Raw genomic sequence first — 56,462 nt, forward strand, 5'->3', positions numbered from 1 at the left:
GATTCGCAATTCACCAACCAGCAGGCGGCCTGTCTGATTCTTGGCGAGAATCTGTACGCCATGCTGCTGGTCAAGGACCTGTTCAAGTCGTTCACGCGCAAGCCGCTGTGCAATCCGAAGGAGGGCACGGAGGTGTTGGTGGGGTTGTCGTGCGCAAGCCGCGGCGAGGTGGACGCGCTGGTCGCGAAAGCGCGTGCTGCCGGCGGCACGGTGCCGCGCGCGCCGCAGGACTATGGCTTCATGTACGGCCACGGCTTCGAGGACATCGACGGACATATCTGGGAGCTGATCTACATGGATTCGAACGGCAAGGCGGCGGGTTGAGGCCGTGACGCGACAGGCTACCCACCGTGCCATCGAGGCAGTCTGGCGGATCGAGTCCGCCAAGGTCATCGCTCACGTCGCGCGGATCGTGCGCGACGTCGGGCTCGCCGAGGAACTGGCGCAGGACGCGCTGGTCGCGGCGCTCGAACATTGGCCCGACGCGGGCGTGCCCGACAACCCGGGAGCGTGGCTGATGGCGACCGCGAAGAACCGCGCGCTCGACCGCTTGCGTCAGGAAGCGCTGCATGCCCGCAAGCACGAGGAGCTGGGCCACGACCTCGACGCGCTGGAGGCGCACCTCGTGCCCGATTTCGTCGACTCGCTCGATGCCGCCCGCGCCGACGACATCGGCGACGATCTGCTGCGGCTGGTGTTCACCGCGTGCCACCCGGTGTTGTCGATGGAGGCGCGCGTCGCGTTGACGCTGCGTCTGCTGGGCGGGCTCACCACGGACGAAATCGCGCGTGCGTTTCTCGTGCCGGAGCCGACCGTCGCGCAACGCATCGTGCGGGCCAAGCGCACGCTGAGCGCGGCCAAGGTGCCGTTCGAGGTGCCGCAGGCGGAGGCGCGCGCGGCGCGGCTCGCGTCGGTGTTGCAGGTGATCTATCTGGTCTTCAACGAAGGCTACTCGGCCACGGCCGGCGACGACTGGATGCGCCCGGCGTTGTGCGAGGAAGCGTTGCGGCTCGGGCGCGTGCTGAGCGGTCTCGTGCCGGATGAAAGCGAGGTGCACGGACTGGTCGCGCTGATGGAGATCCAGGCGTCGCGCACGCCTGCCCGCACGGATGCGCAGGGCAAGCCGGTGCTGCTGATGGATCAGGACCGCAGCCGCTGGGACCCGCTGCTGATTCGCCGCGGACTGAGCGCGCTTGGCACCGCGCAGTCGTTGGGCGGCGCGAGCGGTCCGTACGCGTTGCAGGCTGCGCTGGCGGCGTGTCACGCGCGGGCACGCCGTGCCGAGGACACCGACTGGGCGGCGATCGTCGCGCTGTACGACGTGCTCGCGCAGGTCGCGCCTTCGCCGGTGGTCGAGTTGAATCGCGCGGTGGCCGTGGGCATGGCGTTCGGCCCCGAGGCCGGCTTGAAGATCGTGGATGCGCTCGCGGCCGATGCGGCGCTCGCGAATTATCAATGGCTGCCGAGCGTACGTGGCGATCTGCTCGCGAAGCTCGACCGCCGCGACGAGGCGCGCGCGGAATTCGAACGCGCGGCGGAGATGACGCGCAATGCGCGCGAGCGGGAGTTGTTGCTCGAGCGTGCGCGGAGTATGGCGCTTTAGTTGCCGGCGGATCATTTCGACGCGGCTTGCTCTTCAAGGATGGCCGTACGAAGTGTTCCCGAAGCAGGCAACGCGAAGCATGCAACGAGAAGCACGCAACGCGTTGCGCGAATGCGCACCCGTCACCGCGCTACGCGTCAACGTTTTAGGCGGCACTCGCCCGCAGCAGATAAAACTCTCGCGGCGCATCCCGCAGCGCGGGTGGATCGGCCAACGGGTCCAGCGACGGTTCGACGAACCGCCCCACGCTGACGCGTTCGAAACCCGCTACGATGCAGGCCGCCTCCAATGTCGCCGCATCATGCACGGCGAAGCCGAACACCGCGAATGGCATTTCTGCCGCCGACTCCGGCGTGATTGCCGCGATCACCAGCGTGCCGTCCTGACGCAACATTCGCCGTATCGCCTTCAGGCCGGCCGTGAGGTCGGGCCAGAAATACGTGCAGTTGATCGTGATGGCTTTGTCGAACGATGCAGTGGAAAACGGCATGGCGACGACGTCGGCGGTTTCGAGCAGCACGCGGCCTTCGCGGACCAGCGTCGCGTTACGACAACGCGCCACCGCGATCATGGTGGGCGACAGATCCACGCCGCTGTACATCACGCCCGGCGCCTGGGTGAGCACGAACGGAATGTGCGCGCCGTTGCCGAGGCCGACTTCGAGTACCTGTTCGTGCATGCGCAGATCGAGCAACTCGAACGCGGCTTCGATCACGGCGCGATTCGAGTGTCCCAGCATGTCGCCGACCGCGATACCGATGCTGCCCGCGGGACAGCCGAGTTGCGGCAGCAGGATGCTTTCGTCGAGACTCGCGACCTCGATGCCCGACCTTGAAGACAACGTAGTTTGACTCACAGCGATTCCTCCATGACGGATTGCGCCGGATCGCGCGACGATCGTGTCGCACGCAGATTAATCCGGGTTCCTTAATTTATGTCATGGAGTGGGGTGAGCGGGTATCTCTTTAATGCAGGTCTTCAAGCGAGGTCATGCCGCGCCGTGTCACGTCATGTCGCGCGGACCCTGGACGGGCCGCGCGACAGATTCACGCATCAGGTCGATCAGGCTGGTCAGGCCGAGAGCAGCGCCATCGCACCCGTGACGACACCGGCCGCCGCGACCACGAACGACAGATTGCGCAGCCATTTCTTGCGCGTCAGCAGGGTGATCGCGCACAGCGCGATAGCCACCTGAATCAGCGTGGTGGCCTGCGCCCAGCGATGATGTCCGTGCAGCAGCGCTTCGCTTTTCGCATCGTTATCCACCACTTCCTTTTCGATCGATTCGGCTTTCGCGCGGATCGGTTCCTTCTGCGACTTGTACTTGTCGACGTCGGCGAGGAACTTGGCGTGGGCATCCGCGTTATCAGCCGATAGCGCCGCGCCGAGTTCCGCGAGGTTCTGCTTCTCGCCCTTGGCCTGGTAGTAGTTCCACTGGTTCGATGCCTCGGTCTTCTTGATCGCGGCTTCGTTCTTGTAGTACAGCGCGAGGTTTTCGCTGTTGCCGCTCTGATACGCGCACAGCGCGCCGATCGTCGCGAGGATCGCCGTCATCACGGCCATGCGGCTCGCGAACGGGTCGGCGTCGTGATGACCGGCGTGTTCCACTGCATGGTCGTGCGGACCATGGACTTCATATTCTTCTGACATCCGATTCTCCGAGGCAATGCTTTTTTGTCGTCTTCGGGCGGCACGCGGGATCGCGGCGCGTGGATAGCGCGCACCACAGTGTGGCGCGCCAGCCCGGCGGGCTCAATCTTAGCGTGTGACGCACGGCGATGGAAAAGGTGCCCGGCGGAAGGGCGGCGCGGCAACGCTCGTCGGTGATGAACTGGGGTGCGTTGCCGCTTGGGGAGGGGATGTACTCGGGTGCGGGTGTGGCGTGAAGCGAGTGTGATGCGGATGTGGTTCGAACGTGAAGTGATCGGCACGTACGGTGCACTGTGGCCCGTGCTCCGTACGTGCGCTCAGTGCGCTCCGTGCGTGCGCGATTCGGCCGCGGGTTTAATGCAGACCGGCGGCGAGCCAGGTTCGCACCAGCGGGATCACGTGCTCGCCGCCCAGCATGCCGAGCAGGCCGACCAGCGCGACGGTCGGCGGTGCGGGCGATTTCACGTTCATCACGCTGTACAGCAATCCGACCACCACGCCGGCAGCCAGCGAGACCAGGTAGGCTTTCATGAGGTTGTCCTCGGCTTGGGTTTGAGCTAGAGGTTCAGCGTTGGCCTCGGCTTTAGCTTCAGGCCTTAGCTTTGGCTTCGGCTTCGGCTTCCGCTAAGGCTTCCGCTTCCAACGTTACATCGTGATCACAACCCGGCCGCGCGTGCCGGCGGCCACTGCCGCATACGCATCGCGAGCGCGTTCGAGCGGGAAGGTCTGCGCGATGACTGGCGCCGTCAGATTGCCGCTCTCGAAGCCCTCCACCAGCGCCGTCATCAACGGCGCCGAATCCGCGACACCAAGCTTCGCGCTATCCACGCCGAGCAACTGCGTCTCGTTGTGATAGAAGTCGATCACGTCGAATTCGACGCGGCGCTTGCCCGTGCTGCTGATTTCCAGCACCCGGCCGCGCCGTTTCGCGAGACTCAGCGCGGTTTCGAACGCGACCCCGCCGACGCTGTCGTACACCACGTCCGCGCCTGCGCCGCCGGTCAGCGCGCGCACGCGTTCGGCGGCGTGTTCGTCGAACGGCACGTAGTCGTCGAGCAGGCGCCCGGCGGGCGTTTGCGGATCCAGCGGATGACGGTCGATCGCGATCACGCGCGCGCCGCGCGCCTTGGCGATCTGCACCACCGCGCCGCCGACGCCGCCGCCCGCGCCGATCACCGCGATGGTTTCACCCGCTTGCAGATGCGCGTACTCGACTGTGCCGAGCCAGGCGACCACGAAGTTCACGCCGATCGCCGAGGCTTCCGCGTGGCTCAGCGTCGACGGCTTGCGCGACAGCGCGGCGAGCGGGATCTTGATGAACTCGGCGTGCGTGCCGTCGCGCGTGAAGCCGATGTCGCCGCCGGTGCCCCACACCTCGGCGCCGAGCCAGGCTTGCGGACCGTCCACCACCACGCCGCTGAAGTCGCGGCCCGGCGTGCGGGGCAGCGCGGTGTGTTCGAAATGGCCGGAGACGTTCTTGACATCGCTCGGGTTGACCGAGGCCGCCTTGATCTGCACGACGGCGCTGTCGGCGTCCGCCTGCAGGGCGGGCAGGGTGACGTAGTCGAGGACGTCGGGCGTGCCGAAAGACGTGAATTGAATGGCTTTCATCGCGGGATGCTCCTGTTGGGTCGGGGACCGCCGGTGCAGCGGATTGAGAGCAAGTTTAGTTGGCCGGTATGAAGGCGTCAGGACAAAGACTTTCGAATTTCGGACTTTCCATCCCCCAACGTGCTCTTCGCGTCGAACCCCGTCGGCGCCGCCCCCAGTTCCCGCCGGAACATATCGCTGAAGCTGCTCGGCTGGAACCCCAGCTCCCGCGCGATACGGCTCACCGGCCGCCCTTCGGCGAGTCCCGAGACGGCCACCGCCAGTTGCACCTGACGCCGCCACTCGGCGAAGCCCACGCCCAGTTCGCGCGTGAAGAGCCGCGCGAGGGTCCGCACGCTCGCGCCCACCGACGCCGCATGCTGCTCGAAGCTGATCGCGATCGACGGGTTGTCGATCACCGCGCGGCACAGCGCATCGAGACGCCGGTCCGACGCGTCCGGCAGCGCGATGCGCAGCGATGAGCGCGGCGCGCGCGCCAGCTCCAGCACGGCGAGGCGGTAGGCGGCTTCGAGATAGGCGTCGGCGCCGGTCGGCGTGCGCTCCTGTTCCGCGATCGATGCGATCAGCTCGCGCAGCAGACCGTTCACTTCGAGCACGTCGCTGCGATGGCTCAAGTGACCGACGTTGCGTTCGTGGAAGTAGAGATTGCGCATCTCCACGTCGCTCATCATGTGGATGGAATGCGGGGTGCCGCCAGGCAACCAGACCGCGCGCTGCGGCGGCACCACCAGCGCCTCGCGGCCGACCTCGACCCACATCACGCCGGACACCGCGTACAGCACCTGCGCCCACGTATGCGAGTGCGGCTCGATCCGCAGCCCGCGCGGGTAGCGCCGCGCGAGCGCGCTGGCGCCGGCGGCATCACGGAGTTCAGGCGGGCGGGCTTTCGGCACGGCGGTCAGGGGCGGCTCGGGCCGCACAGAGCGGATCGGCGTCGCGAATCGATGTCGCGCGTTGGCGTCACGGGTCGGCGTCGCGGATCAGGGTCGCGGACCATGGCGGTCCGTGTGCGAAGCATAGCGTGAGACGCTTGCTGCGTCAGGTGCGATGACCCATCGAGAGCAGCAGTAACGAGAGCGTCGCGATCGATCCGACCGTCGACAGCAGAATGGTCCGCGACGTGATGTGCGCTTCACGCCGATAGAACTCGGCGAGCATGAACGGCCCGGTGCCGGTGGGCAGCGCGGCCAGCACCACCGCCATCTCGACCAGCGCGGGCGAGAGCTTGAACACGCAGGCCGCGAGCCACCAGGTGAGCGCGGGTTGCAGCACGAGTTTCACGCCGGTCAGCAGCAGCGAAATGCCGTGTGCGCCGCTGTCGGACGGACGCCTCTCGGCGAGGAACAACCCGAGGCTCACGAGCGCGCAGGGACTTGCCGCGCCGCTCAGCAGCTTGAGAAACGTCTGCGCGCTGGCCGGCATCGCGACATGCAGGCCCGCCATCAGCATGCCCGCGATCGGCGACACGATCAGGGGATTGCGCGCCAGTGAACCCAGCACCTTCAAACCGAGCTTGTGGGGCGTGCGCTCGGTCTGCAGGCCGATCTCGATCAGCACGATCGCGAACGCGAACAGCACGCACGCGACGAGGATCGTGGCGATCGTGGTCGGCGTCAAACTGGCTGGGCCGAACGCGATCAGCGCGAGCGGAAAGCCGATATAGCCGGTATTCGGATACGAGGCCGCGATCGCATCGACGCTGGCATCGGCCAGATGCCGGCCGTTCAGCAAACGCAACGCGAGGATCAGCACGAACACGGCGGCGCACGCGATCGAGAATGTCGCGACGAATGCAGGTTGGTACAACTGCTCCCACGTGGCGCGCGCCATCGTGTCGAACAGCAACGCGGGCAGCGCGAGCCAGACCACGAAACGGTTCAGCTCCGACGCGGAGTTCGGGCCGAGCACGCCGCGCCGCCGGCAGGCGAAGCCCGCGAAGATCAAACCGAACACGGGGAGCAGGATTTCGAGGGTGGCTAACATCGGTAAAAGCAGGTTGAGCGGGCAGGAGGATGCGCCAGCGTAGTGGCTTGCGTTGATACAATCCAATACTGTTTTTCGAGTTCGACGATACCTTTTTTGCATCGTCAATCAGGATGGGCACATGGTGATCGATATCAAGCCGCTACGCTACTTCGTGACGCTGGCCGAAACGCGTCATTTCGGCCGCGCGGCGGCGCGTCTGAATCTGTCGCAGCCGCCGTTGAGCCGGCAGCTGGCGGCACTGGAGACGAGCCTCGGCGTCACGTTGATCGAGCGCAGTCCGCGCAGCGTGACGCTGACCGCGGCGGGCGAGCGTTTTTATGCGGACGCGAAAGCGATCCTCGCCTCGCTCGATCAGGCGGTGAGCAACGCGCAGGCGGCGGCGCACGGCGACGCGGGCAAACTCGCGATCGGCTTCACGATGTGCGCGGCGTATAGCGTCGTGCCCGGCTACGCGCGCGTGTTCGGCGCCGCGTATCCCGATGTCGCGCTGAATCTGCGCGAGGTCGTGTCGAACGATCTTGCCGCGCAGGTACTCGCCGGGCAGATCGACGCCGCGATCATGTTTCCGAACGTGCCCGACAAGGGGCTCGCCACGCGCACGATTCTCAGCGAGCCGCTGTGCGTGGCGCTGTCGCGTCGTCATCCGCGCGCGCGGGCGCGGCGTCTGAAGATCGCGCAGCTCGCCGGCGAGCCGTTCGTGCTGGCGTCCACGGAAGTCGCGCCGAGTTTGCGCGCGACCATCCTCGATCATTGCCGCTCGGGCGGCTTCGAGCCGGATGTGCGTTTCGAAGTGCAGTTGCAGCAGACCGTGTTGAGTCTCGTGGACGAGGGCGTGGGCGTCGCGCTGGTGCCGGCGTCGATGCGCAAGGCGCAACTGGCGGGCGTGGTGTTCAGACCGCTCGTCGATGCGCCGCTGATCGAGCAGGTGCTCGCGTGGTCGCCGGCGAATCGCAATCCGTGTCTGGCGCGGTTTCTCGAGTTGGCGTGGGGGCCGGCTGTGTCAGACCCGCAGCTAGTTAAGGTTGAAGGTGGGTCAGCGGCGGGGCGGCGGGCTTGTTTGATTCGTCGTCCGGATAGCGCAGCGCGTCCTGCCTGATGAGCCGGCGGCGCCAGAAGGTCCATGCGGTCAGCGCGGCGTAGACCGTGTAGCGCACCGCTTCCGAGCCGATCGCCGCGCGCGGATCGTTCGGCCATTGCCAGACGATCAGCACCCGCACGACGTTCTCGCCGATCATGCCGATGCCCCACACGAGCGTCATCAAGCGGATCGAGGCGGCGAGCATGGGACGCTCGCGCCAGTGCCGCTCGAAGCTCGCGGCGCCGAGCGGGTCTTCGCGCACCATCGTCGAGCGGGCGAGGTAAAACACCAGCGGCCGTCGCAACGCGAGCGACGCCAGGAACACGACGCCGATCGCGGCCGACACCATCGGATCTTCGAGCGCGCGCGTCTCGGGATTGTGGCTGACGGCGGTAACGGGAATCGCCAGCGCGATGCCGGCGAGCACCATCGCGCTGAGCGCATCGAAATGGCGATGCCGCAGCAGATCCCAACTCATCCACGCGAGCAGCGGCAATGCCGAGGCGATCAACGCGCCGGGCAGGCCCCAGTGCGGCAAGGCGAGCCGGTAGACGAGCCAGGGGAGGGCCACGTTGACGACGAGTGCGGTGAGGTAGCGCGGGCGGAGTTTCATGAGCCAGGCCTTCGGGTGCGAGACCATGATGTTCGACGGCACTTCGAATGCGCCGGTGCGTCGTATCGAGCGCTTGCGACGCGGTTCGACGAGTGTAGGGCGAAGCCTGCTCACATGCTACCGTGCGCCGTGCGTAACGAGACCACGGTCGCCCGTGCGAACGAACCTGGCGAATGAAAAATCTGCGATGATCGAACGCACTTCAATCCGCGCGTCGTCACCCAACCGCTCGCACGTTCTCATGACCTCTCTGTCCACCCCACCTACCCTCCTCACCACCGCCCGCCTGACCCTCACCCCGCACACCCCCGCCGATTTCCTCGACAGTTACGCGATGTGGTCCGATCCCGAGGTGATCCGCTACATCGGCGGCAAGCCGTTCACGCGGGAGGAGGTGTGGGCGCGTCTGCTCCGCTACGCCGGACACTGGGCGCTGCTCGGCTACGGCTACTGGGTGGTGCGGGACAAGGAGAGCGGCCGTTTCCTCGGCGAAGTCGGTCTTGCCGACTATCACCGGGAAATCGAACCGTCGCTGCTGGGGACGCCCGAAATGGGCTGGGCGCTGGACCCGGCCGGGCACGGCCGCGGCTACGCGACCGAAGCGGTGCTGGCCGCACTCGCGTGGGCCGATCTGAAGTGGCCCGGCAAGGACACCGTCTGCATCATCGCGCCGGAAAACCAGCCGTCGCTGCGGGTCGCGCACAAGTGCGGCTACCGCGAGCGACTGCGTACGACCTACAAAGGCAATCCGACTATCGTGCTGCGTCGAACGCCTGACGCGAGTTGAGCCGTTCGCGTGCGACCAGATCGACGAGCTTGTCGATCTGCTGCCCTTGCGCGTCGAAATTGGCGGCGTCGAGCCAACGCGTGTAGCTCGTGCGCAGCGCCGGCCATTCGCCGTCGATCACCGAGAACCACGCGGTGTCGCGATTGCGCTGGTGATACACGATCGCCTGACGGAAGATGCCCTCGAAGGTGAAGCCGTAACGCGACGCGGCGGCGCGCGACGGACCGTTCAGCGAATCGCACTTCCACTCGAAACGCCGGTAGCCGAGCACGTCGAAAACCTGCGTCATCAGCAGGAACATCGCTTCGGTGGCGACGCGCGTGCGCTTCAGGCGTGGCGAATACGTGACGTGCCCCACTTCGATCACGCCGTTCACCCGGTCGATGCGCATCAGCGCCAGCGTCCCCACCGCCTTGCCGGTCGCCAGATCGATCACCGCGTGGTGCAGCGGATCGGGCGACGCGGCCATGCGCGTCAAGTGCTCGCGATAGGCTTCGAGGCTGTCGAACGGGCCGACGTTCAGATAGGTCCAGTCGCGCGCATCGGCGGCCGAGCTGTACGCTTCGTAGAGATCCGCCGCATGACGTTCGACGTCGACCGGTTCGATCCGGCAATACTGGCCGGTGAGCGGCGCGCGGCCGGGCGCCTGCGCGCCTGTCCAGTTCAGCACGGGCGCGCCGATGGGCTGCTCGAACTCGTTGCGTCTGGGTTCCATCACTGTTCTCCTGTCTATCCGATCGATACGGGGTGGCGATTCATGGCTGGGTAGGCTCGTGCGCGCGATGCCGATGAAATAGGACGATACGGCAAACGTGGTATGTTAAAAAGATCCACGATCGAACCATTTCATAGGTCCAGCTACGATGATCGAGATCATTGGGCCGCTCACCGATCCGGCGGCGGCGAGCGCCATCAACCCGGTGAATCCGGCGAATCCACACGCGGGCGCGGGCGGCAACGGCGCTCAGGCCGGCAAGCCAGTGCCGCTGCAAAAACAGCTGATCGACCGGTTGCAGCAGGCGATTCTCTCCGGCCGTCTGCCGGCGAATTCCCCGCTGCCCTCGTCGCGCGTGCTGGCGGCCGAGATGGGCGTGTCGCGCAACACTGTGGTGATCGCCTACGAGCATCTGGCCGCCGTCGGCTTTATCGTCGCCGACAGGAAGGGCACGCGCGTGAGTCCGCTGTCCAGCCCGGCCGCACGCGGCGAACCGGCGACCCCCGCCGCCGCGCCCGAGGTCGCGTACGCGACGCGCGTCGGCCAGTTCACCGCTACGCGGACCCACGTCGACAACACGTTTCCGATGACGCCGGGCACGCCCGCGCTGGACCGCTTCCCGCTGAACGTCTGGCGCCGCGCGCTCGAACGGTCGCTGGAGCGCGCGCTGCCGCTGACGCTCGGCTACGGCGCCCCGGCCGGCGAGCCGGCGCTGCGCGACGCGATCGCCGCGCATCTGCGGATGGCGCGCGGCGTGCGCTGCGACGGCGAGCAGGTGGTGATTACCGAGGGCGCGCAGGAGGCGCTGAACCTGTGCGTGCGCCTGCTCACCAATCCCGGCGACGTCGCGTGGGTCGAGGACCCCGGCTATCGCGGCGCGAAGGCCGCGTTCAACGTCGGCGATCTGCGCACCGTGCCGGTTCCCGTCGACGCCGAAGGCATCGCCGTGCCGCCTGGCGCGTGGGCCGATCCGCCGAAGCTGATCTACACGTCGCCCGCGCACCAGTATCCGACCGGCGCGGTGCTCTCGGTGGCGCGACGTCTGGAGCTGATCGCGCAGGCGCGCCGCTGCGGCGCCTGGTTGATCGAGGACGACTACGACGGCGAGTTCCGCCACACCGGCGAGCCGATCGCCAGCATGCAGGGCCTCGTCGACGACGCGCCGGTGCTCTACGTCGGCTCGTTCAGCAAGACGATGTTCCCGGCGCTGCGCATCGGCTTCGTGGTGCTGCCGCGAGCGATCGCCAGGCAGTCGGCGGTGGCGGTGCAGGAGATGCTGCGCGGCGGGCATCGGCTGGAGCAGATCGCGCTCGCGCATTTCATCGACAGTGGCGAATTCGGGCGGCACCTCGGGCGCATGCGGCGGCTGTACCGCGAGCGTCAGCAGGCATTGCGCGACGCGCTCAACGCGCATTTCGCGCCCGCCGAGATTCTCGGCGGCAACTGCGGCATGCATTTGACGCTGCGTCTGCCGCCCGCGATCGACGATCGCGCGCTAGCGGCCGGAGCCGTCGCCAAAGGGCTCAATCCGCGCGCGCTGTCCAGTTTCGCGTTGCGGCCGCAACCGCGCACGAACGGCCTTGTGATCGGTTACGGCAGCACGCCCGGCGAACGCCTGACGCCCGCGGTGCGCGTGCTGGCGGCGCTCGCGGCCGAGCTGGACGGCGTGCCGCGGCAAACGACTTCGTCCCGGCATCGCGTGTAAGTTTTTACGTTTGTCCGGGTGGCCCATGTCGCGCTATCGTGTCGCCTATGCGTGGCGAAATCCGTCGGCCGGAGGCCGGCGCAGACGCCCGCAGCCCGTGCCCAGCGCGCCGCACCGCAACATCGCGCGGCAGGCGAAGCGCGCTGGCCGGGCCGCTTCCGGGCCGCCGTCGGCCCGGGCATGAAGCATGCCTTTGTTGTGGTTATCTATGACGATCTATCCGACCGGAGACGACATGAAGGAAATCGAACCGACCCCGTGGTTTGAGCTTGCCGCCCACACTCCCGTGCGCGAAGGCTGGTACGAGGTGCAATTGACGAGCGGGGACACGGCTTTCGCCAAATTCGGCGAAGGCGTCTGGACCGAGAAACCGTTGCTGGTCTTCACGCACTGGCGCGGGCTGTCCGCCGATCCGTCGAAAGCGGCCGAAGGCGAGGCCGAGTCGATCGGCGCCGAAGCCACCGCGGCCCAAGGCGTGCGCGCCGCGTGGAACGCGTTCTTCCCGGGCCTCGGCGAAGAACAGCACAAACCGCTGGACGCGGTGCCCAACGGCAAGGCGCCGCACTAAGCATTCACGCCTGACGTGCCAGAAAGACCAAAGCGGCGGCCCGCGTGACGGGTCGCCGCTTTTTTTACGTCTGATGACAAATGGGTGGCGAGCGTCGCGCGGTGTGTCTCTATCAGCCGCGCCCGCCGTCGACTCACTCGACGCCTTCGGCAAACGCCTTGAGCGCCTCCCCCGCCAACCGGTAGCGCACCCATTCGCTCTGCGCGCTCGCGCCGATCGACTCGTAAAAGCCGATCGCCGGTTCGTTCCAGTCGAGCACGCTCCATTCGAAACGTCCGCAGCCGCTTTCGCACGCAATCTGCGCGAGGTGGCGCAGCATCCGTTTGCCCGCGCCGCTGCCGCGCGCGGCCGGCGAGATGTACAGATCTTCCAGGTAAAGCCCGTGCTTGCCGAGCCACGTCGAGTACGAGTGGAAGTACACGGCGAAGCCGATCGGCTCGCCGTTCATTTCGCAGATCAACGCCTTCGCGGTGGAAGTCTCGGAGAACAGGCTCGTTTCGATGTCCGCGACGCAAGCCACGACTTCGTGCTCCGCCTTCTCGTAGATCGCGAGTTCGGTGATGAAGCGCAGGATCAGCGCAGCGTCGGCCGCGTGGGCGCGGCGAATGTGGATAGTCAAGATGAAGTGCTCGCTCGGGTGAAAAGGGACCGGCGTTTTACGAGGACACGTCGGCTGCGAATCGGATCGCTATCGTAGCGTCGATCGCTTCGCATTGGCCAGTTGCATGAACCACTTTTCCGCGCGATGACGATTGACGCATCGTGTCCCGATCGTTTACTGTCGATGCATGGACTTCCACTCGATTCCCTTCGCTGCCGTCACCACCACGACGACCACCTTCACAGGCGGGTCGTCTGGAGGTTGCACACGCTAGCAGCACGGAAGCAGTGGCAAACCACCGAAGGCCCCGCCGGAAACGGACGGGGCCTTCGGCATTTCTGGACCCTCCGTTTGCGGCATCTCTCGCCGCGTCGAGCGGCAATCGACATAACGGAGCGTGACTGTGAACGACATCGACCATCGTGTATTGGGCAACAAGCTCGATCTTTTCCATCAGCAGGAAGAAGGCGCCGGGATGGTTTTCTGGCATCCGCGCGGCTGGACCCTGTATCGCGTGCTGGAAGACTACGTGCGGGCGCGCATGCGCCGCGCCGGCTTTCGCGAGATTCGCACGCCGCAACTGCTGGCGCGCTCGCTGTGGGAAAAGAGCGGCCATTGGGAGAAGTTCGGCGCGGCCATGTACTCGCTCGCCGACGCGGAAGAAGGGCGCGCGCTGTGCCTGAAACCGATGAGCTGTCCGTGTCACGTGCAGGTGTTCAATCAACGCGTGCGCTCGTATCGCGAGCTGCCGGTGCGGTATAGCGAGTTCGGCGCGTGTCATCGCGACGAGCCGTCGGGATCGCTGGAGGGATTGAAGCGCACGCGCGCGTTCGTGCAGGACGACGCGCACGTGTTCTGCGCGCAGTCGCATATCGAAGCGGAAGTCGGACGGTTCTGCGCGTTGTTGCGCGCGGTGTACGCGGACCTCGGCTTTCCGGATTTCAAGGTCGCGCTCGCGACGCGCCCCGCGCTGCGCTCGGGCAGCGAGGCGACGTGGGATCGCGCGGAAAGCGCGTTGGCGAATGCCGCGCGCGCCGCGGGTCTGGCGTTCGATCTGCTCGAGGGCGAAGGCGCTTTCTACGGGCCGAAACTCGAATTCCATCTGATGGACAGTCGCGGGCGAAGCTGGCAATGCGGGACGATCCAGCTCGACTTCGTGCTGCCCGACCGGCTCGATGCGGAGTTCGTCAACGAGCGCAACGAACGCGAGCGGCCGGTGATGATTCATCACGCGGTGCTCGGCAGCATGGAGCGGTTCATCGCGATGCTGCTCGAACATCATGAGGGATGGTTGCCGGTGTGGCTCGCGCCCGACCAGGTCGTCGTCGCGACGATCAGCGACGCGAATGCGGGCTACGCGCATGAAGTCATGCAGGCGCTGGACGATGCGGATATTCGCGTGGTGCTCGACAGCCGGCCGGAACGGCTGGAGAAGAAGATCGTCGATGCGCGGGAGAAGCAGGCGCCGCTGATGGTGGTGGTCGGTTCGCGCGACGAACGCGACCGCACGGTCAGCATTCGTCAGCGTGACGGGCAGCAGATTACGTTGCCATTGGCGGAAGGCGTCGAGCATTTGACGCTCGCCGCGCGTGCGCCGAGGTTGCCGCCAAGACCGTGATGCAGCGAGGCACGGCCGCGCGCAACGCGCGGCCGTGCCATTCACGCGCGATGGCGTCAGACCGCCATCGCCTCTTTCTGACGCAGCAGATGCGCGTGCAATCCATCCCACAGACGCATGCGCTCGTCGATCGCCGCGAGTCCCGCTTCCAGCGCCTCGCGCAGTTTGCGTTCGTCGCCGCCCGCCGCCTCGACGATCATCGCGCGCGCGGCGGGACCATGCTCGCCCGAATCCACTTCGATATGACGATCGAGATAGAACGTGAGCAGGGGCACGCTCGTGCGCTCGATCTTCCAGCCGGCCAGCAGCGTGCGGAACATGTCGGGAATGACGTTCTCGCGCCCATAGAAGAAGTTGCCGAGCACCTGATGCGTCGCGCCGTCGTAGCAGGTCGCGAACGTCGAGTCGACGAAGCGGATCACCGGCGCGGGCGCATCGACCGCGCGCAGCGCGCCGTGCACGCTCTCGCCCTCGGCGAGCAACGCGATCATCTGCTCGATGCGCCCGGTGCTCGCGCCGACATCGCGCATCGCATGCAGATACAGATCGAAGTGACTCATCGGTCCGTTCGGCGTTTCATCGCATTCCTCGCCGAGCACGATCTCGTTGATCAGCCGCGCGGCGCTCGCATTGCGCGGCGCGATCCACGGCAGCGTGATGGTGGTGAGATCGGCTTGCAGACGTTTGACGAGCGACATGAAATCCCACACTGCGAACACATGCCACTCCATGAACGTGCGCAACCCCGGCACGGTATCGATGGAGTGAAAAACCGGATGATGCGCGAGCGCCGCGTGGCGTTGCGCGAGCTGTGCTTCGAGTTGTTCGATGGTGCTCATGATGGTCGTTGTCCTCGGAAAATTGCTCCGATAGCGGCCATGGGCGGCATGACAGCAAAGTCAGCCAGCGTCGCGCAATCGATGCGACAGTACCCATGCCGATTCGGGGCATGTATTAAGTCACGGCTTTGAGTTTGATAGAGAGTGCCGACAGGCGCGTCATACGCCTCGACACGGGCTTTGAAACCCGTGTCAGCGGATAAGATAGGCCAATTTCTTTTTTTAAGAACCGGTAATTGCGGAAATATTCTCTCTATATGCGATTTGAATCTTTTATATCGTTTGGCTTGATCGACATGCGCGTTGTTTTGCATGGCGATGGCGCGTTTGTCATGACCGTGCAAGATGTGGGAGCGAGCCGATGACCCGCATCGAACGAACGATGTTGCTTACGCTGGCGCTCGCGCTGTTTCCGGTGACCAGTCGCGCGGACGTGGGCAGCCTCGGCGGTCTCGCGATGTTCGCGTTGGAGGTGGGCGCCGTGCTGTGGGGCGTGCTGACCTTGCTGTTCTTTCTGTTGATGCGTCGGCGTCTCACGTTGGGCAAGCGGATCGCGTGCACGGTGTTGTTCTGTTTTGCGCCTGTGTTGTACGTGGCGCTGCTGCTGCTCAAGTCGTACGCGTTCGGCGAGTTCGAGCGCGACGTGACCGAGACCACCCGCAAGCCCGTTGTCGTATCCGGCGCGACGTTTCCGCCCGGCAGCCAGGCGCATTACACGGAGACAGGCGGCTTCCTCGGTCTAGGCGCGGACCGTACGCTTCTGGATATTCGCAGCCCGAAGCCGGTTTTGTTGGGCAGCATCCGGATCGACAGCATGAAAGTGGATAGCGGTGGTGACGAGCTCACCGTGGACCTGAGCGTCGAGCAGACGATCGACGGCTGGCTTTGCGCGGGAGGCGAATACACGGTGGTTTACGCCGAACCGACCGGCATTTCCCTGTACTCGTGCTGGCTGTCCCAGCCGCGCGAGTGGCGCGGCAAGACGGTGCCGGCCGGGACCTTCGTGTCCCGCAATGGGAACACGGGAGACTGGCTTCTTGCCGAAGCGCAGGAGATGCCGCGGCCAGATCAGAACTAGGCAGCAGCGCTGTGCGGCGAGCTGCCGTGGCGGCGTTTTCATCGGCCGCCGCCACGACATGCCGCACCGATCGCCTAATCGGCGAGCAACTGCCGGACCCCTTCGGCTGCCGCGTCACGCAGCGCCTCCAGATCGAGGCCGGGAATCACGCCGTCGTCCACCACCACGCGGCCGTTCACCACGTTGTAGCGCACACGGGCCGGCTCGCCCGCCGTCACCGGCGCCACCGCGAGATCGTGGAAGCCGTTGAAGCGCAGATCGCCGACGTCGTACAGCACGAAGTCCGCCGCCTTGCCCACTTCGAGCGTGCCCACCGCGTCGAGACCGAGCACGCCCGCGCCACCCGCGCTGCCCCAGTGAATCGTTTCCTCGACGGTGGTGGCCGACGCGCCCTGCGCCGCGCGATGCACGAGCCACGCGAAATGCGCCTCGTTGGTCATGCTGCCGGATTCATTCGACGCCACGCCGTCCACCGCCAGCGACATCGGCACGCCGGCCGCCGCCATCTGCGGCGCGGGCGCGATACCGCTGCCGAGCCGCGCGTTGCTGACCGGGCAATGCGCGCAACCGCTGCCGGTTTCCGCGAGCAATGCAATTTCGCTCGGCTGCAAATGGACCAGGTGTGCGAACCATACGTCGGGACCGAGCCATTCGTGATCGGCGACGAATTCGACCGGCAGCTTGTCGAAGCGCTCGCGGCAGAAGTCGACGTAACGCGTCGTCTCCGATAGATGCGTGTGCAACCGTAAGCCCATGCGCCGGGCGGCGCGCGCGACTTCCGGCAGCAGGTCGGGCGGCAGGGAAAAGGTCGGCGTGGTGGGCGCGACGACCACGCGACGCATCGAAGCATCGCTCGCATCGTGATAGCGCGCTTTCAGACGTTCGATGTCGGCCAGCATCTGGTCGAGCGTCTCCGGTTTGAGCGCGAGCTTCGAAAACCCCGGATGATCGCCCGCCGCCTGCAACGCGCCACCCCGGCACAGCACGAAGCGCAGACCGAACGACGCCGCTTCGTCGAACAGCAGATCGCCGGTTTCGGTGCTGCCTTCCGCGTGATACAGATAGTGGTGATCGGCGCAGGTCGTCACGCCGGACAACAGCAATTCCGCCATGCCGAGCCGCGCGGCGACCCGTGCCAGTTCCGGCGTGAAGCGCGCGAGCCGCGGATACGGCACGGCGGCGAGCCAATCCTGCAGGTCGGCATTGATGCCGGACGGCACCGCCTTCAGCAGGTTCTGGAACAGATGATGGTGGGTATTCACCCAGCCGGGGTAGACGACGCACGAACGCGCATCGATCACGCGTTCGTCGGCGCGCGGCGCCAGATTCGGCGCGATGGTCTCGATCCGCCCGTCGCGGATGCGCAGATCGACCTGGCCCAGCCGCGCGCGCTCGCCGCTCAGGCCGCTCATCACGGCGATGGGGTTCTTGATCAGCAACGCTTCAGTTTGCATGCTCACGATTCCTTGTCCTTTCCGTTACTGCGAGGCGGCCCCGGTCTTCCCGACACACGCGGGCCGCCGTGCGTTTTGCCGCCGCTTATTCGCGGACCATGTGGTGGGCCGGTACGACTTCCTTTTCTTCTTCGTGCGCGCCGTTGAGTACGGCGTTCAGCACCACCGAGACGAGGCAGGCCAGCACCACGCCGCTATGCAGGAACGGCTGCGTCCAGTCGGGCATGTGCTTGAAGACCTGCGGCGCCATCACCGGAATCAGCGCGGTGGCGATCGTGAAGCCGACGATCAGCACGTTGTAGCGATTGCGTTCGAAGTCGACCTTCGCCAATGTCTGCACACCGGCCGCGACCACCACGCCGAACATCGCGATGCCGGCGCCGCCGAGCGCGGCCGACGGCGTCGAGGCCACCACCGCGCCGATCTTCGGCACCAGCGCGACCACGCACATCAGCAAGCCGCTGATCGCGACGACCCAGCGGCTGCGCACGCCGGTCAGGATCACGAGCCCGACGTTCTCCATGAACGCGATGAACGGAAACGCCGCGAACATGCCGGCAATCGCGCTCGCCAGACCGTTGGCGCGCATGCCGCGCACCACGTCTTCCTCGCTGACGTCCTTCGCGACGATGTCGCCGATCGCGACGAACAGGCCCATCGATTCGACCATCTGCACGACCATCACGACGATCATCGTCAGGACGGGGACCACGGAGAACACGGGCGTGCCGAAGTGGAACGGCACCGGCATCGTGAACCACGGCGCGGCGCCGACGCTCGCGAAATTACCCATGCCGAGCGAGCACGCGAGAATGCCGCCCGCGATCAGGCCGATCAGCACCGACAGATTGCGCAGGAACGGCCCGGCGAAACGGTTGATCGCGAGAATCACCAGCGCGACGAACAGCGTGACGCTGAGAAAGGGCAACGCGCCGAACTGCTGCTGCGCGGCCTCGCCGCCGCCCGCCCATTGATACGCAACGGGAAATAGTTGCAGACCGATCACGGTGACGATGCAACCGGTGACGACAGGCGGGAAGAATCTTCGCAAGCGTCCCACCAGCGGCGCGGCGAACATCGTGAACAGGCCCGCGCCGATCACCGCGCCGCACACGCCCGCGAAGCCGACGCCCGGACTCGTGCCGATCGCGATCACCGGGCCGACGCTGCTGAACGCGACGCCTTGCAGGATCGGCAGACGCACGCCGAACTTCCAGACGCCGACGGTTTGCAGCAAGGTCGAGATGCCGGAGCAGAACAGGGCCGTGCTGATCAGCACGGTCGTATCGGCCGGCGACATCTTCAGTGCCGACGCAACGATCAGCGGCACCGCGATGGCGCCGATATAAGCCACTAGCATGTGCTGCAAGCCCAGCGTGATCATCTGACGCTTCGGCAAAACGCGATCGACCGGGTGTATGGCGGTGTTCATGACGTGTCTCCAATCCCATGCAAGGGGGATGCTGCGATGTGGTTATCGATCGGCGCGCGCCGCACGCCGCGCGGTCGCGGCTGTGCGTATCACGCTTGCGCGCCGAACGGATCTCCCGTCAGGCCGCTACGGATTCGGCGAGACAGGCTCGGAAGCGGTCGGTCAGCGCGGCGCGATCGAGATCGCGGCCGATGAAAACGATGCGGCACGTGCGCGGCTCGCTGCCCCACACCTGGGCGGCACGCAGTTCGATCACGTTGTGCACGCCTTGCAGCACGTAGCGATGCGACTGGCCCTGCACGGCGAGAATGCCCTTCATCCGGAACAGGTTGGTGGCGTCCGCGTCGCGCAGTTCGGCGAGCCAGGCTTGCAGTGCGGCGAGGTCGATGTCGGCGTCGACTTCGATGCCGACGGAGGACACGCTGTCGTCGTGCTGGTGGCCGGAGTGATCGTCGGACTGGTGGGCGTGGGCTTCGTGTTGCTCATGCTCATGCTCGTGTTCATGCAGGTGGTCGTGCTCGTGCTCATGATCGTGAGCTTCGGCAGGCTGTTCGTGCGCGTGTTCGCTTGAGTGTGCGTGTGCGTGTGCATGCGCGTCTTCACCCAAGCCGTCGGTCTCCACCAGAATCTGCGAAAACTCGTTCGCGCCCACGCCGAGAATCCGGTCGAGGTCGATCTGCGCGTAGCTCGATTCCACGATTTCCGCCGTCGCGTTGAGCCCACGAATGCGCTGCGTCAACGAAGCGATCTCGGCGGGGCCGACCAGGTCCACCTTGTTGATGACGATCCGGTCCGCGCAGACGATCTGATCGACCGCCTGGTTGTCGCTGCCGTCCAGCACGATGTCGTCCAGATGCGCGGCGATATGCTTGGCGTCGACCATCGTGACGACCGCGTCCAGCGTGACCTGTTTCGCGATCGGATCGTCGAGGAAAAAGGTTTGCGCGACCGGATACGGATCGGCGAGCCCGCTGGTTTCCACGATGATGTGATCGAGCCGGTCCGGTCTTTCCACCAGCATGCGCACGATCCGCACCAGGTCCTCGCGTACCGCGCCGACGCAGCACACGCAGCCATTGGTCATTTCGTAGATCTCTTCGGTGGATTCGAGCACGAGGCCACCGTCGATACCGATCTCGCCGAACTCGTTTTCGATCACCGCGATCTTGCGACCATGCTTCTCGCGCAGGATGTAGTTGAGCAGGGTGGTTTTGCCGGCGCCGAGGAAACCGGTCAGGACTGTGACGGGGATTTTCTCGATGTCGTTGTGGGTGGTGTGAATGTGATTCATGGCTCGTCTCCGTTTCAACGTTCGTACTGCGGTTCTGCGGCTTCCTGCTGATTTCTGCTGGATGCGGCGATGCGGTGTTCAGGGCGCACCGGCGTTCAGGCGTTTTGCGTCACGGGTGGATCGGTCTCCCGCCAGCGCTGGACCGTGCCCGCTTCCAGCCCGAACAGATCGAGCACGCGGCCCAGCGTGTGATCGATCATCTGGTCGAGCGAAGCGGGGCGCGCGTAGAACGCCGGCACGGGTGGCGCGACGATCGCGCCCATTTCGGTGACGGCGATCATGTTGCGCAAATGCGCCAGCGTGTACGGCGTTTCGCGCGCCAGCAGCACCAGCGGACGACGTTCTTTCAACGTGACGTCGGCGGCGCGCGAGATCAGGCTCGACGACAGGCCGCTCGCGATTTCGGCGAGCGTCTTCATCGAGCAGGGCGCGACGATCATGCCGAGCGACCGGAACGATCCACTGGAAATCGCCGCGGCCATATCGTCGCAACGGTAGGTGGTGGCGGCGAGCGCGCTGACTTCGGCGAACTTGTAGTCGGTTTCGTGCGTCATGGTCAGCAACGCGCTGCGAGACACGACCAGATGCGTGTCGATGTCGAGCCGGCGCAGCAGTTGCAATAGCCGCACGCCGTACACGAAGCCCGACGCGCCGCTGATGCCGACCACCAGCCGCCGCGGGCTCATGACCGTGCTCCGGCGACACCGGCGATACCGGCAACACCGGCAACACCGGCAACACCGGCAACACCGGCAACACCGGCGCGCGAAAGAATCTCCACCGCGCGCTGTGCCGCACCTTCGTCGATGCGCGCACGAATGCCGTCGAAGTGCGAGCCGCGCGTCGCATCGATACCCATGCGCGAGGTCGTGCCCGCCGCCGAGGACGACGGATCGAGCGGACTGCCCGGCAAACCGTCGACGATAAACACGTCCTGATGCGGCTGAAAATGCGTGGCGATGGCCCACAGCACCTGCGAGTCGCTGGTGATGTCGATGTCGCTGTCCACCGCCACGACGTTCTTCAGATACGGGTCCCAGCCGAGCAGCGCGAGCATGATCTGCCGCGCTTCGCCGTCGCGGGTCTGGTTCAACGCGACGTAGCAGTGAAAGTGCGTGCCGGAATTCGGGTAATGCAGTGCCGTGACCGACGGGAAGCGCGCCTTCAGCTTCTCGCTCATCTCGGCTTCGCGCGGCAGGCGAGCCAAGGTCAGATGTTCGGCGTAAGGGCCGCCCACGACGTCGACCAGCCACGCGTCGTTGCGCCGCATCAGCGTATCGACGCGCAATACGTTATTGGTCGAACGGTCCGACGAGTAGCCGGTGAACTCGCCGAACGGACCTTCCTCGGCGTGCGCTTCGGGATCGATCGTGCCTTCCAGCACGAACTCGGCCGACGCGGGTACGCCGATGCCGTGGCGCGGCGTACGCACCAGTTCGAGCGGCGCGCCGAACAGGCCGCCGGCGATCGCGCGCTCGTCGGTGCCGAACGGCACGCGGGCGGCGGCGGCCAGCATGAATAGCGGATGCGCGCCGATCACCATCGCGACTTTCAGACTGTCGCCGCGCGACCTCGCGGTTTGCAGCATGCGCCAGAGATGGCCGCGCGAATGCAGACTCGTGGCCAGCGCGTTACGCGCATGACGCATCGAGCGGTGATAGCTGAGATTGGCGACGCCCGTCACCGGATCTTCGGCGACGATCACCGCGTTGGTCACGTACGGGCCGCGGTCGGTGTCGAAGTGGCGGATCATCGGCAAGTGCGCGAGATCCACGGCGTCGCCTTCGATCACCTGATCCAGAACTGGACCGTTCGCGACGAACACCGGCGCCACGGGCGCATTTGCGCGCTGTTGATAGGCATCGAACAGATGGTTTGCGTCGACGTCGAACAGGCGGCCGATGCGGGTGCGCGACGCGAAGAAATTGGTGGCCAGCGGCGTCGCGATACCGTCGACGTGCTCGCAGATCAGCAGCGGATGCTGGCCGCGCGCCGCGAGTTCGGCGACGACGGCGGTCACGTCCTGATCGGCGGAAAGCGGTTGCTTGAGCGTGAGGACATCGTCGGGATAGCGCTCGCGATAGTCGAGTGCGAAGCGATGAAAATCCTGCGTGGCGCGGAAGAGATGGTCCGCCATGGTGAACTCCGTGCAGAGCGAAAGCGATAACGAATGCGGACGGGCGAGGTGAGGCAGCTGAGGCAGGAGGGGCGGGGACGAGCGCGGCGCGTGACCGCGCCCGCCCCGCACAACATCTGCGAGCGATGAAGCCGTGAAGCCTTGATAAAGCCGTGAATCAGCCTTAAGCCGGCTGCGTCACATCGTTCACGTACGTCGCTTTCAGACGTTTTTCCGCTTCAGCGAGATCCTTCGGCGGCTTGGTCGGTTCGATGCCGACCAGACGGGCGATGTTGTTGCCCATGTAGTCCTCGAGCCCGTCTTCATCCAGATTCATGCCTTGCGGCGCGGGACCGCACAGCATTTCCAGCTCGCGCAGCCACATGCCCGGCTCGTTCGGCGGCGAGTCCGTGCCGAACACGATCTTGTTGCGCGGCAACTCGCGAGCGAACTCGACGATGCGCGACTGATAGCACCAGCCCGATTCGCAATACACGTTCGGCGTATCCATCGCCATCCAGAATGCTTCGAACGAGTAATTGCCGCCGGTCTGAATCCCGAAGTGGCCGATGATGAAATTCACCATCGGGAATTCGCGGATGATCGGATAGAACTGCGTTGGAATCGTGTACGGCCCGTCGCCGGTGTGAATCAGCACCACCACGCCAAGCTCCGCGCACTTCTTCATGGCCGGACGCAGCCAGTCGAGCGCGCGATCCGGCCGGTAGCCGTGCATGTTCGCGTGCAGCTTGAGCATCTTGAAGCCGTACTCCTTCACGTGGAATTCGAGTTCGGCCGCGCCGTTCTCCGGACCCCAACGCGGGTTGTACGTGAAGTTGCCGATGAAACGATCCGGGTACTTCTGCGTCAGTTCGGCGATATACGACATGTAGTCGCGAATGCCTTCGCGGCCGCGGCGGTTGCCGTCGCGATAGCCGGTGTTGCCCGGCGGCGGCTGGATAAAGCCCATGTCGATGCGGCGCGGCTTGCCGTTGATGATGTACGGACCGTCCATCATCTTCAGCAGACGTTCGCCGGTGAACGGTTCGCCGGTATGGCGCCACGCCTCGTCGACGAGATTCGTGGGGTGCAGATGGGTATCGATGATCATCAGCGGGCTCCTGCGTAGTCAGCCTGGCCGGCGTGGTGTCGCGCGGCGCCGGCGTGGTGTTTCAGATAGGCTTGGGCTTCCTCGACGCTGCGCGGCGGCGCGCTCGGTTCGAGACCGATCATGCGGGCGAGGTTGTTGCCGAGGTAATCCTCGAGCGTGTCCTCGTCGAGATTCAGTCCTTGCGGCGGCTCGTGGCACAGCACTTCGAGCAGACGCAGCCACATGCCCGGCTCGTTCGGCGGCGTGTCGGAGCCGTAGAGAATCTTGTGCGTGGGCAGTACCTTGGCGAATTCGACGATGCGCGATTGCAGGCACCAGCTCGATTCGCAGTAGACGTTCGGCGTATCCAGCGCCATCTGATACGGCTCGAAGCAATACACGCCACCCGTCTGCACGCCGAAGTGCGCCATGATGAAATTCACCGACGGGAACTCGCGGATCAGCGGATACCACTCGCTCGGAATGCTGTACGGACCGTCGCCGGTGTGCAGCTTCACCAGCAGGCCGAGGTCCGCGCATTTGCGCAGCGCGGGGCGCAGCCAGTCGAGCGCGCGGTCGGGACGGTACGCGTGCATGTTGGCCTGCAGCTGCACCATCTTGAAGCCGTGCTCCTTCGCGTAGAACTCGATCGCCTCGGCGCCGTTCTCGGGACCGCAACGCGGGTTGTAGACGAAGCAGCCGAGCAGACGGTCGGGGTACTTCTGCGTCATCTCGACGGTGTACGCCATGTAGTCGTCGATCGATTCGCGGCCCGAGCGTTCGCCGTCGGTCCACGTATAGATGGTGTTGCCTTGCGGCGGCTGAATGAAGGCCTTGTCGATGCGGCGAGGCTTGCCGTTGATGATGTAGGGGCCGTCCATCACCTCGATCAGACGCTCGCCCGAGAATGGCTCGCCGTCGTGGCGCCACGCGAGGTCGACCAGGTTGGTCGGATAACAGCTGGTGTCGATGATCATGTACTCGATCTCCTTGAGAGGAACTGGCGTATCCAGTTGCCGGATCGCGGGCAGGCGCATCGATGGGACTGCGCCCAGTGGGCTTGCCCATGCGGCCCTTTGCAAGGCACGCGGATTTTTGCGCGCCTTCCCCTCGCCGGCATCGAGTGTCACACTGATGTGCACTGCTGCTTGCGATGCAGTCTCACAAGAGAAAAACGCTCTGTACAATATTTTTTAACCACGATCTTGATACGTTCGCGATATGGACATCCGGTTGTTGCGTTACTTCGCGGTACTGGCCGACGAACTGCATTTCGGCCGCGCAGCCGCGCGGCTGCACATTTCGCAGCCCCCTCTCAGTCAACAGATTCGCATCCTCGAAGAGGAGATGGGCACCGCGTTGTTCGCACGCTCGCAGCACCGTGTCGAACTCACCGAAGCAGGGAAAACACTGAAGGAACAGGTGCCGTTGATCTTCGCGCAGTTCGAACGCGCGATCGATCTGACGCGTTGCGCGGGGCGCGGCGAAGTGGGGAGTCTGGAGATCGGCATCATCAGCTCGGCGATGGTCGAACCGATTCCGCGCGCGCTGCGGGTGTTCGCGGAGCAGCATCCGCAGGTGCGCTGGACGCTGCATGAGATGACCCCGGCCGCGCAGATTCTCGCGCTGAAGGAGCGGCGCCTCGACGTGTGTTTCTTCCGGGTATCGCATGAGGACCCGGAGATACGCAGCGAAGTGGTGATGCGCGAGACCGCGGTGGTCGCGTTGCCGTTGGAACATCGGCTCGCGAAGCGTGACGAACTGTCGTTGCGCGAGCTGGAGCACGAGCGCTTCGTGTCGTTCGGCTTGCGGCAGTCGCAGCTTGCGCGCTTTCTGCAGGACTGCTGCGTGGAGGCAGGGTTTACACCGCGCATCGAGCAGGAAGTGGTCGAGGTCCACACGTTGCTGTGCCTCGTGCGCGAAGGTCTCGGCGTCGCATTGCTGCCTTCGTCGACGCGGCAATTGTCGACCGGCGGCGTGGCGTTCGTGCCGGTGGCCGCGCCGCGTCCCGAGGTGTCGTTGCACGCGCGTTACCGCGCGCAGGCGCCTTCGCCGGTGTTGTCCCTGTTCCTCGATACGGTGCGGGACGTTGCCGCTAGCGTGGGCTGACCGTTTGCGCGACCAGCTCGCGGATCGCGGCGAGCAGCGGCGCCACGCGCTCGGCCTTGTCGCGCGGCCAGACCGCGTACAGGTTGTAATGCGTCGGAATTTCCACCTGCGTGAGTTCGATCAGCGTGCCGGCGCGGATCGCATCGGCGGCGAGCAGGCCGCGCGCCAGACCCGCGCCCACGCCCGCGCTGGCCGCCGCGATCAGCCCGGCGGCGTTGTCGAACACGGCGGTTGCGTCCGGCTCGACGGCGGGCAGATCGGCCGCCGTGAGCCACGGAATCCATGAGCGCTTGGTGTAGCCCAGCAGCGGCAACGCCATCAATTGCGCGGCCGTGAGCGGCGCGTCCAGTCCACGCTCGGCGAGCAGCGACGGCGCGCCGACGGCTGTCAGGCGGTCCGTGCAGATCAACGCGTTTTCGAAGCCGTCCCATTCTCCATACCCATAGCGCAGCGCGATATCCACGCGTTCGAACGCGCTGCGCTCGTGGCGCGGCGTGGACAGCACGGTCAGCGAGGTGTCGCGCAATGCGCCGAGCAGCGCGGGCAGGCGCGCGACCAGCCAGCTTTGCGCGAGCTCGGGATCGACGTCGAGCGTGATCGATTGCTTGACCGTGCGCTCCTTCACCGACGACAACGCGCGATCGATCTGCTCGAAGCCGTCCGCCAGCTGATTGGCGAACAGCACGCCGGCGTCCGTCAACACCACCCGGCCCGCTTCGCGCACGAACAGCGGCTGGCCGACGAACTCCTCGAGCGTACGGATCTGCTGACTGATCGCGCTGTGCGTAAGCGACAACTGCCGTGCCGCGCTCGAAAAACTGCCGATGCGCGCGGCTTGCAGAAAGGCCTGCATCGACTGGATGGACGGATAGCGCTTCAACATGGGTGTTAGCCGGACTTACGGGTGATGGAAGAAATCGTCGCTGGCGCTGGGCTTAACGGCTTTCAATAATGGCCGCAAGTACGCGGCCCCTCTCTCGCACGCCGCGCCTCATAACGACACTGAGGAGACAGCACATGCTGGAGATCGTGGTCAACGATACGCGGCACTCGCTCGACAATGTACCGGAAGACATGCCCCTGTTGTGGGTGCTGCGCGACCGGATCGGCCTGACCGGCACCAAGTTCGGTTGCGGCGGCGGTTTTTGCGGCGCGTGTACGGTCCATCTGGAAGGCGAGGCGGTACGCTCGTGTTTGCTGCCGGCGGTGGCGGTGGCGGGCAAGAACATCACGACGATCGAGGGATTGTCGAAGGATGGCCGGCATCCGCTGCAACTCGCGTGGGTCGCGGAGGACGTGCCGCAATGCGGCTACTGTCAATCCGGCCAGCTGATGCAGGCGGCCGCGTTTCTGAAGGGCAAACCCGCCGTCGACGATCAGAGCATCGCGACGGCGATGTCCGGCAACGTGTGCCGCTGCGGCACCTACGCGCGGATTCGCAAGGCGATCAAGCGCGCGGCCTCGGGCGATCCGACGCTGGCCGACGTGGCGATGCCGGGCTGCACGCGTGAATGCGGGTTGCACGACGCTTCTGGGGTTACCGCGCAGGTCACCACTCAGGTCACCACGCAGGTCACCACTCACGTCAAGTCCGGGGAGGTCTGAATGCGCCGCGACAAACACGTGCTGACGAAGCAACACGAAGTGACCCATGATGCGGCCCACGGCGCAGCGCGCCGGCAATTCATCAAACAGAGTTCGGCCTTGCTGGTCGCTGGCCTCGCGATCGGGTTCCAATTGCCCGAGGCGTTGGCGAAGTCCGCGAATGCGAGCGGCGATCCGCAACCGGTGGCCGGTGAGTTCGAACCGAATGCTTGGGTCCGCGTTCTGCCGGACGACACGATCAAACTCGTGGTCCACAAACACGATTCGGGCACCGGTACGCGCACCGCGTTGGCCGCGGTGGTCGCCGAAGAACTCGACGTCGATCCATTTCGTGTCGAAGTGATCACGCCGGAGAATCCGTTCTTCGGCGATTACATTCATCCGCTGTGGAAGGTGTTTTCGACGGGCGGCAGCACCAGCGTGTCGCTCGAATACGAGCGCTTGCGCCGCGCCGGCGCGACCGCGCGCGCGATGCTGATCGCGGCGGCCGCGCAGCAGTGGAACGTGGCGCCGTCCGCGTTGACGACGGACAGCGGTTTCGTGATCGATCCGGCGAGCGGCAAACGGGCGAACTACGGATCGCTCGCGCGGGTCGCCGCGCAGTTGCCCGCGCCGAAAGATGTCGCGTTGAAAGATCCGGCGCAGTTCAAATACATCGGCAAATTGCGCAAGAAGCGCGGCGCCGCGCAGAAAGCGATGGGCGCGTTTCCCTACAGCCTCGACGTGAAGTTGCCGGGCATGCTGGTGGCGGTGGTCACGCGCGCGCCGGTGGTCGACGCGCGCGTGCGCAGCGTGGACGCGAAAGAGGCGCTGGCCGTGCCCGGCGTGCGCCAGGTCGTGCAGATCCCGGGGCGGCCCGATATTCTCGGCGGCAATCAGGCGGGTGTCGCCGTTCTCGCCGACGACTACTGGTCCGCGCACAAAGGTCAGGCCGCGTTGCATGTGGAGTGGGACGACAGCCCGTTCGAGACCTTCGACAGTTCGACGCTCGCCGCGCGTCAGGCCGCGTGGCTCGACGATCCCGCCGCGCGCGTCGTGCCGACCATTCAGCATGGCGACGGCAACACCGCGTGGCCGAAAGGCGCGCGCGTGATCGGCGCGTCGTATTCGATGCCCTATAAAGCGGCGAATCCGCTCGAACCGATCAACGTGACCGCGTGGGCGAAAGACGGCGGCATCGACTATTGGGGCGGCTTGCAGGTTCCGTCGACCGCGCAGGAAGCGGCCGAGGTGATCGGCGCGATTCCGGCCGATCGCGTCGTGTTGCACGAGCTCGTGTCGGGCGGCAGCTTCGGATCGCGTGAATCGAAGTACTGGCTGTTCGAGGTCACGTGGCTCGCGCTCAAAGTCGGCAAGCCGGTCAAGTTGATGAATAGCCGCGAAGACGAAATGCGCGCGCTGTACTACCACTCGGCGAGTTTTCACCGGGGACGCGCGGTGCTCGATGCGCACGGCAATCTCGCGACGCTGCAGTTGCGCGCGGTGATGCCCGCATCGCCCGAGCAATGGGAGCCGGGTTATTTCGATCGTCCCGACCGGATGGACTACAGCACGACCGAGGCGATCAGCAAATACGAATTCGCCTACGACGCGCCGCATGTCGATATCGGCTGGGTACGTCATGAGACGGGTGTGCCCACCGGCTGGTATCGGGCGGTGAGTTATATCCCGAACGTGTTCGCGGTCGAGTCGTTCATGGATGAAGCCGCGTTTGCGGGCAAGCGCGACCCGGTCGATTTCCGGCTGGCTCATATGAAAGATCCGCGTCATCAGGCGGTGCTGCGCGAGGCGGCGGCACGCGCCGGCTGGGGCAAGCCGTTGCCGCCCGGCACGGCGCTCGGCGTCGCGACGAATCAGGCGTACAGCAGCTATGTGGCGGTGGTGGCGCGCGTGAGTCGCAAGGGCGACGAGGTCGTGATCGACAAGCTGACCTGTGTCGCGGATGTCGGGCTGGCGGTGTCGCCGGGTGGCGTCGAGGAGCAGCTATACGGCGGGCTGATGTGGGGTCTGGGACACGCGACGGCGGACCGCATCGACATCCGGCATGGGCAGGTCGAGCAGAAGAACTTCGATACCTATCGCGTGATGCGGATGACCGATATGCCCGAGGTCGATATCCAGATCGTGCAGGGCGACGTGGCGAAACCCGGCGGCGTGGGGGAGTTGTCGAGTCCTTCGGTTGCGCCGGCGGTGGCGAACGCGGTGTTCCGCTTGACCGGCAAGCGCTTGCGGGATACGCCGTTCGATTTGCAGAAGGTGGGGTGAACGCGCCCGGCCGTCAGCGCGCGACTGTTAGCTGACGGTTGAGGCGATTCAATATAATTCATGCTCCTTTATGTCGATATGAACCTGATGCATGCGTCGGGTACAAGGAGCATCGATGACGTTGGCCCAGTTGCAGGCGCTCGCCGCCGTGGTCGAACTCGGCTCGCTGACGGCCGCGGCCGAACGGCTCAGCCGCAGTCAATCCGCGATCAGTCACGCGTTGACCGAACTCGAAGACATCACGCAGATCAAGCTCCTGCTGCGTGACCGGCAGCCCGTCGTGTTGACGGCCGCCGGCGAGCGGTTATGGCCGTATATCCAGAACGTGACGCGCGAAACGCAGATCCTGCGCCAGCAGATCAGCCTTTCGCGCGGCAAGCTCGAAGGGCGTCTGGTGGTGGGCTCGTTGCCGAGCGTGTCGCTGGCGTTCGTCGCGCCTGCGTTCGAGGAGCTGAAGGCGATGCATCCTGGCGTGTCGGCGGTCTTGCTCGAAGGCACGGACCAGGAAATCGAAACGTGGATCGAGGACGGTACGGTCGACGTGGGCGTCGTCGCGGGCGAGAAGACCTTTGTGAACAACCTGCCTTTGCTCGACGACGATTTTGTGGCGGTCGTGTCGGCGGGCATGTTCGAAGGACGACGGAACGTGTCGGCCAAACAGCTATCCGCGTTTCCGTTCATCTACTCCAAAGCTGGCTGCGGACCGTTGATCGCGGATTATTTCGCCGCGAACGGTGGCCAGTTGCGGCCTGCCTTCAACGTGGTGGAGATGCGCACGATTCTGGCGATGGCGGAGGCAGGCATGGGCGTTTCGATCGTGCCGCGCGTCACGCTCACCTACACGCCGTTCGGTGGCCGCGTGCTGGACTTGTCGCCGAAGCTGCACCGGTCCGTGCGGCTGTCGTGGACCACGAACGGGCACGCGGTGCTCGACGAGTTCGTCCGGCTTGTCACGGCGAAACGTGCTGGCGGCGGCAAGGCGCGCAAAACACCGGTGAGGAAGAAGCAATAAGCGATCGCCGGTCGTGATGAAAGGCGCTCATGGGGACGATGCAGATTATTCACGCTGGCCCAGCAGAATATGCAATACATTGATCCCCTTGAGTTTAAGCCGACCTCATTCACCGCCTGCAAGGAATCCGCTGTGCCCGCCCTGAACACGCTGCTTGGTTTCGCCTTCCTGTCACTCGGCATGGTCCTCACGCCTGGTCCGAACATGATCTATCTGATTTCACGCTCGATCTGCCAGGGCCGGCGCGCGGGATTGATCTCGCTCGGGGGCGTGGCGCTCGGCTTCGTGTTCTACATGTTCTGCGCGGCATTCGGCATTACCGCGCTTTTGCTGACCGTGCCGTATGCGTACGACACGTTGCGCTTCTGCGGTGCGCTGTATCTGCTGTACCTTGCGTGGCAGGCGGTGAAGCCCGGCGGGCACTCGGCGTTTCAGGTCCGGCAATTGCCGCACAACCCTCGCAAACTCTTCGCAATGGGGTTCGTCACCAATCTCGCCAATCCGAAAATCGCGGTCATGTACCTGTCGTTATTGCCGCAGTTCATTTCGCCGGCGCACGGGAGTGTGCTCGCGCAATCGTTGGTATTGGGCTGCGTGCAGATCGCGGTGAGCGTCACCGTGAATGCGCTGATCGCGAGCATGGCGGGATCGATCGCCGTCTTTCTCGCTGGCCGGCCGGTTTGGGCGCGGGTTCAGCGCTGGCTGATGGGAACGGTGCTGGCGGGTTTGGCCGTGCGTATCGCGCTGGAATCGCCGCGTTAGAAGTCTCACCGGACACGGATGCAGAAGGGCCATGCATTTCATGCCGTGCAGCCGGCGCCCTGCCGGATAGCCGACACGATCAACGCTTCGAAGACATCGGCTTGGCCGGCCGGCAGAACAGGCCGCAGTGTATCGCGACGCTTTTCCGCGCCGAACAAACGCTCGACGATCCAGCCGACCAGATAAAGCGCGGCCAGACAGCCGCCCGCTGTTGCGACATTGCCGTGGTACATGAACGGCCGGTCGTCCGGCAACACGCCCGACGCGCGCAAAGCCTCGCGCGCTTCCGGATGCGTGGCAGCCCGGCCCTCGGGCAACAAACCCAAACGCGCGAGAATAAAAGCGCCGGCGCAAATCGAGCCGATCAACTGCCGCGCTGGGTCCAGCCGGAACGCGCTCATGAACTCGCTATCCGCGATCGCGGCGGGCACCCCTTCCTTGCCGCTCGAAAACAGGACGACGTCGGCCTGATTCGCTTCGTCGAGCGAACCGTGGGTATCGATCAGCAGACCATGCGCCGAGCGAAGCGTGCCGCTTTTTCCGAGGATCTGAACTTGCCAATCTTGCCGGTTGCGGGCAAGAATGTCCCACATCAGAAACAGGTCGATGTCGGTCAATGCATCGAAGGCAATCAGCGCAATTTTTTTCATGAGCGGCTCCGTGTGTCCGTGGCAATGACCATGCAGGACAGGCGATATCAATGAAGCCGCAGTCTAGCGAGACAGGCTCGACCATACACAGCCTGTACGTTTTCAGGAACCGAATAATGCTAACGCGTGACGATTGGATTACCGCCGGGTTCGATGCATTGGATCGTGAAGGTTATGCGGGCGTTTCCGTCGAACGCCTGGCGAGGCGGTTGAATGTGACGCGCGGTTCGTTCTATCACCATTTCCGTGGACGCGACGATTTGGTCCGGGCCATCCTGACGCAATGGGAGTCCGACTACACCGAGCGGATGCTCGCTTACGCGGGGCAGGGATCGAGTCTCGAAGATGTGCTGACACGGTATCTCGAAGTGGCATCGGCAAAACAGCCTTCGAGAGAAGTCGCGATCCGCGCATGGGCGGATCGGGATCCGCTGGTCGCGCAGTACCAGCGGCGAGTCGACAGCACGCGGCTCGACTTCGCGATTTCGGCATGCCGCACGCGGGTCGATCCATCGGTCGATGCGGACCTGCTCGGCCATCTCGCGCATCTTTGTCTGATTGGCGGCCAGCAATCCGGGGACCGGAAGCGAGGCGGCGCCTTTGCTCATCTCGCTCAGCATGCACTGGCGCTGTTGAGCACCAGTGCGTTGTCGAGCCGGAAGTAGCGCTAGAAATCAAAACGGCCTGAAGGCGGCGGATGCAAACAGGCCGTGACGCGCTTACTGCTTCACCAGCTTCACGATCGTCAACGTGTCGTTCACGTCCTCGATTCGGACCTTCACGTTGTCGCCCTCCTTCACGTCCTTCAGCATGGCTGCATCTTTTGCCTTGAAGGCCATCGTCATGGCGGGCATGCCGACGTTGGTCAGCGCGCCGTGTTTGAGCATGATCATGCCGCTCGACGGATCGACGCGTTTCACCACGGCGTCGGTCAGGCCGTTCGTCGCGGGCGCGGACGCGTCGGCGTGGCTCATCGTGTTGCCGGTCATTTTCATGCCCGGCATGTCGTCGGCGAACGCCACGGTGCTTGCAGCAGCGGCCGCTGCAAAAATGGCGGACAGAACAATCGTTTTCATTGCGGTGTTTCTCCAGAGTGAGATTGCGGCACGGTCGTGCCGCCAGGGAAGGACGGCACTTGAGTACCGGCGGATACGACTTGAGTGACGTGAGCGGCGCGCGCGGTCTGCGCTTCCGGCGTAACCGGGCCGCGTGCGAGACGCCGCCGCTGCAGCAGAAGCCACGCGGCGGGAATGACGAACATGGACAGCAGCGGCGCGGTGATCATGCCGCCGACCATCGGCGCGGCAATGCGCTGCATCACCTCGGAACCGGCGCCGTGTCCGACCATGATCGGCACGAGGCCGGCGAGCACGACCGCGACCGTCATGGCCTTGGGCCGCACGCGCAGCACGGCGCCTTCGCGGATCGCATCCGCCAGCGTCGTGTCGTCGAACGGCTGGCCTGCGTTCAACCGGCGGTTCAACGCTTCCTTCAGGTACAGCAGCATGACCACGCCGAACTCGGCGGCCACGCCCGCGAGCGCGATAAACCCCACCGATGTCGCCACGGAGACGGCATGGCCCAGCGCCCAGATCAGCCAGAATCCGCCGATCAGCGCAAACGGCACGGTCGACATCAATAGCAAGGCATCGGCGGCGGAGTTGAAGGTCAGGAACAGCAGCACGAAGATGACCACCAGCGTGACGGGAATCACCGTACGCAGCGTGGCGGCCGCGCGCTCCAGATATTCGAACTGGCCGGACCACGCGATCGAATAACCCGGCGGCAGGACGACATTGCGGGCCACGGCCTGCTGCATCGCCTTCACGGCGGACGCCAGATCCACATCGCGAATGTCGATATAGACATAGCCGGCAAGCCGCGCGTTTTCACTGCGGATCATCGGCGGCCCATCGGCAATCGCGAGTCGCGCGACGTCGCCGAGCGTGATCTGCGCGCCGCGTGCGGTGACGATGGGCAATGCGCGCAGCTTGTCGAGCGAGTCGCGGATTTCGCGCGGGTAGCGGATATTGATCGGAAAGCGCTCGCGTCCCGCGATCACTTCGCCCACGTCGTCGCCCCCCACCGCCGACGACACCACCGCCTGAATATCCGCGACCGCGAGCCCGTAACGCGCGGCGGCGGCCCGATCGATATCGACGTCGATGTAACGGCCGCCGTTCAGCCGCTCGGCGAGCGCCGACGTGACGCCCGGCACATCCTTCACCGCCGCCTCGACTTGCGCGGCGACGCGATCGATCTGGGTCAGATCGGCGCCGGAGATCTTCACGCCGACCGGCGTCTTGATGCCCGTGGACAGCATGTCGAGCCGGTTGCGGATGGGTGGCACCCACACGTTCGAGAGGCCCGGCACCTTGACCGTTCTGTCGAGTTCATCGACGAGTTTTTCCGGCGTCATCCCCGGCCGCCATTGGCTGCGAGGTTTGAACCGAATCGTCGTTTCGAACATCTCGAGCGGCGCCGGGTCGGTCGCGCTGTCGGCGCGCCCCGATTTGCCGAACACGGTTGCGACTTCGGGCACGGTCTTGATGAGCCGGTCGGTCTGCTGGAGCAATTCGCCGGCTTTGTCGGCGGAAATGCCGGGCAGCGCGGTCGGCATGTACAGCAGATCGCCTTCGTCGAGCGGCGGCATGAATTCGCCGCCAAGCCGCGAGAGCGGAATCGCCGTCAGCGCAAGCGCGACCACGGCCATGCCGATGACGACCCATGGCCGCCGCAACGCGCGTTCGAGTAACGGCCGATACAGCGCGATCAACGCACGGTTGAGCGGATTGGCGGACTCGGGGGGAATCCGTCCGCGTATCAGATAGCCCATCAACACCGGCACGAGCGTGACGGATAGGACTGCGGCGGCGGCGATCGTGTAGGTCTTCGTGAACGCGAGCGGCGCGAACAGTTTGCCTTCCTGTCCCTCCAGCGAGAACACCGGTATGAACGACAGCGTGATGATCAGCAGCGAAAAGAACAGCGCCGGTCCGACTTCCGCCGCCGACGCGGCGACGACCTCCCAGCGCCACGCGTTCGTCAGCGGCGTATCGGGATGTCGATGTTCATACGCTTCCAGATGCTTGTGCGCGTTCTCGATCATCACGATGGCCGCGTCGATCATCGCGCCGATCGCGATCGCGATGCCGCCGAGCGACATCAGGTTCGCGTTGACGCCCTGGTAGCGCATCACGATAAACGCGGCCAGCACGCCGAGCGGCAACGAGAGAATCGCGACGAACGCACTACGCAGATGAAACAGGAACACCGCACAGACCAGGCCGACGATGACGAACTCTTCGATCAGCTTGTCCTTCAGGTTGTCCACCGCGCGTTCGATCAACTGCGAGCGGTCGTACGTGGTGACGATATCGACGCCGGGCGGCAGCGAGCGTTTCAGATCGGCGAGTTTCGCCTTGACCGCCTCGATGGTGGTCAGCGCATTCTTGCCCGAGCGCATCACGACCACGCCGCCGGCCACTTCGCCCTGTCCGTCGAGTTCCGCGAGCCCGCGCCGCATTTGCGGCCCGATCTGGATGCGCGCAACGTCGCCGAGCAGGACGGGCGTGCCGATGTCGTCGGTACGCAGCACGACGCGGCGGAAATCGTCGAGCGAATGTAGATAGCCCGACGCGCGCACCATGTACTCCGATTCCGCCAGCTCGACGACCGAGCCGCCCGATTCCTGATTGTTCCGGGCAAGCGCTTCGGCGACCTGAGCCTGCGTGACGTTGTACGCGCGCAGCTTGTCCGGATCGAGCACGACCTGGTATTGCCGCACCATGCCGCCGATACTCGCCACTTCCGACACGTCGGGCACGGCCTTCAGCTCGAACTTCAGGAACCAGTCGTTCAGTGCGCGCAATTGTCCGAGGTCGTGACGGCCGGTTCGATCGACCAGCGCGTACTCGTAGACCCAGCCGACACCGGTCGCGTCCGGGCCCAACGAGAGCGTTGCGCCTGCCGGCAGGCGGCTTTGCACCTGGCTCATGTATTCGAGCACCCGCGAGCGAGCCCAGTACGGATCGGTCCTGTCGTCGAACAGCACATAGACGAACGCGTCGCCGAACGACGAATACGCGCGCACGGTTTTTGCGCCGGGCACGCCGAGCAGGGTCGTCGTGAGCGGGTACGTCACCTGATCTTCGACGACTTGCGGCGCTTGGCCGGGATACGACGCCTTGATGATGACTTGCGTATCCGACAGGTCGGGCAGCGCGTCGAGCGGCGTTTCGCGCAGTGCGTGCACGCCCCAGGCGGCGATGGCGGCGGTCGCCAGCAGGACGAGAAAGCGGTTCTGGATGGACCAGCGAATCAGGCGCGCGATCATCGGGCGTCTCCCGCGAGCCGGGGCAGCACTGACTTCAGGCTGGCCTCCGAGTCGATCAGGAACTGACCCGACGCGACGACCGTATCGCCGTCGTCGAGACCGTCGAGGATCTCGGTTTCGTTACCGATCTCGCCGCCGGGCGTGACTTCGACCGGTCGCAGGCCGCCGGCACTGTTTTTGACGATCACCAGCGAGCGCCTGCCTGTCGTGATCACCGCCTCGGACGGCGCGAGCAAACGCGACACGGCTTTTGCGCTGCTGATGCGCACACGCATCAACATGCCGGGCGTCAGTTGCGCATTCGTGTTGTCGATGTCGAGCCGCGCTTGCAGCGTGCGGCTCGTCGCGCCGATACCTGGCAGGATCTCGCGGATATGGCCGGTGAAGTGCCGCGCCGGATCGCCGCTGAACGTGGCGTCGACGTTCATGCCGGGACGCACGTCGAGCGCGAGCGTTTCGGGAATCTCGACGATCAGCCACAGCTTCGCGAGGGCCGCCACTTTGGCTAGCGTTTGACCCGGCGTCACCATCGCGCCGTCGCGCACGTTCAATTCGCTGATCACGCCCGTCTGCGGCGATGCCAGCTCGAGATGCGTTTGCGCGACGCCGGTACGCTCGAGGCTGGCGATGAACGCGTCCGGAATCGACATCGCCCGCATGCGCGCGCGGGCCGCGTCGAGCAAGGTAGGGTCCATGCCGCCGCGTTTGAGCGCCAGATATTCTTCCTGCGGCGCCAGCCAGTCGGGGACGAAGAGCGAAGCGATCGGCGCGCCTTTCGCGATGCGTTGCAGCGGTGCACTCGCATAGAGATGATCGATGTAGCCGGTCACGCGCGATTGCACGACGTGAGTCTGCGATTCGTCGAACTGCGTGGTGCCGACGGCATCGAAGCTTTGCGTGGTGTCGCGGCGGTGCACGGTCGCGAAACGAATGCCGAGGTTTTGTTGTAGCGCCGCGTCGACGTGGATGCCGGCGTTGGCGTTGCCGTTGTCATCGCCATCTTCTGCATAGACGGGTTGAAGTTGCATGTCCATGAATGGCGATTTGCCGGGCTTGTCGAAGTGCTGGTTCGGCACCATCGGGTCGTGCCAATAGAGCACTTTGCGGGCTTTGCTCGAGCTATTGCCGCGTGGACTTGTGTCGCCGGTCGAGACCTCTGCGCCGGTTTTCATCGAAGCCGGGTTAGAAACCGTCGCCGCAACGTGCCGGCCGCCGGCGACATAACCCGCCCCTGACAAAGCCGCACCGGCAAACACCAGGGCAATCGCCCGCACGAGTCGTTTTCTGTTCATCGTTTCCTCACTCACTGGCGATCATGTCGGACGGCAGGATCTGAAATTCGAGCGCTGCCCAGACCAGCGACACCTGGCGCTGCAGATTCAGCACCTGAAGCTGCATTTCGAGTTGCGTGTGCCGTGCTTCGAATGCGTCGGCGAGTGTCCCCGCGCCGGACCGGTAGGCCGCGTTGGCGAGTTGCACTTTCTGTTCGGCGGCGGGCAGCACGGTTTGCCGCAGATTGGCCAGCCGTGCGCGGCCGTTGGCGAGCTTCGTCGCGAGGCTCTGGATGTTCGCTGTCACCTGGCGTTCGGTGTCTTCGTAGTTGAGCCGCGCCTGCGTGCCCATTTCCGATTTCTGTTCGACGTCGCGATCCTCGATATTTTTCCGGTTGAGCGGCAATGGAATCGATACGCCGAAGGACACGTAGTCGGCGTAGTTGCCGCCGCGTTTGAAATAGGTGAGGCCCCAGGTCCAGTTCGGATTCCGGTCGCTGCGTGCGACGTCGGTGGCCGCATCGGCGACGGACATCGCCGCGTGCGCAGCCGCGAGCAGCGGTTGAACTTGCGCGAGTTCGCCGGCGCTCAGGTTCGGCACCTGCGAGTCGAGCGGCGGCGGTTCGTCGGCGACTTGCAGCACGTTGCCGGACGCGGTCCAGCGCGACAGGTCGATCAGCGCGGACTGCCGCTCCTGCTGCGCGTCGAGCAGCGCGTCGCGTGCATTGCCGAGCGTGAGACGCGCCTGGGCGATGTCCGGCGACGCGCCCTGCGCCGCGCGATAACTCGCCTGACGCGCGGCGAGTTCGGCGCCCAGATGATCGACCAGCGCCTGATTCAATGCGACGGCGCGCGTGGCGTAGACCGCGTTGAGCCAGGCCATCGCGGTCTGTTGCCGGACGTCGGCGAGCTTCACGAGATACGCGGACCGGTCCTGATCGACGCTACGTTGAGCGAGTGCGGTGCGTAGACGGCGCTTGGACGGCGACACCCATTCCTGTTCGATACCGATGCCGCGCATCGTGAAATCGTCCTGACCGATGGTGAACGCGCGAGCGCCGTTGATCGGCAGATCCTCGACGCTGAGCTTCAGGTTTGGGTTGGGTAGCTGGCCGGCCTTGCCGACGATCGCGGCGTCGCCGCGTACGGCGGCTTGCGAAGCCTGCAACGATGACGTGCGGCTCTGCGCGATTTGCAGTGCTTCGTCCAATGTCATGCCGGTGCCGTGCGCAGATTGCGTGGACTGTGCGGACGCGCTGGAGGTGGCCAGCATGAAGCAGGCCGCGAGCGTGACGAGACGCGGCGGCCGCCGCCGGTCGCCCGGCGGAAGAGGTGGGAAAAACATGTCGACCCCGAATGGTCGAGCCGATCCGCGTCCGCTTTAGCGTGGACGTGGCAGCTCATGTCCTGGTGCAGGACAAACGTCACCGCGCAACGGCGGTGTACCGGAAGATCGGAGTATTAGAGGGTGCGTGGAGGCCGCCAGAGCCCGTCCGGCGCGCGGATGGGAAGCGACTGTGCGTAGTGGAAGACAACCCGGCTATGCGGCGCCGCCGGACGGCTGACGCTTGCCGTCGTGCCGGGGTAGTAGAGACTGCCGAACTGGCATTGCGCCGTCATCTTGCAGAGCGTGGCCTTGGCCTTGCCGTGTGTCTTGCCCTCCGGCGAGGCCTTCATCGAATCGCAACCCGGCATGGCCGCGGACATGCCGGCGTCGTCCTGCATGGCCATGCTTTGCTGCATCGGACAGTCGCCGAGCAAGCCGCTTGCCGCCAGCCCACTGATGGGCAGCATCGCGCACAGCAATAGCAGGAGAAGGGTTCGAAAGAGTTTCATGGCCGTCTTGCAAGTCGCGCCATTCTAGCGGAATTGCGGTGACGCGTGAGCGTGCGAAATAACGGTTACCGGATAGGTCGCGCTTGAGTTTCAGCCTTGATTCCAGCTGCGGTTCGAGTGCAGCCTCAACGCGACCGATGCCCCAGCGCATTCATCGCCGCGTGCACGATGTGATCGCGCCATTCGCGTTTGCGGTCCACGCGCACCGCCTGCATCGCCGTCATGCCGAGCCCGCAGAATGCGCTCGTCACCCGAACCACGCGTTCCTCGGTCATCGCGGTCAGGTCGATGCCCAGCGCCGCGTAAAGAATCAGACCGACCTCGACGAGTTGCGGGTCGCCGTCCGGTTCGCTGTCGGCAATGCGGTTCGACAGCGCGGAGATGCCCGGCCAGTCGTAGGTGAACTGCACCATGTCTTCGACCACCGCCCGGTCGCGCTTGATGCCGACCGGCAATGACTCGACGTTCGCGCGCAGCGATTGCATATGTTCTCGCACGGTCTCGAGCGCGGCCGCGTAGATGGCGAGTTTGCTGGGGAAGTGATGCAGCAGGCCGGCCTTTGAGTAATTGACGGCATCGGCGATCTGCTGCAGCGACGTGTGTTCGAACCCATGTCGGGCGAACAGTGCGGCGGCGCGGTCGATGATGTCGGCGGTGATTTCTGTCTTGGTCGGCTTGGGCATGCGGTCAGGAACTGAGGAACAAAGGCATCAGGTACACGGATTCTATAACTTCATAGATCGCCGCGACCAGAAGCACCAGCGCGATGAGCACATAGAGCCGCGCTGTCGAGATGGCGCCCGCCTTGTAGCCGGCTAGATGCGAATCGCGCCGGTAATGACGTGGCCAGAGAAACTTGCGTGCCTGCACATAAGCCGCCAGGGCGGCGAGCACATACGCCTCGCCCTCGATCAGCAAGGTCAGCGAGTGCGGAATCAACGTCATGCGCAACGGACCGATCGGCGCGAACGTCACGCCCCACTGAAACGCCCGATACAACTGCACGAAGATGCCGGCGAACGGCACCACGAACGACGGCAACGTCGTCATGCCGAACGACGCCACCACCAGATTGACGAGAAACGTCAGCGTGATAGCGGGCAGCAACTCGCGATGCACGTAAGCATCCGCCACCGTTTTGAACAGCCCGGGTTTGGCGTAGCCCTGATCGATGGAGGACTGGAATGTGGTCTTCAATTCCGGATGATGCAGCGTGACGATCATGCTGATCACAGCAAGCCCGAAGTACGCCACGTTGAGCGCGATGAACGCACCTTTGTGCCGTTTGATGATTGCGAAAGCGTCGAGTAGAAGATGGTTCAGCACGCCATTCCTTCGTTCTGTGAGGGAGTGATTGAGCAGACGCCGCTTCGTGTGGGCGAAACGGTGTCTGCCGGATGGCGCTGATTATAGACCGAATTGGTCGGTTATCTACCAAAATGGTCGGCAAAATATCCGAAGCTAAAAACGAAGGCGCTGGGCGCTAACCCATCGAGCGTTGCGTGCCATGTCGCTGTCCGCTCGTTCTGAAGTACGGCAGCGCGAACATGTAGAGGCCGGTGAAAAGCAGAAGGAAGAGCGGCAGCAGCGGCGCATAGGTAATCCACGCCGGCGCCCGTCCGTGTCCGAAACCCATCGCCACGAAGTTCGCGATGACCGTCAGCGTGAAAACGATGGACACCCACCGATGAAACTGTCGAATCCATCCGCTCGCATTCAAGCGTGTGTTCATGTCGAACTCCTCGGCGACTGAATCATCTTCCAGCCGTTACCCGCCGGATCGCGAAAGCCCGCATCCACGCTGCCGTATCGCTCCATGGGCTCCTGCGTGAACTCCACGCCGGCGGCCTTCAGCGTGTCGTAAGTCGCGCGGCAATCGTCCACCGACAGTACCAGCGGCGGCATCGCGCCTTTCGCGACCATCGCGCGCAGCGTTTGCGCGGTGGCTTCGTCGTGAATCGGCGGGCCGGGTGCGAACAGGCCGAGCTGGAACGACGGTTGATCCGGATGCTGGACCGTGAGCCAACGGTAGGTGCCGTTGCGCACGTCGGTATGAACACGGAAGCCCAGCTTGTCGACATAGAACGACAGCGCTTCGTCCTGGTTGTCGACGTACAGACCCACAACATTGATACCCTGGTTCATGACTTCTCCTTGGTTGATGGCGGGACTGTAGCGTCGGCCGCGCGGCGGCGCTTCTCCAAAACTGCGATGTTGAGATCGGGCCGCTGCGCCGCCTTCAGCACGCAGGCCGGTACGCGGTCCAGTTCGGGGATGTCGGCCCGCAGCGACGTGCGCATGGCGCCGGGGCTCTGGCCCGTGATGTCGCGAAAGATCCGGCCGAAGGTGCCCAGGCTTTCCCAGCCGGTGGCGAAGGCGATGTCCGTGATGGCGAGATCGGTGTCGCGCAGCAACGTGGTGGCTTGCTCGATGCGCCGCGTCAGCAGATAGCGATGCGGCGGCAAACCGAATGCCTGTTTGAACGAGCGCGCGAAATGCGCTTCCGATACGCCGCTCACCTCGGCTAGACGTTTGACCGGCCAGGACTCGTGCGACGCGGCGTCGATCCGGTCCTTCGCGCGCAGCAGACGGCGCAGCAGGGCGGGGTCTTGCAACGCGTCGGCGGTGGCGGTCGCGGAGGACGAGGAACGTAGCGGAATGCCGCGGTCTTTGGGTGCGCGCATCGGGTGGGAAAAAGCCGGAAGAGGATGCGCGTAGTGTAGGCGCAATCATTTGGGGTTCCGGAATCGCACCTTTCAAAAACCTGTAAATAGTTGCCTGAATCAGGCGACTCCATTCAAAGCGGATAGAGTGGCGGCGCGATCTTGCGGTAATGGTTTCCGGCGCATAGGATTGCCGAAAGTCGATTCGAACATTTAATAAATGACGCCCCGGGAGACGACGTAATGAGAGAACGCGACCCCTGCCCGCAATCGCTTCAAACAGTCTGCCCGGGTTGAAAACTTAGCGTTGAGTTGAGACCTCGCCGCGCCGATGTCGCGCGGCGCATCAATCTACACGAATGCCATTACCGTGATGCAACCGGTATGTAACCGGCTTGCCTGGTCGCGGCCGTCCGTCGAACGAATACACAAGCGTTTCGCATAAGGAAGCAAGAAATCGAGGAATCGAATAACCATTAATCCAAAGGGGGGCTCCATGGCTTTCGATATACCGGTGACACGCCGCACTTTCCTCAAGGTGATGGGAAGCGGCGCGGTCGTGGCAATTTCAATCAGCAGTTTGCCGGCGGCAATACTCAGTTCGTCGATGCAGACCGAACCCGACGATGGACCCGCGTGGGCACCGGAGCCGGGCAAGGCGCGCTGGCGCATCGACGGTATTCCCAAGGTGACGGGCCAGAAGATCTATGCGCGCGATTTCAAGGCGAGCGATTTCGTCGGCTGGCCGAAGCAGGAGAACTGGCTGTATGCGTTGCGTTGCGGAAGAGTCGATCGCCTCTATGAGGGCTACGACCTGAGCATGCTGCCGCGTGAACTGCAGCCCATTGCGATCGTCGATAACGACGCGCTGCTCGCGCGCAACATTGCGCTGGCGCCCGAGCCGGACCCGATCGCGAGTCAGGATATCTATTGGCTCGCACGCAAAGGGTATCCGGCGGATTGCTACGGCCAGCCCGCGGCGATGCTGATTTTCCAGAACTTCGACGTCTATCGCCGCGCGCGCAAGCTGCTGGAATTCAACGATCAGACGATCCGCTACGGTGCGGCGGTGGACCCGGCCGCCCGCGCCGCGCCGGTCGCGTTCTCGCCGAAAACGACCTACGTGCGCGACGACGAAAAGAACTTCAGCTACGTTCAGGATTACCAGACCGACGGCAAGGGCAACCCCACACCCGAGTACTTGAAGGCACTGGCCGAAGCGAGCGGCAACATCGACGCGACAATCGAGGCCCACGAAAAGCAGGGCACCTGGTTTAAAGCGGGCGCCGCGGATAACCAGGGTTTCGTCACGCCCGCGATCGACCCGGTGTTCATGGAGCCGGAGTCGGGCCTTGCGTGGTACGACGCGAGTGCGGGGCAACTACGTCTGGTGCTCGGCACGCAATCCGCGAGCGAGGACGCGGGCAGCGCCGCCGCGTTGTTCTCGAAGAGCGCGGTGACGATCAACGGCGTGCACATTGTCGCGTGCTATCCGGGCGGCGGATTCGGCGGTCGCGACCGCTCGTATTTTCCACTCTACCTGGCGCTCGCCGCGCCCTTTGCGAAAGGCGCGCTGCGCTGGCAACAGTCGCGCTACGAGCAGTTTCAGGTCGGTCTCAAACGCTGCGAGACGCAGTTCAGCGAGTCGCTATGGTTCGATCGTCAGGGCAAGATCCAGGCGCTCAAATGCAACTTCACGATGAACGGCGGCGGCAAGAAGAACCTGTCGCCCTACGTTGCCCAGCTCGCGTCGCTCAGTGCGATGAGTTGCTACGAGATCACGCGCGCGAGCACGACGGCCGAATCACTGTACACGCCGGAAGTGTTCGGCGGCTCGCAGCGCGGCTTCGGCGGTCCGCAGGCGTTCATGGCCATCGAGACCTTGATGGACGAAGCGGCCGTCGAACTCGGCATGTCGCCGTTCGCGATCCGTCGAACCAATCTGCTCGGCAACGCGCCTTCGCTCGGTAGAGGACGCGCGATCACCGGCGCGCCAATCCTGTTCGATCTGCAACTGACGAGCGTGCTCGATCGTCTCGAAGAGCATGCGATCTGGCAGACGCGCGATGCGACACGCGCCGAACGCGAGGCCAAGGGACTGAAATACGGCGTGGGTCTCGCGATGGCGAACGAAGCATTCGGCACATCGGGCGACGGCATGTACGGCATGGTGCAGATTCTGCCGGACGACAGTCTCCGCGTGATGACGACGTACACCGACATGGGCAACGGTGCGGCGACGTCGCTCGGACTCGCGCCGTCCGACTACCTCGGGCAGAACGCGCGGACCATCGCGATGAGCGTGTTCGAGCCGTTCCAGGCATTGGGGCTGAACGGCACGTCGAATCCAACGAAGCCCACCGATGTGCGGTTCACGTCCGGTTCATCCAGCGCCTGTCTCGGCGCGTTCCATCAGTACCACGCCGTGAAGGGCGCGGCGCAGGCGTTGCTGTTGCAGAGCGTGCTGCCCGCCGCGTGGTCGCTGTGGCACGCGAACGTGAGCGCCGCCGACGTCAAATGGGTCGACGGTGCGCTCACCGTGCGAGGCGGCGGCAAGCCGCTGCCGTGGCGCGATCTGGTGCAACGGCTGCGCAGCATGAATCTGCCGACCGTCGCCGCCGTGCATGCCAGTTACGCGGGTTCGTTCTGGACCGGCACGTATCCGTTCACGAGCGGCGCGACCGATATCGAGTACGACTACGTCGCGGTTGGGATGACGCCGGACAACCTGACGCCGTTGCAACGAGACCTGCATCAGCCCGTGATCGACGGAACGAAGTTTCAGCGGACCACGTATGCGCCGTCGGCGGCGCTTGTCGCGCTGGCCATCGATCCGTCCAATGGCCGGGTGAAGGTCGAGCACGTGGTGTCGTCGGTGAGCGTGGGGCGGCAGATCTGTCCGGAGCTGGTCGAGGGGCAGTCGCAGGGCGCGGTTGCGATGGGTATCGGCAACGTGCTGACTGAAACCTGTCCGCTCGGCAACGAAGGGCCGGGCGGTGGCCGATGGAATCTGGACCGCTACCAGATCACGCGCCTCACCGACATTCCCGTGCAGACGCTGATCGCGCTACCGCCGCCGAACGATGATCCGGGCAACGCGCGCGGCATTGCCGAGGCGGTGATGTGCCCAATCGCGCCGGCTTTACTCAACGCACTCGCGATGGCGACCGGCCATCGCTTCAGGGAAACACCGGTGACGCCGGATCAGATTCGGGGGGTACTGCAATGAGCGGCACGATTCGTTTGACCATCAATGGCGAGACCGTCGACGTGCAACCCGGCGACGCCGATATGAACCTGATCGACTATCTGCACGAGCGGCGCGATCTCACCGGCACCAAGCTGTGTTGCGGCATCGGCGTGTGCCGTGCGTGCACCGTTTGCACGCGCAATCTACTCGATTCGCCGATGGAAAAAACGCTTGCCTGCTCGACGCCGGTCAGCGCGATGCGGGGCATGCATGTCTATACCGTCGAAGGACTGATGCAGGACGGCAAACTGTCGCCGTTGCAGCAGAGCTTTCTCGAATCGTTTGCGTTTCAGTGCGGGTACTGTGCGTCCGGTTTTCTGATGGCGGCGACCGCGATGCTCGATCATCTGCGCGCGCATCCCATCGATTCGGCGCAACTCGATGAAACGATCGAGACGTGGGTGGGCGGCAATCTGTGCCGCTGTACGGGCTACGTCAAATACATCGAAGCGATCCGCAAGATCGCGACGCCCTACACACGCAACGGAGCATGATCATGACGACCTGCTTGCGTGTATTGATGCTGCTGTTGATGTTCGCGGCGCGTGTCTCCTTCGCTGCCGATGCGGGCGCGAAACCGGAGCAGACGCTGCTGCAATACGGACAGCAATGCGTCGATGAGATCGGCGAGATTCCCGCGTTCAGTTGCAACTCGGGTACTACCGTGCCGATCACGGTGAACAATCGCGTGCCCGAGCGTTACTTCGCGAACATGACCTGCGATCGGCCGGCGCTGCTGCCCTACGATGCGCCGACGTCCGGGCCTTGTACGCCGTACTCGAAGATCGTCAATCTCTCGCACGGCGAGACGGAGATTTCCGCGTTCTGCCGCCGCAAGGAGATTCGCGCGGACAAGAGTGCGTATTTCGACGAGGTGGATATCGTGTTGCACAACACGGGGAACGGCAAGACGTGCTGGTTTCATGCCGAGCATCCGGGGAGTTCGGCGGGGTTCAACGCGTCACGTGTGCCGCCGCCGAACGAAAAGACGCCGCCGCCGGGACATGTGTCCGCCGAGGCATTCTGGTGGCCGCCCGCCGCGACCGCGACGAAGAAGTGCGTGTCGTGTCACGACGCGAGCCCGGTGATGTATAGCCCGTGGCTCGGGCAGGTGTGGGATAAGGTGCCGACTGACCCGTGGGGCAAGTACGTGAATATCGGCGATGCGTTCGCGTCGTGGATGTCGGTGTCGATCAGTACGCCGGGGAATACTTGCGTCGGGTGCCATCGAATCGGCAATCAGCATAGTTGCGATATCTATGTGCCGCTCGCGGCGGGGATGCTGCCGCCGCCGAAGGGGAGTGACAAGCTGGCGAGCAGCTATCCGTTGAATCACTGGATGCCGGTGGATAACAACAAGAGTCCGGCGGAGTGGGATGCGGCTAGCGTCGAGTCGGTGAAGAATCTGCTGACGTGTTGTTCTCCGGAAGGGAAGAACGATCCGAAGTGTCACTTCTCGCCGAACGCGCGGGGGAGTGGGCAGGGCGGGTGAGGGTGTTTGGCTTGGGTTGGTTTGGTTTGGTTCGATGCTGTGTTGTGTGGTTCGCTTCCGGCGGCTTTGGTTGGTGTTAGCCGTTTTTGAAGTCGGAGAGCATGACGCCGTTGCGGATCTGTACGAGCGCGTCGGCAACGTAGTCGACGGTCGGTGCGGGTGGGTTCTCCGGCTTCGCCCAGACGAAGCCGGAGCATTTGTGCGGCTCCATGTTGGTCGGAACGCCCTCCCATTCCCGGCATGAGAAGAAGAAGCTGATGCGGTTCGTGTCCGAGTCGCGACGCATGACGAGCTTGAATTCGAGTGCGCCCGGAGCGATGGTGACGCCGGCTTCTTCTTTCGATTCGCGAATCGCGCAGGCTTCGATCGATTCGCCGGGTTCGAGATGGCCGGCTATCAGCGCGTATTGGCCGTCGCGGAAGCCGGTGTTGGCGCGTTGGAGGAAGAGGCACTCGTTGGCGTCGTTGAGGAAGAGGATGTTGACGTCGACGATGGTGGGCATGCGGGTCATGGGGGGCTGGTCCGGGTTTGTTGCGCGGTCGAGATTGGGTTTACTATCGTGGGCAGGTAAGCTGATGCGACTGCTGAAGCTTGAATGTAGCTTACGATGTTTGGTGGTGTCCACGGGGCGCGTGCTTGTCTATTTGCCCCGTCGAATTGGATGTTCAACTTCCGCTCCGTATGAGAAAAAGAAATTGCGAATAATGATTATGAAGTTAGCTCTATGACATCAGCCGAATTTGAGCAGCTCAAGGAACAAACTGCCGAGTCAGTCGCGGCGTTTGGGAAAGCGGCATACGAACGGAGAACCATAGTTGCCGTCCGCACGTGGAAATGCATCGAAACGCAGGTACTCCGGCAACCGGGCGTCTATTGGATAGAGACGAACATGCCGGTGGAAAAACTCCAGCGCGCGATTTCGAAGGTCACGGATAAGAATCGGAAAATACGGAAGAATGCTCCTAAAGGTACTGAGATTTTGCAGCAAAAAGGCACGGACAGCTATGTCGCTTACTCGGGAACAGAGGTCAATCTTCAAAAACGGCTGGGCCAACATCTCTTCAATCGAGGGAACGCGGATACCCAAAAACTCGCATGCTTGGTTGATGAGCCACCGTTCAATGAATATAAATGGCAAGTGTCTTTTACTGTCATTAAACAGGACATTCTGAGGTACGCGGTAGAGAGCTGGTGGCGCCTGGAGCACGGTTGGCCAGCCTTCTGCCTGCGATAGGTGCAATGTCTGTTTCCTTCACGCCAAGCCCGGCCAGTGCCGCATCAAGCGAGCGCGCGATCCGGCTACTTGCGAAATATGACTCCGAATGTGAAACGCTTTAGAATCCCGGCAGTGATTGTTGGGGCGAGCTTGGTATCGCGGCGTCATTCCAAAGCTTAGTCGCAAGGGGATGGCGGGAGAGATGGATGAGTCGGTAGAGAGGCCCCTTGTTCATGTTAACGAACAGAGGCTTAGTTTTCGCGACCTGCATCTTCGTCAAGTCGGTCACTAGAGTTTCCCAATATTCCAGGTATGCGCCCACCTGTTCACGCTTTGGTACTGCGTCGAGCCGTAGATTGTTGCGCCAGCCGGGCGCTGCCGCATCCAGTCTGGAGCTGACGAGGTTGAAGTCGCCCCCGACGTTTCGCTGGACGTCCATTACACTGAAGTGAATCAGGATATCGATATTTGGCCGAGCGGACAGCTTGCGGATTATCTCGAAGTCTAGATGCTCGATGTTGAACGGGTCGAGGAACGCGAAGTGCAATCCCTTCGGCAGAGCATCAAGCACCCAGTCGACGGTTACGGAGGCTTTGCCCGGGTATGCTCGGACATTAGCGCCGGCGGAGCGAAGGCGCGTCGCGCATGCTTCGACACTGTCCGCGTTCGCATCGCCTATGTAAATTTCGTTAAACGGAGCGTCCCCTTTCGCTGATATGCGCCATGCCGCTAACACTCCACCGTCCGAGATGCTTTTTGAATCACGGTTCATGACGCGCCCAGGACCCGAGAAGAGATCGATGAACGAGGCGTAAGGCCATTTCGCACGCGCCATACGCGCAGAGTCGATATAGCGTGTAAGTGCCAAGTGCTTGTTTTCCGACCAGGCACCAACCTTCATGACCGGCAACCCATCAGCCGGGTCAATGGCGATGTCGCCTTCCTGTTTGCTGTTCACGCTCTGTTCCCGTTTTCTAGGAGCTCAATGGGGAGATTAAATAGTATGCCGTGATTTCGAAATTTTTACTAAAACCTGATAATCTTTCGACAGACCAAGGGCCACACAATACAGCTAATGGCAAAGTCAAAAGATAAGTATCTCTGGCAAGTCGGGAAGCCGCCGCCGATTCTTGACCAGCACAGTGCCGTAAAGCACTCGATTGTCGAAAGCTACGTTCAAAGATACATCGAGACGGTGATGTCTCAAGCCATTATTCCGAGGCTGACTTTGTCGTTGGTCGATGGTTTCGCGGGCGGAGGGGAGTACCTCAGCGAAGCTGGTATATCGGTCGATGGAACGCCACCTTTGATGATGCGTGCGACGCACGCGGCTCGCGCCAGCATAAACGTTGGTCGCAATGTTACGGAGCGCGAGGTCGACGCCGAATTCTTCTTCATCGAGAAACGGCGAGAGTCAGCAAGGTATCTGCGTGAACATATTGATAAGCGGCGCGCGGAAGGGACTATCGCTGACATGGACTATCAGCGAACGACCATCCGGAATGCGAGCTTCGTAGACGAATTGCCCGGAATCGTCACGCGAATCAAACAGCGTCGCGGTGGCTTTCGCTCCATCTTTCTGCTCGACCAGTACAGCTACAACGCCATACCGATGGGCACGCTTCGATGGTTGATGTCGGAGCTACCAGGTGCCGAGGTCATCATGACCTTCAACGTCGACTCGCTGCTAACGTACATTAGTGACAGGGAAACGAATCGGAAGGCGGTCCGCGGCGTTGACCTCGAAGGCTACATCCCGTGGGTGCACCTAGGACAAATCAAGGCGGAGCATGGTCGAGCGTCGCTGCAAAGATACGTGGCGCACGGCATTAAGGAGGAGACGGGCGCACCGTTTATGACGTTGTTCTTCGTGCGTCCCCACGCAGCGAACCCTTGGAGCTACTGGCTTGTGCATATGTCGCAGCGTTACAAGGCGCACGACGTCATGAAATCGCTCCATTGGGACCACTCAAGCGAGTTCGGACATGAGCTTGAACCAGGGCTTTTCATTCTTGGCTATGACCCAAAGCGCGATGAAGAATACAACGGCCAGTCATCACTTTTGTTCGATAAAAGTGGGGAACAACGCTGTATTGAGACGCTGACCGACGACCTCGGTCGCCTACTTTCTAGTCAGCAGCAACCTGTCTCGGTTGCGCAGCTGTTCACGGGAAATATTTCGAACACGATCGCGGACGAAGCTCGTCTGCAAAAGGTGCTCCGTAGCCTGCATGCGGCAGGCACCATCGCGGTGTCGAACAAAGAAGACCGAGCGCGGCGGCCGTCAAAGCTGTATCGACCGACCGACATCATCGAATACTCCCGACAACTGCGGTTCACCTAAGCCGACGTGGTCAGGTTAGTGGAATGGACAGACCTCGTTCAGGCATATCGTCCCAGGTACGCCCTTCAAGAAGCCGGCCGTTGGCTGTCTTGGAGCGGCGTACACCGTCGCTCCCCCACGTGCCCCATTGCTTGAAGAAGAACTTCACGCCTCGCTCCTCGCACTGAACCTTGACGTTCTGTACCCAGTCTTCCCGCATCGGGCGTGCCTTCGGACCAGATTCTCCGCCGACAATTACCCAATCAATGTTCTCGAGATTTAGGGTACCCAAGTCCTCGAGCAGTGGTTCGACTGACAAGAAACGAACGCCGCCTTCCACGCGACGCAGCTCGTCAATTCTCGGTAGGCCGTGCCTGCGGTCCTCGACGGTGACGCCAAGCCACGCATTTGCTGGTATCTCTCGACGGCTGCAATAGGACGCCAAGCGCTCTGCTCGCTTCGTGAGTATCTGAAAGGTGTGTTGAGGGCATGCTCGAATCGAATCGAACACCTGCGTGATGTAGGCGTCAGACACAGAGCGGTGAAACAGGTCCGACATCGAATTGACGAAGTAGACCGTCGGGTTTTTCCGCTTCAGTGGCTCGTCCAAACGATTGGGCAGAATGGTCAGCCGGAAGCCATTTTCATAGCCTGGAGTTCCCATGGCATGCAAACGTTTTGCCATGCCTTCGGCGTAGCAGTTTTTGCAGCCTTTAGAGATTTTTGTGCAACCGACAGTCGGGTTCCACGTACGCTCCGTCCACTCAATTTTGCTTTGCCCGCCGCTCATTGTTCGACCTCTCAATTAGTTTGCGATTTTATCCAGCTTCCCGTGGCTGCTACGAAATAGCCATACTTTCGTCATGTGGTCGCGTTTGTCGCAAGCTTCCGCGCGACAAACGAGAGAAAAATGGAACACGCATCCGCGTCAGGCACCTAAGCAGTATAAAGATCGAGACTGTATATCTATACAGTGGATGAGTAAATACGATTGGGCGATAGCGGGAAATAGATTCGGTCCATGCGTCGGCTAGATAGTCCCGGGAAAGTGCTTCCGGCCAATGCCAGCAAGGCTTTTGAAACAAAACAAAGAACGCGCATCTCCAGCAAACATCTCGGGCGTGGGACGCTGCGATGGCGCGCAAAGCAAGAATTGGGGGCAACCGCAGACAAAGGGGCGCTTGGAAATGCTCCAGCGTCACTTTGTCATTGATTCTGGTTGTGCCTTGTTAAGTAAGCTCAGCGGCTAATGAACGCGCCTCGTAACCAAACCTAACTGAGGCCTCGTAACCGAGAATAATGCAACTCAGCATGCCAAAGGTGAAACATTCCCCCTACTCCACCGTCACCGACTTCGCCAGATTCCTCGGCTTATCAATATCCGTCCCTCTAGCCAGCGCCGCATGAAACGCCAGCAACTGCATCGGAATCGTGTGCAGGATCGGCGAAAGCAACCCGTAGTACTCCGTCAGCCGGATCACCTCCATATCCGCACTCGGCGCAATCCCGCAATCGATATCGGCAAACACGAACAGTTTTCCGCTACGTGCGGAAACCTCGTGCATGTTCGACTTCAGCTTTTCCAGCAACCGGTCATTAGGCGCCACCGCCACCACAGGCATCTGATCGCTGATCAACGCCAGCGGTCCATGTTTCAATTCACCCGCCGCGTACGCCTCGGCATGAATGTACGAAATCTCCTTCATCTTCAGCGCGCCTTCCAGCGCAACCGGATAATGCATACCGCGACCAAGGAACAGAATATTGTCCTTACGCGTCAACAATTCCGACCAAGCCATAATTTGAGGCTCAAGCGCAAGTACCCGGCTCATCGCATCGGGCAGATGACGGAGCGCACGCAAATGCATCTGCTCATCCGCGTCGGAAAGCCGCGAGCGAACCTGCGCGAGTGTCAATGCAAGAAGAAATAGCGCCACGAGCTGCGTCGTGAAAGCCTTCGTGGACGCCACGCCAATTTCAATCCCGGCCCGCGTGATGAAATTAAGCTGACATTCACGAATGAGCGCACTGCTCGGTACATTGCAAATAGCCAGCGTCTTCAACATCTGCTGTTGCTTCGCGACCTGCACCGCGCCGAGCACATCCGCCGTCTCTCCGCTTTGCGACACCGCTACCACCAACGTATTCGGATTTGCCACACTCTCGCGGTAACGGTACTCGCTCGCTATTTCGACATTCACCGGCAATTGCGCCAGACTTTCTATCCAGTACTTCGCCGTCAGTGCAGCATGAAAGCTCCCGCCGCACGCCAATAGCAGTACCGAATCGACGCTATTGAAAACGCGCCATGCGTCGTCGCCGAACAGTTCGGGCATGATCGACGTCACGTCCTGCAAGGTGTCGGCCACGGCCCGCGGCTGTTCGAAGATCTCCTTCTGCATGTAGTAGCGATACAGGCCGAGATCGGCCGCGCCGCTGTGCGCAGCCACCGTATGCACTTGACGCTCGACGCGCTGACCATTCGAGTCGACCACCCAGTGCCGATGCAATTGAATGTCGGCCACATCGCCGTTCTCCAGATAAGCGATGCGATCCGTCACGGACGCGAGTGCAATTGCATCCGACGCCAGAAAGTTCTCGCCTTCGCCGACACCGACAACAAGCGGCATGCCATCGCGCGCGCCGACCAGTCGATGCGGTTCGTCGCGACACAGCACGGCAATCGCGTAGCTGCCGCGCAACTTCTTCACCGCTTGCTGAACCGCATCGAACAGGTCGCCGTTGTACAGATAGTCGATCAGATGCGCGATCGCCTCGCTATCCGTCTGGCTGGAAAAGACGTAACCATGTTCCTGCAGCATCGCGCGAAGCTCGTCGCTGTTTTCGATAATGCCGTTGTGCGACAGCGCGATTCGCGGCGAGTCGGCATCGGGCGAAAAATGCGGATGCGCATTCGTGGTGACCGGCTTGCCATGCGTGGCCCAGCGCGTATGGGCGATGCCGGTATAGCCGGACAACGCGTGCTTCGCGATCTCGTCGCGCAGATTCGCCACACGATCGACGCTACGCGCGCGAACAAGGCGTCGATCCTGATACACCGCGACGCCGCACGAGTCGTAACCCCGATATTCGAGCCGCTTGAGCCCATCAACCAGGTCGGGAAGGATGTTCCGCTGCGCCACGGCGCCGACGATGCCACACATAGAAATTCTCCGCGAAGGAGTCCGGGTGGACCCAATGCGGCGATGATAGAGTCGATGAAATGGAATTTAATTTCGTAATTTTGACGAAAATGAAATTCTAAAGCTGATTGAGAATGTGGTGAAATTAAATTTCACGGAAAATTGAGGGCAGCCAGCATGGCAGGCATCCATCTCGACGATCTCGACCTCCGCATTCTCGGCATCCTGCAAACGGACGCATCGCTATCGAACATCGAGCTCGCCGAACGCGCGCTGACTTCGCCGCCCACGTGCTTGCGGCGTGTCGTCAGGCTGAGGGAAGCTGGCGTGATCCAGCGGCAAATCGCGATTCTCGATCACGCGAAAATCGGTTCGATGCTCACGGCAATCATCGAGGTGAGTCTCGACAGGCAGACGGCGGAGGATCATGCGGCGTTCGAGGCGTACATCTGCGCGGAACCGGCCGTGACACAGTGCTATCGCGTGTCGCCGGGGCCGGATTTCATGGTCGTTGCGGACGTGACGACCATGGCCGCCTACGATGAACTCGCGCGCCGGCTCTTCACGAGTTCGTCGAATATCCGCAACGTGCGGACTTTCTTCTCCACGCATCGCGCGAAGTTCGAAGCCAATGCGCCGGTACGTGCGATAGTGGATCAAGGCAAATAGCGCGCAGCTATCCGCGCGCGACGAAAAGTAAAACGGATAACGGCCTACTTACCGCTCGACGTCTGCGTCCCCGCTTCCTTAGCCCCTGCGCCCTGTTTCACGCTGCCGTCGGCCTGTGGTACTTCGACGGGTTTCACCTCGACGGGCGCGGTCCCGTCCTTCTTCAAACCCAGCTTGTCGGCGGTTTTCGGCGACACGTCGACAATCCGGTTCTGCACATACGGTCCCCGATCCCTGATTCCCACCACGGCACTCGCGCCGGTTTCCAGATTGGTCACCTTGGCCGTCGTGCCGATCGGCAGCGTCTTGCTTGCGGCCACATTGGATTGGGGATTCATCGGCGTGCCGTCGGCCATTTTCTTCGAGTAGAACTTCTTGCCGTAGTAGGACGCGGTTCCTTTGCGCGCTTTACCCGAGCGATCGAGACTCGCGTTGTTCGCGGCTTTATGGTTCGCATGTGCGGTGTCGACAGAAGACGCGGGTTGTTGCGCGAACAACAGGTTCAGCCAGCAACCGAGGATCGCAAACACGTAGACGTGAAGCCAGGTTCTTCTCAGACGCAACGATCTGACATCGGCGAGATGCGCGGCTAACCGGCTGACGTCGTTGCCAACGCCGACACCGAAACCGGCGCTACCCCTGGTATGAAGATTCGCTTCCATCGGCCACTCCTGTTCCGCCCGACCCATTCAGGCGGACGTGTGCTTCTGCGAGAGTGACACCTGGAACACCGGTGTACGCGGGATTAAGAAAACCTCACACGATATCGGGCTCTTATTGGACGAGGAGAGCTGTTCGACTGATGAATGGCAAATCGTGGAGGGCGTCGAGGCGCACTGATAAAGCCAATACTAGCGGAGAGTTGCAGGAATGCCAGCTCACCGTTAGCGGACCGTCTTGCCCCGGCGCCCTTCGTCGAACGATCAGCGAGCTTCGGCGGCCCACGCTTCGGCATCGGCGCCGGCGGGAATGCGCATCGGCGACGACGGATCGGTCGCCGCGCGCCACACGGCTTCGGCCACATCCTGCGACAGCGTGACCGGCGACGACGTGTCCTGCAGATGCGCGAACACCTGCTTCACGACATCGGCATAGGTCTCGTCATCCAGCCCATGCATGTGAGCGCGCGCATTGTCGCCAAAACGCGTTTCGGGCGAACGGCCCGGCAACACGAGACGCGTCCGCACGCCGAACGGTTCGAGTTCCAGCGCCATCGACTCCGTGAACGCATTGACCGCCGCCTTGCTCGCGCGATACGCGCCGATCAAAGGCATCGCCCTCAGCGTGACGCTCGACGTCACATTCACGATGACACCCGCCCGACGCTGCCGAAACTGCGGCAGCACCGCCTGCGTCAGCGCGATCGTGCCGAACGTGTTGGTTTCGAAAAGCTCGCGCACCGTGTCGAGCGGCACGAACTCGGCGGGCGAAGCGGCACCGAACCCCGCGTTATTGACGAGCACGTCGATCGGCCCGGCGGCCTCGACAGCATGGCGAATACTGTCGGGATCGGTGACGTCGAGCGCGAGTACGCGCAAGCGTTCCGATGGCGGCAACAGATCGGCGCGCGGCGTGCGCATCGTCGCGATGACGTGCCAGTCGCGTGCGAGAAAGTAGCGGGCGATTTCGAGTCCAAAGCCGGACGAGCAGCCGGTAATCAATACGGTGTTCATCGAAACTCCTGAATGATGATTGAACGTGTCCGTACGATAGATCGTCGAAGCCGTACTCGCTACAATCGAGAATCCAAATTTCATTCGCGAGAGTCCGGCGATGATCGATCCACTGGCCGAAGTCGTCACGCTGCTGCAACCCGGCGCGCGTTTCTCCAAACTCGTGTTCGGCGCGAGTCCCTGGCGCATCAGCCGTTCGGACGCTGGCCAGCCGTTTTATTGCGTGGTGCTGGAGGGCGGTTGCCGTATGGCGATCGACAGTCACGATCCGTTCGAGGTGCTGTCGGGCGACTTCGTGCTGATTCCGGCCGCCTACGGCGTCGCGATGTCGAGCCTCGAAGTGCCGCCGCCC

Annotated in this window: 54 protein-coding genes and 2 pseudogenes (2 of these 56 cut by a window edge); 21 read left to right on the plus strand and 35 right to left on the minus strand. The window is 63.5% G+C overall.

Annotation, left to right across the window (positions count from 1 at the left end; genetic code table 11):
* Positions 1-324, plus strand: the 3' portion of a protein-coding gene (locus tag LFL96_RS28025; protein WP_281001152.1) for a VOC family protein. Its footprint begins 84 nt before the window's first position; 324 of the gene's 408 nt are visible here — the last part of the coding sequence; its start codon lies beyond the left edge, outside the window; its stop codon occupies positions 322-324.
* Between the two features lie 4 nt (positions 325-328).
* Positions 329-1,603, plus strand: a complete 1,275-nt coding sequence (locus LFL96_RS28030) for an RNA polymerase sigma factor (RefSeq protein ID WP_281001153.1) — start codon at positions 329-331, stop codon at positions 1,601-1,603.
* Positions 1,604-1,748: 145 nt separating this feature from the next.
* On the opposite strand, the gene LFL96_RS28035 is transcribed toward LFL96_RS28030, so the two are convergent.
* The 6 genes from LFL96_RS28035 to LFL96_RS28060 all read right to left on the minus strand — a co-directional run bounded on the left by LFL96_RS28035 (position 1,749) and on the right by LFL96_RS28060 (position 6,847).
* Positions 1,749-2,459: a class I SAM-dependent methyltransferase gene (locus LFL96_RS28035; RefSeq protein WP_281001154.1), complete on the minus strand. Its 711-nt coding sequence runs from the start codon at positions 2,457-2,459 to the stop codon at positions 1,749-1,751.
* 215 nt (positions 2,460-2,674) lie between these two features.
* Positions 2,675-3,253, minus strand: a complete 579-nt coding sequence (locus tag LFL96_RS28040) for a DUF4337 domain-containing protein (protein WP_281001155.1) — start codon at positions 3,251-3,253, stop codon at positions 2,675-2,677.
* A 354-nt stretch (positions 3,254-3,607) separates the two neighbouring features.
* Positions 3,608-3,784: a DUF1427 family protein gene (locus LFL96_RS28045; RefSeq protein WP_105505491.1), complete on the minus strand. Its 177-nt coding sequence runs from the start codon at positions 3,782-3,784 to the stop codon at positions 3,608-3,610.
* A gap of 114 nt (positions 3,785-3,898) precedes the next feature.
* Positions 3,899-4,864: a zinc-binding alcohol dehydrogenase family protein gene (locus tag LFL96_RS28050; RefSeq protein WP_281001156.1), complete on the minus strand. Its 966-nt coding sequence runs from the start codon at positions 4,862-4,864 to the stop codon at positions 3,899-3,901.
* 77 nt (positions 4,865-4,941) lie between these two features.
* Entirely contained in the window at positions 4,942-5,757 is an 816-nt protein-coding gene (locus tag LFL96_RS28055) for a helix-turn-helix transcriptional regulator (RefSeq protein ID WP_281001157.1), read from the minus strand.
* 145 nt (positions 5,758-5,902) lie between these two features.
* The gene (locus tag LFL96_RS28060; protein ID WP_281001158.1) at positions 5,903-6,847 is read right to left on the minus strand and encodes an AEC family transporter; all 945 of its coding nucleotides are present in this window, start codon (positions 6,845-6,847) and stop codon (positions 5,903-5,905) included.
* Between the two features lie 124 nt (positions 6,848-6,971).
* Between LFL96_RS28060 and LFL96_RS28065 the strand changes: the two genes are divergently transcribed.
* Positions 6,972-7,946 carry a LysR family transcriptional regulator gene (locus LFL96_RS28065; RefSeq protein WP_281003879.1) on the plus strand — a complete coding sequence of 325 codons (975 nt, stop codon included), beginning with the start codon at positions 6,972-6,974 and terminating at the stop codon, positions 7,944-7,946.
* On the opposite strand, the gene LFL96_RS28070 is transcribed toward LFL96_RS28065, so the two are convergent.
* Positions 7,867-8,541 (minus strand): VC0807 family protein, encoded by a 675-nt coding sequence (locus LFL96_RS28070; RefSeq protein WP_281001159.1) that lies wholly within the window; start codon positions 8,539-8,541, stop codon positions 7,867-7,869. The genes LFL96_RS28065 and LFL96_RS28070 overlap by 80 nt on opposite strands.
* 250 nt (positions 8,542-8,791) lie before the next feature.
* On the opposite strand from LFL96_RS28070, the gene LFL96_RS28075 reads away from it, so the two are divergent.
* Positions 8,792-9,328, plus strand: coding sequence for a GNAT family N-acetyltransferase (locus LFL96_RS28075; protein WP_281003880.1), 537 nt, complete (start codon positions 8,792-8,794; stop codon positions 9,326-9,328).
* Here LFL96_RS28075 and LFL96_RS28080 read toward each other — a convergent pair.
* Positions 9,294-10,043, minus strand: a complete 750-nt coding sequence (locus LFL96_RS28080; protein WP_281001160.1) for a GNAT family protein — start codon at positions 10,041-10,043, stop codon at positions 9,294-9,296. The genes LFL96_RS28075 and LFL96_RS28080 overlap by 35 nt on opposite strands.
* A gap of 148 nt (positions 10,044-10,191) precedes the next feature.
* Between LFL96_RS28080 and LFL96_RS28085 the strand changes: the two genes are divergently transcribed.
* Both LFL96_RS28085 and LFL96_RS28090 read left to right on the plus strand, forming a co-directional pair.
* Positions 10,192-11,748 (plus strand): PLP-dependent aminotransferase family protein, encoded by a 1,557-nt coding sequence (locus LFL96_RS28085; protein ID WP_281001161.1) that lies wholly within the window; start codon positions 10,192-10,194, stop codon positions 11,746-11,748.
* 235 nt (positions 11,749-11,983) lie between these two features.
* On the plus strand, positions 11,984-12,316 hold the full coding sequence (locus LFL96_RS28090; protein WP_281001162.1) for a hypothetical protein: 333 nt from the start codon (positions 11,984-11,986) through the stop codon (positions 12,314-12,316).
* 133 nt (positions 12,317-12,449) lie between these two features.
* Here the strand turns inward: LFL96_RS28090 and LFL96_RS28095 are convergent, their stop codons facing one another.
* Positions 12,450-12,935: a GNAT family N-acetyltransferase gene (locus LFL96_RS28095; protein ID WP_281001163.1), complete on the minus strand. Its 486-nt coding sequence runs from the start codon at positions 12,933-12,935 to the stop codon at positions 12,450-12,452.
* 385 nt (positions 12,936-13,320) lie between these two features.
* Here LFL96_RS28095 and thrS point away from each other — a divergent pair, with 385 nt between their 5' ends.
* Entirely contained in the window at positions 13,321-14,535 is a 1,215-nt protein-coding gene (gene thrS, locus LFL96_RS28100) for a threonine--tRNA ligase (protein ID WP_281001164.1), read from the plus strand.
* 56 nt (positions 14,536-14,591) lie between these two features.
* Here thrS and LFL96_RS28105 read toward each other — a convergent pair whose 3' ends face one another.
* A complete protein-coding gene (locus LFL96_RS28105; RefSeq protein ID WP_281001165.1) occupies positions 14,592-15,374 on the minus strand; it encodes a DUF3050 domain-containing protein in 783 nt (260 codons plus the stop codon).
* Positions 15,375-15,735: 361 nt separating this feature from the next.
* Between LFL96_RS28105 and LFL96_RS28110 the strand changes: the two genes are divergently transcribed.
* Positions 15,736-16,452 carry a hypothetical protein gene (locus LFL96_RS28110; RefSeq protein WP_281001166.1) on the plus strand — a complete coding sequence of 239 codons (717 nt, stop codon included), beginning with the start codon at positions 15,736-15,738 and terminating at the stop codon, positions 16,450-16,452.
* Positions 16,453-16,526: 74 nt separating this feature from the next.
* Here LFL96_RS28110 and LFL96_RS28115 read toward each other — a convergent pair whose 3' ends face one another.
* The 7 genes from LFL96_RS28115 to LFL96_RS28145 form a co-directional block, all read right to left on the minus strand.
* On the minus strand, positions 16,527-17,912 hold the full coding sequence (locus tag LFL96_RS28115) for an amidohydrolase family protein (RefSeq protein WP_281001167.1): 1,386 nt from the start codon (positions 17,910-17,912) through the stop codon (positions 16,527-16,529).
* A gap of 79 nt (positions 17,913-17,991) precedes the next feature.
* On the minus strand, positions 17,992-19,338 hold the full coding sequence (locus tag LFL96_RS28120) for a nucleobase:cation symporter-2 family protein (protein ID WP_281001168.1): 1,347 nt from the start codon (positions 19,336-19,338) through the stop codon (positions 17,992-17,994).
* A 118-nt stretch (positions 19,339-19,456) separates the two neighbouring features.
* Positions 19,457-20,629 carry a GTP-binding protein gene (locus LFL96_RS28125; RefSeq protein ID WP_281001169.1) on the minus strand — a complete coding sequence of 391 codons (1,173 nt, stop codon included), beginning with the start codon at positions 20,627-20,629 and terminating at the stop codon, positions 19,457-19,459.
* A gap of 95 nt (positions 20,630-20,724) precedes the next feature.
* Complete coding sequence (locus LFL96_RS28130; protein ID WP_281001170.1) at positions 20,725-21,315, minus strand: UbiX family flavin prenyltransferase; 591 nt, start codon at positions 21,313-21,315, stop codon at positions 20,725-20,727.
* Complete coding sequence (locus tag LFL96_RS28135) at positions 21,312-22,766, minus strand: UbiD family decarboxylase (RefSeq protein WP_281001171.1); 1,455 nt, start codon at positions 22,764-22,766, stop codon at positions 21,312-21,314. Before LFL96_RS28135 ends, LFL96_RS28130 begins: the two co-directional genes overlap by 4 nt.
* A gap of 163 nt (positions 22,767-22,929) precedes the next feature.
* Positions 22,930-23,856, minus strand: coding sequence for an amidohydrolase family protein (locus LFL96_RS28140; protein ID WP_012428924.1), 927 nt, complete (start codon positions 23,854-23,856; stop codon positions 22,930-22,932).
* The gene (locus LFL96_RS28145; RefSeq protein ID WP_281001172.1) at positions 23,856-24,812 is read right to left on the minus strand and encodes an amidohydrolase family protein; all 957 of its coding nucleotides are present in this window, start codon (positions 24,810-24,812) and stop codon (positions 23,856-23,858) included. The genes LFL96_RS28140 and LFL96_RS28145 overlap by 1 nt, the downstream gene beginning before the upstream one ends.
* Positions 24,813-25,056: 244 nt before the next feature.
* On the opposite strand from LFL96_RS28145, the gene LFL96_RS28150 reads away from it, so the two are divergent.
* Positions 25,057-25,944, plus strand: coding sequence for a LysR substrate-binding domain-containing protein (locus LFL96_RS28150; RefSeq protein ID WP_281001173.1), 888 nt, complete (start codon positions 25,057-25,059; stop codon positions 25,942-25,944).
* Here the strand turns inward: LFL96_RS28150 and LFL96_RS28155 are convergent.
* Positions 25,931-26,827, minus strand: coding sequence for a LysR substrate-binding domain-containing protein (locus tag LFL96_RS28155; protein WP_281001174.1), 897 nt, complete (start codon positions 26,825-26,827; stop codon positions 25,931-25,933). The genes LFL96_RS28150 and LFL96_RS28155 overlap by 14 nt on opposite strands.
* Before the next feature lie 134 nt (positions 26,828-26,961).
* Here LFL96_RS28155 and LFL96_RS28160 point away from each other — a divergent pair.
* From LFL96_RS28160 to LFL96_RS28175, 4 genes and pseudogenes are all read left to right on the plus strand, one after another.
* A pseudogene (locus LFL96_RS28160) lies at positions 26,962-27,435 on the plus strand ((2Fe-2S)-binding protein); the annotation flags it as partial.
* Between the two features lie 114 nt (positions 27,436-27,549).
* The gene (locus LFL96_RS28165) at positions 27,550-29,814 is read left to right on the plus strand and encodes a molybdopterin cofactor-binding domain-containing protein (RefSeq protein WP_281001175.1); all 2,265 of its coding nucleotides are present in this window, start codon (positions 27,550-27,552) and stop codon (positions 29,812-29,814) included.
* Between the two features lie 115 nt (positions 29,815-29,929).
* The gene (locus tag LFL96_RS28170) at positions 29,930-30,826 is read left to right on the plus strand and encodes a LysR family transcriptional regulator (protein WP_281001176.1); all 897 of its coding nucleotides are present in this window, start codon (positions 29,930-29,932) and stop codon (positions 30,824-30,826) included.
* Between the two features lie 132 nt (positions 30,827-30,958).
* A complete protein-coding gene (locus tag LFL96_RS28175) occupies positions 30,959-31,588 on the plus strand; it encodes a LysE family translocator (RefSeq protein ID WP_281001177.1) in 630 nt (209 codons plus the stop codon).
* Between the two features lie 38 nt (positions 31,589-31,626).
* Here LFL96_RS28175 and LFL96_RS28180 read toward each other — a convergent pair whose 3' ends face one another.
* Positions 31,627-32,238 (minus strand): DJ-1/PfpI family protein, encoded by a 612-nt coding sequence (locus LFL96_RS28180; protein ID WP_281001178.1) that lies wholly within the window; start codon positions 32,236-32,238, stop codon positions 31,627-31,629.
* Positions 32,239-32,354: 116 nt separating this feature from the next.
* On the opposite strand from LFL96_RS28180, the gene LFL96_RS28185 reads away from it, so the two are divergent.
* The gene (locus LFL96_RS28185) at positions 32,355-32,903 is read left to right on the plus strand and encodes a TetR/AcrR family transcriptional regulator (RefSeq protein ID WP_281003881.1); all 549 of its coding nucleotides are present in this window, start codon (positions 32,355-32,357) and stop codon (positions 32,901-32,903) included.
* A 54-nt stretch (positions 32,904-32,957) separates the two neighbouring features.
* Here LFL96_RS28185 and LFL96_RS28190 read toward each other — a convergent pair whose 3' ends face one another.
* The 10 genes and pseudogenes from LFL96_RS28190 to LFL96_RS28235 all read right to left on the minus strand — a co-directional run bounded on the left by LFL96_RS28190 (position 32,958) and on the right by LFL96_RS28235 (position 42,365).
* Entirely contained in the window at positions 32,958-33,314 is a 357-nt protein-coding gene (locus LFL96_RS28190; protein ID WP_281001179.1) for a copper-binding protein, read from the minus strand.
* Complete coding sequence (locus LFL96_RS28195; protein WP_281001180.1) at positions 33,311-36,574, minus strand: efflux RND transporter permease subunit; 3,264 nt, start codon at positions 36,572-36,574, stop codon at positions 33,311-33,313. The genes LFL96_RS28190 and LFL96_RS28195 overlap by 4 nt, the downstream gene beginning before the upstream one ends.
* 8 nt (positions 36,575-36,582) lie before the next feature.
* Positions 36,583-37,866, minus strand: a pseudogene (locus LFL96_RS28200) (efflux RND transporter periplasmic adaptor subunit); the annotation flags it as partial.
* A 7-nt stretch (positions 37,867-37,873) separates the two neighbouring features.
* Positions 37,874-39,190 carry a TolC family protein gene (locus LFL96_RS28205; RefSeq protein WP_281001181.1) on the minus strand — a complete coding sequence of 439 codons (1,317 nt, stop codon included), beginning with the start codon at positions 39,188-39,190 and terminating at the stop codon, positions 37,874-37,876.
* A 116-nt stretch (positions 39,191-39,306) separates the two neighbouring features.
* On the minus strand, positions 39,307-39,681 hold the full coding sequence (locus LFL96_RS28210; RefSeq protein WP_281001182.1) for a hypothetical protein: 375 nt from the start codon (positions 39,679-39,681) through the stop codon (positions 39,307-39,309).
* Positions 39,682-39,806: 125 nt separating this feature from the next.
* Positions 39,807-40,364, minus strand: a complete 558-nt coding sequence (locus LFL96_RS28215) for a TetR/AcrR family transcriptional regulator (RefSeq protein WP_281001183.1) — start codon at positions 40,362-40,364, stop codon at positions 39,807-39,809.
* Positions 40,365-40,368: 4 nt separating this feature from the next.
* Complete coding sequence (locus LFL96_RS28220; protein WP_281001184.1) at positions 40,369-41,007, minus strand: hypothetical protein; 639 nt, start codon at positions 41,005-41,007, stop codon at positions 40,369-40,371.
* Positions 41,008-41,164: 157 nt separating this feature from the next.
* Positions 41,165-41,413: a hypothetical protein gene (locus tag LFL96_RS28225; RefSeq protein WP_281001185.1), complete on the minus strand. Its 249-nt coding sequence runs from the start codon at positions 41,411-41,413 to the stop codon at positions 41,165-41,167.
* Positions 41,410-41,826 (minus strand): VOC family protein, encoded by a 417-nt coding sequence (locus LFL96_RS28230; RefSeq protein ID WP_281001186.1) that lies wholly within the window; start codon positions 41,824-41,826, stop codon positions 41,410-41,412. The genes LFL96_RS28225 and LFL96_RS28230 overlap by 4 nt, the downstream gene beginning before the upstream one ends.
* On the minus strand, positions 41,823-42,365 hold the full coding sequence (locus LFL96_RS28235) for an AraC family transcriptional regulator (protein ID WP_281001187.1): 543 nt from the start codon (positions 42,363-42,365) through the stop codon (positions 41,823-41,825). The genes LFL96_RS28230 and LFL96_RS28235 overlap by 4 nt, the downstream gene beginning before the upstream one ends.
* 475 nt (positions 42,366-42,840) lie before the next feature.
* Between LFL96_RS28235 and LFL96_RS28240 the strand changes: the two genes are divergently transcribed.
* From LFL96_RS28240 to LFL96_RS28250, 3 genes are read left to right on the plus strand one after another with little or no spacing between them, the layout of a single operon-like run.
* The gene (locus tag LFL96_RS28240) at positions 42,841-45,573 is read left to right on the plus strand and encodes a molybdopterin cofactor-binding domain-containing protein (protein ID WP_281001188.1); all 2,733 of its coding nucleotides are present in this window, start codon (positions 42,841-42,843) and stop codon (positions 45,571-45,573) included.
* On the plus strand, positions 45,570-46,088 hold the full coding sequence (locus LFL96_RS28245) for a 2Fe-2S iron-sulfur cluster-binding protein (RefSeq protein WP_281001189.1): 519 nt from the start codon (positions 45,570-45,572) through the stop codon (positions 46,086-46,088). Before LFL96_RS28240 ends, LFL96_RS28245 begins: the two co-directional genes overlap by 4 nt.
* A 2-nt stretch (positions 46,089-46,090) precedes the next feature.
* Positions 46,091-47,086: a hypothetical protein gene (locus tag LFL96_RS28250; RefSeq protein WP_281001190.1), complete on the plus strand. Its 996-nt coding sequence runs from the start codon at positions 46,091-46,093 to the stop codon at positions 47,084-47,086.
* A 76-nt stretch (positions 47,087-47,162) separates the two neighbouring features.
* Here LFL96_RS28250 and LFL96_RS28255 read toward each other — a convergent pair whose 3' ends face one another.
* Positions 47,163-47,597, minus strand: a complete 435-nt coding sequence (locus LFL96_RS28255; protein ID WP_281001191.1) for an NUDIX domain-containing protein — start codon at positions 47,595-47,597, stop codon at positions 47,163-47,165.
* A 213-nt stretch (positions 47,598-47,810) separates the two neighbouring features.
* Between LFL96_RS28255 and LFL96_RS28260 the strand changes: the two genes are divergently transcribed.
* A complete protein-coding gene (locus LFL96_RS28260; protein WP_281001192.1) occupies positions 47,811-48,320 on the plus strand; it encodes a hypothetical protein in 510 nt (169 codons plus the stop codon).
* A 100-nt stretch (positions 48,321-48,420) separates the two neighbouring features.
* Here LFL96_RS28260 and tcmP read toward each other — a convergent pair whose 3' ends face one another.
* Positions 48,421-49,260, minus strand: coding sequence for a three-Cys-motif partner protein TcmP (gene tcmP / locus LFL96_RS28265; RefSeq protein WP_281001193.1), 840 nt, complete (start codon positions 49,258-49,260; stop codon positions 48,421-48,423).
* A gap of 117 nt (positions 49,261-49,377) precedes the next feature.
* Here tcmP and LFL96_RS28270 point away from each other — a divergent pair, with 117 nt between their 5' ends.
* A complete protein-coding gene (locus LFL96_RS28270) occupies positions 49,378-50,646 on the plus strand; it encodes a three-Cys-motif partner protein TcmP (protein WP_281001194.1) in 1,269 nt (422 codons plus the stop codon).
* Between the two features lie 10 nt (positions 50,647-50,656).
* On the opposite strand, the gene LFL96_RS28275 is transcribed toward LFL96_RS28270, so the two are convergent.
* The gene (locus LFL96_RS28275) at positions 50,657-51,415 is read right to left on the minus strand and encodes a phage Gp37/Gp68 family protein (RefSeq protein ID WP_281001195.1); all 759 of its coding nucleotides are present in this window, start codon (positions 51,413-51,415) and stop codon (positions 50,657-50,659) included.
* Between the two features lie 544 nt (positions 51,416-51,959).
* Complete coding sequence (gene glmS / locus LFL96_RS28280) at positions 51,960-53,789, minus strand: glutamine--fructose-6-phosphate transaminase (isomerizing) (RefSeq protein WP_281001196.1); 1,830 nt, start codon at positions 53,787-53,789, stop codon at positions 51,960-51,962.
* A gap of 156 nt (positions 53,790-53,945) precedes the next feature.
* On the opposite strand from glmS, the gene LFL96_RS28285 reads away from it, so the two are divergent.
* Entirely contained in the window at positions 53,946-54,437 is a 492-nt protein-coding gene (locus LFL96_RS28285) for an Lrp/AsnC family transcriptional regulator (protein WP_281001197.1), read from the plus strand.
* A 44-nt stretch (positions 54,438-54,481) separates the two neighbouring features.
* Here the strand turns inward: LFL96_RS28285 and LFL96_RS28290 are convergent, their stop codons facing one another.
* Both LFL96_RS28290 and LFL96_RS28295 read right to left on the minus strand, forming a co-directional pair.
* On the minus strand, positions 54,482-55,099 hold the full coding sequence (locus LFL96_RS28290; RefSeq protein ID WP_281001198.1) for a septal ring lytic transglycosylase RlpA family protein: 618 nt from the start codon (positions 55,097-55,099) through the stop codon (positions 54,482-54,484).
* 261 nt (positions 55,100-55,360) lie between these two features.
* On the minus strand, positions 55,361-56,110 hold the full coding sequence (locus LFL96_RS28295; RefSeq protein ID WP_281001199.1) for an SDR family oxidoreductase: 750 nt from the start codon (positions 56,108-56,110) through the stop codon (positions 55,361-55,363).
* Positions 56,111-56,210: 100 nt separating this feature from the next.
* On the opposite strand from LFL96_RS28295, the gene LFL96_RS28300 reads away from it, so the two are divergent.
* Positions 56,211-56,462 carry the start of an AraC family transcriptional regulator gene (locus tag LFL96_RS28300; RefSeq protein ID WP_281001200.1) on the plus strand. The gene runs 666 nt beyond the window's last position, so only the first 252 of its 918 coding nucleotides appear in the window; the start codon lies at positions 56,211-56,213; its stop codon lies off the right edge, out of view.

The sequence above is a fragment of the Paraburkholderia sp. D15 genome (assembly GCF_029910215.1).
GTDB lineage: Bacteria > Pseudomonadota > Gammaproteobacteria > Burkholderiales > Burkholderiaceae > Paraburkholderia.

What these genes read in the sequence shown, in the direction of transcription:
- LFL96_RS28040 (WP_281001155.1), bottom strand. Translation starts at nt 3,253, where the DNA reads ATGTCAGAAGAATATGAAGTCCATGGTCCGCACGACCATGCAGTGGAA.
- LFL96_RS28045 (WP_105505491.1), bottom strand. Translation starts at nt 3,784, where the DNA reads ATGAAAGCCTACCTGGTCTCGCTGGCTGCCGGCGTGGTGGTCGGATTG.
- LFL96_RS28050 (WP_281001156.1), bottom strand. Translation starts at nt 4,864, where the DNA reads ATGAAAGCCATTCAATTCACGTCTTTCGGCACGCCCGACGTCCTCGAC.
- LFL96_RS28060 (WP_281001158.1), bottom strand. Translation starts at nt 6,847, where the DNA reads ATGTTAGCCACCCTCGAAATCCTGCTCCCCGTGTTCGGTTTGATCTTC.
- LFL96_RS28070 (WP_281001159.1), bottom strand. Translation starts at nt 8,541, where the DNA reads ATGAAACTCCGCCCGCGCTACCTCACCGCACTCGTCGTCAACGTGGCC.
- LFL96_RS28080 (WP_281001160.1), bottom strand. Translation starts at nt 10,043, where the DNA reads ATGGAACCCAGACGCAACGAGTTCGAGCAGCCCATCGGCGCGCCCGTG.
- LFL96_RS28085 (WP_281001161.1), top strand. Translation starts at nt 10,192, where the DNA reads ATGATCGAGATCATTGGGCCGCTCACCGATCCGGCGGCGGCGAGCGCC.
- LFL96_RS28090 (WP_281001162.1), top strand. Translation starts at nt 11,984, where the DNA reads ATGAAGGAAATCGAACCGACCCCGTGGTTTGAGCTTGCCGCCCACACT.
- LFL96_RS28105 (WP_281001165.1), bottom strand. Translation starts at nt 15,374, where the DNA reads ATGAGCACCATCGAACAACTCGAAGCACAGCTCGCGCAACGCCACGCG.
- LFL96_RS28110 (WP_281001166.1), top strand. Translation starts at nt 15,736, where the DNA reads ATGACCCGCATCGAACGAACGATGTTGCTTACGCTGGCGCTCGCGCTG.
- LFL96_RS28120 (WP_281001168.1), bottom strand. Translation starts at nt 19,338, where the DNA reads ATGAACACCGCCATACACCCGGTCGATCGCGTTTTGCCGAAGCGTCAG.
- LFL96_RS28125 (WP_281001169.1), bottom strand. Translation starts at nt 20,629, where the DNA reads ATGAATCACATTCACACCACCCACAACGACATCGAGAAAATCCCCGTC.
- LFL96_RS28130 (WP_281001170.1), bottom strand. Translation starts at nt 21,315, where the DNA reads ATGAGCCCGCGGCGGCTGGTGGTCGGCATCAGCGGCGCGTCGGGCTTC.
- LFL96_RS28135 (WP_281001171.1), bottom strand. Translation starts at nt 22,766, where the DNA reads ATGGCGGACCATCTCTTCCGCGCCACGCAGGATTTTCATCGCTTCGCA.
- LFL96_RS28140 (WP_012428924.1), bottom strand. Translation starts at nt 23,856, where the DNA reads ATGATCATCGATACCCATCTGCACCCCACGAATCTCGTCGACGAGGCG.
- LFL96_RS28145 (WP_281001172.1), bottom strand. Translation starts at nt 24,812, where the DNA reads ATGATCATCGACACCAGCTGTTATCCGACCAACCTGGTCGACCTCGCG.
- LFL96_RS28150 (WP_281001173.1), top strand. Translation starts at nt 25,057, where the DNA reads ATGGACATCCGGTTGTTGCGTTACTTCGCGGTACTGGCCGACGAACTG.
- LFL96_RS28155 (WP_281001174.1), bottom strand. Translation starts at nt 26,827, where the DNA reads ATGTTGAAGCGCTATCCGTCCATCCAGTCGATGCAGGCCTTTCTGCAA.
- LFL96_RS28165 (WP_281001175.1), top strand. Translation starts at nt 27,550, where the DNA reads ATGCGCCGCGACAAACACGTGCTGACGAAGCAACACGAAGTGACCCAT.
- LFL96_RS28170 (WP_281001176.1), top strand. Translation starts at nt 29,930, where the DNA reads ATGACGTTGGCCCAGTTGCAGGCGCTCGCCGCCGTGGTCGAACTCGGC.
- LFL96_RS28180 (WP_281001178.1), bottom strand. Translation starts at nt 32,238, where the DNA reads ATGAAAAAAATTGCGCTGATTGCCTTCGATGCATTGACCGACATCGAC.
- LFL96_RS28185 (WP_281003881.1), top strand. Translation starts at nt 32,355, where the DNA reads ATGCTAACGCGTGACGATTGGATTACCGCCGGGTTCGATGCATTGGAT.
- LFL96_RS28190 (WP_281001179.1), bottom strand. Translation starts at nt 33,314, where the DNA reads ATGAAAACGATTGTTCTGTCCGCCATTTTTGCAGCGGCCGCTGCTGCA.
- LFL96_RS28195 (WP_281001180.1), bottom strand. Translation starts at nt 36,574, where the DNA reads ATGATCGCGCGCCTGATTCGCTGGTCCATCCAGAACCGCTTTCTCGTC.
- LFL96_RS28205 (WP_281001181.1), bottom strand. Translation starts at nt 39,190, where the DNA reads ATGTTTTTCCCACCTCTTCCGCCGGGCGACCGGCGGCGGCCGCCGCGT.
- LFL96_RS28210 (WP_281001182.1), bottom strand. Translation starts at nt 39,681, where the DNA reads ATGAAACTCTTTCGAACCCTTCTCCTGCTATTGCTGTGCGCGATGCTG.
- LFL96_RS28215 (WP_281001183.1), bottom strand. Translation starts at nt 40,364, where the DNA reads ATGCCCAAGCCGACCAAGACAGAAATCACCGCCGACATCATCGACCGC.
- LFL96_RS28225 (WP_281001185.1), bottom strand. Translation starts at nt 41,413, where the DNA reads ATGAACACACGCTTGAATGCGAGCGGATGGATTCGACAGTTTCATCGG.
- LFL96_RS28230 (WP_281001186.1), bottom strand. Translation starts at nt 41,826, where the DNA reads ATGAACCAGGGTATCAATGTTGTGGGTCTGTACGTCGACAACCAGGAC.
- LFL96_RS28235 (WP_281001187.1), bottom strand. Translation starts at nt 42,365, where the DNA reads ATGCGCGCACCCAAAGACCGCGGCATTCCGCTACGTTCCTCGTCCTCC.
- LFL96_RS28240 (WP_281001188.1), top strand. Translation starts at nt 42,841, where the DNA reads ATGGCTTTCGATATACCGGTGACACGCCGCACTTTCCTCAAGGTGATG.
- LFL96_RS28245 (WP_281001189.1), top strand. Translation starts at nt 45,570, where the DNA reads ATGAGCGGCACGATTCGTTTGACCATCAATGGCGAGACCGTCGACGTG.
- LFL96_RS28250 (WP_281001190.1), top strand. Translation starts at nt 46,091, where the DNA reads ATGACGACCTGCTTGCGTGTATTGATGCTGCTGTTGATGTTCGCGGCG.
- LFL96_RS28255 (WP_281001191.1), bottom strand. Translation starts at nt 47,597, where the DNA reads ATGACCCGCATGCCCACCATCGTCGACGTCAACATCCTCTTCCTCAAC.
- LFL96_RS28260 (WP_281001192.1), top strand. Translation starts at nt 47,811, where the DNA reads ATGACATCAGCCGAATTTGAGCAGCTCAAGGAACAAACTGCCGAGTCA.
- LFL96_RS28270 (WP_281001194.1), top strand. Translation starts at nt 49,378, where the DNA reads ATGGCAAAGTCAAAAGATAAGTATCTCTGGCAAGTCGGGAAGCCGCCG.
- LFL96_RS28275 (WP_281001195.1), bottom strand. Translation starts at nt 51,415, where the DNA reads ATGAGCGGCGGGCAAAGCAAAATTGAGTGGACGGAGCGTACGTGGAAC.
- glmS (WP_281001196.1), bottom strand. Translation starts at nt 53,789, where the DNA reads ATGTGTGGCATCGTCGGCGCCGTGGCGCAGCGGAACATCCTTCCCGAC.
- LFL96_RS28285 (WP_281001197.1), top strand. Translation starts at nt 53,946, where the DNA reads ATGGCAGGCATCCATCTCGACGATCTCGACCTCCGCATTCTCGGCATC.
- LFL96_RS28290 (WP_281001198.1), bottom strand. Translation starts at nt 55,099, where the DNA reads ATGGAAGCGAATCTTCATACCAGGGGTAGCGCCGGTTTCGGTGTCGGC.
- LFL96_RS28295 (WP_281001199.1), bottom strand. Translation starts at nt 56,110, where the DNA reads ATGAACACCGTATTGATTACCGGCTGCTCGTCCGGCTTTGGACTCGAA.